Origin of the sequence: TM7 phylum sp. oral taxon 349, from assembly GCA_018127705.1 — a bacterium.
In the GTDB taxonomy this organism is placed as follows: Bacteria; Patescibacteriota; Saccharimonadia; order Saccharimonadales; family Saccharimonadaceae; genus Saccharimonas.
In genome coordinates this window covers 230,686-288,356 of record CP072328.1, presented here as the reverse complement: position 1 = coordinate 288,356, position 57,671 = coordinate 230,686, and the positions used below count along the sequence as shown (strand labels likewise).

57 protein-coding genes, 8 tRNA genes and 2 pseudogenes (2 of these 67 only partly in view) are annotated in these 57,671 nt (G+C 47.8%); 22 read left to right on the top strand and 45 right to left on the bottom strand.

The features are described from left to right. A protein-coding gene (locus tag J5A52_01525; GenBank protein QUB37762.1) for a replication-relaxation family protein crosses the window boundary here: on the bottom strand, nucleotides 1-47 show its 5' end (the start). 754 nt of this gene lie to the left of the window's left edge; 47 of the gene's 801 nt are visible here — the first part of the coding sequence; the start codon lies at nucleotides 45-47; its stop codon lies beyond the left edge, outside the window. 281 nt (nucleotides 48-328) lie between these two features. Between J5A52_01525 and J5A52_01520 the strand changes: the two genes are divergently transcribed. The 3 genes and pseudogenes from J5A52_01520 (at nucleotide 329) to J5A52_01510 (ending at nucleotide 1,072) form a co-directional block, all read left to right on the top strand. Further along, nucleotides 329-541, top strand: coding sequence for a hypothetical protein (locus J5A52_01520; protein QUB37761.1), 213 nt, complete (start codon nucleotides 329-331; stop codon nucleotides 539-541). 29 nt (nucleotides 542-570) lie between these two features. After that, complete coding sequence (locus J5A52_01515; GenBank protein ID QUB37760.1) at nucleotides 571-753, top strand: hypothetical protein; 183 nt, start codon at nucleotides 571-573, stop codon at nucleotides 751-753. Continuing rightward, nucleotides 731-1,072: pseudogene (locus tag J5A52_01510) on the top strand (recombinase family protein). Before J5A52_01515 ends, J5A52_01510 begins: the two are co-directional and overlap by 23 nt. Nucleotides 1,073-1,423: 351 nt before the next feature. On the opposite strand, the gene J5A52_01505 reads toward J5A52_01510, so the two are convergent. The 4 genes from J5A52_01505 to J5A52_01490 form a co-directional block, all read right to left on the bottom strand. Then, nucleotides 1,424-1,738: a hypothetical protein gene (locus J5A52_01505; GenBank protein QUB37759.1), complete on the bottom strand. Its 315-nt coding sequence runs from the start codon at nucleotides 1,736-1,738 to the stop codon at nucleotides 1,424-1,426. Nucleotides 1,739-2,412: 674 nt separating this feature from the next. Then, nucleotides 2,413-2,487 (bottom strand) — tRNA-Glu (locus J5A52_01500). A gap of 99 nt (nucleotides 2,488-2,586) precedes the next feature. Continuing rightward, entirely contained in the window at nucleotides 2,587-4,692 is a 2,106-nt protein-coding gene (locus J5A52_01495) for a hypothetical protein (protein QUB37758.1), read from the bottom strand. A gap of 47 nt (nucleotides 4,693-4,739) precedes the next feature. Then, nucleotides 4,740-6,092, bottom strand: a complete 1,353-nt coding sequence (locus tag J5A52_01490) for a class I SAM-dependent methyltransferase (GenBank protein ID QUB37757.1) — start codon at nucleotides 6,090-6,092, stop codon at nucleotides 4,740-4,742. Nucleotides 6,093-6,138: 46 nt separating this feature from the next. Here J5A52_01490 and J5A52_01485 point away from each other — a divergent pair, with 46 nt between their 5' ends. Further along, a complete protein-coding gene (locus J5A52_01485; protein QUB37756.1) occupies nucleotides 6,139-6,510 on the top strand; it encodes a response regulator in 372 nt (123 codons plus the stop codon). On the opposite strand, the gene J5A52_01480 is transcribed toward J5A52_01485, so the two are convergent. Both J5A52_01480 and J5A52_01475 read right to left on the bottom strand, forming a co-directional pair. Beyond that, nucleotides 6,511-7,323, bottom strand: coding sequence for a bifunctional 5,10-methylenetetrahydrofolate dehydrogenase/5,10-methenyltetrahydrofolate cyclohydrolase (locus J5A52_01480; protein ID QUB37755.1), 813 nt, complete (start codon nucleotides 7,321-7,323; stop codon nucleotides 6,511-6,513). It abuts the gene before it with no gap. Further along, nucleotides 7,320-8,885, bottom strand: a complete 1,566-nt coding sequence (locus J5A52_01475) for a hypothetical protein (GenBank protein ID QUB37754.1) — start codon at nucleotides 8,883-8,885, stop codon at nucleotides 7,320-7,322. Before J5A52_01475 ends, J5A52_01480 begins: the two co-directional genes overlap by 4 nt. Before the next feature lie 667 nt (nucleotides 8,886-9,552). On the opposite strand from J5A52_01475, the gene J5A52_01470 reads away from it, so the two are divergent. Beyond that, nucleotides 9,553-9,708 carry a transposase gene (locus tag J5A52_01470; GenBank protein QUB37753.1) on the top strand — a complete coding sequence of 52 codons (156 nt, stop codon included), beginning with the start codon at nucleotides 9,553-9,555 and terminating at the stop codon, nucleotides 9,706-9,708. 317 nt (nucleotides 9,709-10,025) lie between these two features. Further along, nucleotides 10,026-10,102, top strand: a tRNA-Lys gene (locus J5A52_01465). 112 nt (nucleotides 10,103-10,214) lie between these two features. Here J5A52_01465 and J5A52_01460 read toward each other — a convergent pair. Then, a tRNA-Arg gene (locus J5A52_01460) sits at nucleotides 10,215-10,290 on the bottom strand. Between the two features lie 62 nt (nucleotides 10,291-10,352). Next, nucleotides 10,353-10,427 (bottom strand) — tRNA-Gly (locus J5A52_01455). Nucleotides 10,428-10,582: 155 nt separating this feature from the next. Here J5A52_01455 and J5A52_01450 point away from each other — a divergent pair. After that, nucleotides 10,583-11,647 carry a transposase gene (locus J5A52_01450; protein QUB37752.1) on the top strand — a complete coding sequence of 355 codons (1,065 nt, stop codon included), beginning with the start codon at nucleotides 10,583-10,585 and terminating at the stop codon, nucleotides 11,645-11,647. Between the two features lie 95 nt (nucleotides 11,648-11,742). After that, nucleotides 11,743-12,012, top strand: coding sequence for a hypothetical protein (locus J5A52_01445; GenBank protein ID QUB37751.1), 270 nt, complete (start codon nucleotides 11,743-11,745; stop codon nucleotides 12,010-12,012). Here the strand turns inward: J5A52_01445 and J5A52_01440 are convergent. Next, a complete protein-coding gene (locus J5A52_01440; GenBank protein QUB37750.1) occupies nucleotides 11,987-12,589 on the bottom strand; it encodes a hypothetical protein in 603 nt (200 codons plus the stop codon). The two genes, J5A52_01445 and J5A52_01440, sit on opposite strands and share 26 nt — an antisense overlap. After that, complete coding sequence (locus J5A52_01435) at nucleotides 12,586-13,365, bottom strand: hypothetical protein (protein ID QUB37749.1); 780 nt, start codon at nucleotides 13,363-13,365, stop codon at nucleotides 12,586-12,588. The genes J5A52_01440 and J5A52_01435 overlap by 4 nt, the downstream gene beginning before the upstream one ends. A gap of 197 nt (nucleotides 13,366-13,562) precedes the next feature. Here J5A52_01435 and J5A52_01430 point away from each other — a divergent pair, with 197 nt between their 5' ends. Together J5A52_01430 and J5A52_01425 are read left to right on the top strand one after the other, a co-directional pair. Beyond that, nucleotides 13,563-14,627 (top strand): transposase, encoded by a 1,065-nt coding sequence (locus J5A52_01430; protein QUB37748.1) that lies wholly within the window; start codon nucleotides 13,563-13,565, stop codon nucleotides 14,625-14,627. A gap of 53 nt (nucleotides 14,628-14,680) precedes the next feature. Beyond that, a tRNA-His gene (locus J5A52_01425) sits at nucleotides 14,681-14,757 on the top strand. An 89-nt stretch (nucleotides 14,758-14,846) separates the two neighbouring features. Here the strand turns inward: J5A52_01425 and J5A52_01420 are convergent. Next, nucleotides 14,847-16,370 (bottom strand): UDP-N-acetylglucosamine 1-carboxyvinyltransferase, encoded by a 1,524-nt coding sequence (locus tag J5A52_01420; GenBank protein ID QUB37747.1) that lies wholly within the window; start codon nucleotides 16,368-16,370, stop codon nucleotides 14,847-14,849. A 121-nt stretch (nucleotides 16,371-16,491) separates the two neighbouring features. On the opposite strand from J5A52_01420, the gene J5A52_01415 reads away from it, so the two are divergent. After that, on the top strand, nucleotides 16,492-17,766 hold the full coding sequence (locus J5A52_01415) for a serine hydroxymethyltransferase (GenBank protein QUB37746.1): 1,275 nt from the start codon (nucleotides 16,492-16,494) through the stop codon (nucleotides 17,764-17,766). A 243-nt stretch (nucleotides 17,767-18,009) separates the two neighbouring features. On the opposite strand, the gene J5A52_01410 is transcribed toward J5A52_01415, so the two are convergent. The 6 genes from J5A52_01410 to murB form a co-directional block, all read right to left on the bottom strand. Next, nucleotides 18,010-18,474 carry a prepilin-type N-terminal cleavage/methylation domain-containing protein gene (locus J5A52_01410; protein ID QUB37745.1) on the bottom strand — a complete coding sequence of 155 codons (465 nt, stop codon included), beginning with the start codon at nucleotides 18,472-18,474 and terminating at the stop codon, nucleotides 18,010-18,012. A 92-nt stretch (nucleotides 18,475-18,566) separates the two neighbouring features. Beyond that, a complete protein-coding gene (locus J5A52_01405; protein QUB37744.1) occupies nucleotides 18,567-20,318 on the bottom strand; it encodes a hypothetical protein in 1,752 nt (583 codons plus the stop codon). 2 nt (nucleotides 20,319-20,320) lie between these two features. After that, a complete protein-coding gene (locus J5A52_01400) occupies nucleotides 20,321-21,121 on the bottom strand; it encodes a hypothetical protein (GenBank protein ID QUB37743.1) in 801 nt (266 codons plus the stop codon). Further along, the gene (locus J5A52_01395) at nucleotides 21,099-21,518 is read right to left on the bottom strand and encodes a prepilin-type N-terminal cleavage/methylation domain-containing protein (GenBank protein QUB37742.1); all 420 of its coding nucleotides are present in this window, start codon (nucleotides 21,516-21,518) and stop codon (nucleotides 21,099-21,101) included. The genes J5A52_01400 and J5A52_01395 overlap by 23 nt, the downstream gene beginning before the upstream one ends. Nucleotides 21,519-21,523: 5 nt before the next feature. Further along, a complete protein-coding gene (locus J5A52_01390; GenBank protein ID QUB37741.1) occupies nucleotides 21,524-21,994 on the bottom strand; it encodes a hypothetical protein in 471 nt (156 codons plus the stop codon). A 48-nt stretch (nucleotides 21,995-22,042) separates the two neighbouring features. Beyond that, entirely contained in the window at nucleotides 22,043-23,065 is a 1,023-nt protein-coding gene (gene murB / locus J5A52_01385; protein QUB37740.1) for a UDP-N-acetylmuramate dehydrogenase, read from the bottom strand. 41 nt (nucleotides 23,066-23,106) lie between these two features. On the opposite strand from murB, the gene J5A52_01380 reads away from it, so the two are divergent. The 3 genes from J5A52_01380 to J5A52_01370 all read left to right on the top strand — a co-directional run bounded on the left by J5A52_01380 (nucleotide 23,107) and on the right by J5A52_01370 (nucleotide 24,191). After that, nucleotides 23,107-23,183: transfer RNA gene (locus tag J5A52_01380), tRNA-Arg, on the top strand. A gap of 24 nt (nucleotides 23,184-23,207) precedes the next feature. Next, a tRNA-Arg gene (locus J5A52_01375) sits at nucleotides 23,208-23,284 on the top strand. Nucleotides 23,285-23,555: 271 nt separating this feature from the next. Continuing rightward, nucleotides 23,556-24,191 carry a hypothetical protein gene (locus J5A52_01370; GenBank protein ID QUB37739.1) on the top strand — a complete coding sequence of 212 codons (636 nt, stop codon included), beginning with the start codon at nucleotides 23,556-23,558 and terminating at the stop codon, nucleotides 24,189-24,191. Between the two features lie 122 nt (nucleotides 24,192-24,313). Here J5A52_01370 and J5A52_01365 read toward each other — a convergent pair whose 3' ends face one another. After that, nucleotides 24,314-26,560 (bottom strand): ATP-dependent Clp protease ATP-binding subunit, encoded by a 2,247-nt coding sequence (locus J5A52_01365; protein ID QUB37984.1) that lies wholly within the window; start codon nucleotides 26,558-26,560, stop codon nucleotides 24,314-24,316. Nucleotides 26,561-26,799: 239 nt separating this feature from the next. Further along, the gene (locus tag J5A52_01360; protein QUB37738.1) at nucleotides 26,800-27,183 is read right to left on the bottom strand and encodes a hypothetical protein; all 384 of its coding nucleotides are present in this window, start codon (nucleotides 27,181-27,183) and stop codon (nucleotides 26,800-26,802) included. 45 nt (nucleotides 27,184-27,228) lie between these two features. Here J5A52_01360 and J5A52_01355 point away from each other — a divergent pair, with 45 nt between their 5' ends. Genes J5A52_01355 through opgC form a run of 3 tightly spaced genes read left to right on the top strand, consistent with a single transcriptional unit; the run spans nucleotide 27,229 to nucleotide 30,417 of the window. After that, entirely contained in the window at nucleotides 27,229-28,515 is a 1,287-nt protein-coding gene (locus J5A52_01355) for a DUF1727 domain-containing protein (GenBank protein ID QUB37737.1), read from the top strand. Continuing rightward, on the top strand, nucleotides 28,512-29,228 hold the full coding sequence (locus J5A52_01350) for a glutamine amidotransferase (protein ID QUB37736.1): 717 nt from the start codon (nucleotides 28,512-28,514) through the stop codon (nucleotides 29,226-29,228). The genes J5A52_01355 and J5A52_01350 overlap by 4 nt, the downstream gene beginning before the upstream one ends. A gap of 46 nt (nucleotides 29,229-29,274) precedes the next feature. Beyond that, nucleotides 29,275-30,417 carry an OpgC domain-containing protein gene (gene opgC, locus J5A52_01345; protein QUB37735.1) on the top strand — a complete coding sequence of 381 codons (1,143 nt, stop codon included), beginning with the start codon at nucleotides 29,275-29,277 and terminating at the stop codon, nucleotides 30,415-30,417. Here opgC and J5A52_01340 read toward each other — a convergent pair. The 3 genes from J5A52_01340 to J5A52_01330 form a co-directional block, all read right to left on the bottom strand. After that, nucleotides 30,404-31,939, bottom strand: a complete 1,536-nt coding sequence (locus J5A52_01340; GenBank protein ID QUB37734.1) for a glycosyltransferase family 39 protein — start codon at nucleotides 31,937-31,939, stop codon at nucleotides 30,404-30,406. The two genes, opgC and J5A52_01340, sit on opposite strands and share 14 nt — an antisense overlap. 89 nt (nucleotides 31,940-32,028) lie before the next feature. Further along, nucleotides 32,029-32,508, bottom strand: a complete 480-nt coding sequence (locus J5A52_01335) for an NUDIX hydrolase (GenBank protein QUB37733.1) — start codon at nucleotides 32,506-32,508, stop codon at nucleotides 32,029-32,031. Nucleotides 32,509-32,525: 17 nt separating this feature from the next. Next, a tRNA-Pro gene (locus tag J5A52_01330) sits at nucleotides 32,526-32,601 on the bottom strand. Between the two features lie 85 nt (nucleotides 32,602-32,686). On the opposite strand from J5A52_01330, the gene J5A52_01325 reads away from it, so the two are divergent. Then, a complete protein-coding gene (locus tag J5A52_01325) occupies nucleotides 32,687-33,295 on the top strand; it encodes a hypothetical protein (protein ID QUB37732.1) in 609 nt (202 codons plus the stop codon). Nucleotides 33,296-33,304: 9 nt separating this feature from the next. On the opposite strand, the gene J5A52_01320 is transcribed toward J5A52_01325, so the two are convergent. Next, a complete protein-coding gene (locus tag J5A52_01320) occupies nucleotides 33,305-33,961 on the bottom strand; it encodes a 2,3-bisphosphoglycerate-dependent phosphoglycerate mutase (protein QUB37731.1) in 657 nt (218 codons plus the stop codon). Nucleotides 33,962-34,054: 93 nt separating this feature from the next. Here J5A52_01320 and eno point away from each other — a divergent pair, with 93 nt between their 5' ends. Beyond that, entirely contained in the window at nucleotides 34,055-35,335 is a 1,281-nt protein-coding gene (gene eno / locus J5A52_01315; GenBank protein QUB37730.1) for a phosphopyruvate hydratase, read from the top strand. Between the two features lie 122 nt (nucleotides 35,336-35,457). Next, nucleotides 35,458-35,991 carry a class E sortase gene (locus J5A52_01310; protein ID QUB37729.1) on the top strand — a complete coding sequence of 178 codons (534 nt, stop codon included), beginning with the start codon at nucleotides 35,458-35,460 and terminating at the stop codon, nucleotides 35,989-35,991. Between the two features lie 8 nt (nucleotides 35,992-35,999). On the opposite strand, the gene rny is transcribed toward J5A52_01310, so the two are convergent. From rny to J5A52_01225, 17 genes and pseudogenes are all read right to left on the bottom strand, one after another. Continuing rightward, nucleotides 36,000-37,490 (bottom strand): ribonuclease Y, encoded by a 1,491-nt coding sequence (gene rny / locus J5A52_01305; GenBank protein ID QUB37728.1) that lies wholly within the window; start codon nucleotides 37,488-37,490, stop codon nucleotides 36,000-36,002. Nucleotides 37,491-37,645: 155 nt separating this feature from the next. Continuing rightward, a complete protein-coding gene (locus J5A52_01300; GenBank protein QUB37727.1) occupies nucleotides 37,646-38,038 on the bottom strand; it encodes a hypothetical protein in 393 nt (130 codons plus the stop codon). Beyond that, the gene (gene tsaE, locus J5A52_01295; GenBank protein ID QUB37726.1) at nucleotides 38,035-38,499 is read right to left on the bottom strand and encodes a tRNA (adenosine(37)-N6)-threonylcarbamoyltransferase complex ATPase subunit type 1 TsaE; all 465 of its coding nucleotides are present in this window, start codon (nucleotides 38,497-38,499) and stop codon (nucleotides 38,035-38,037) included. Before tsaE ends, J5A52_01300 begins: the two co-directional genes overlap by 4 nt. Nucleotides 38,500-38,594: 95 nt before the next feature. Continuing rightward, nucleotides 38,595-40,301 carry a hypothetical protein gene (locus tag J5A52_01290; GenBank protein QUB37725.1) on the bottom strand — a complete coding sequence of 569 codons (1,707 nt, stop codon included), beginning with the start codon at nucleotides 40,299-40,301 and terminating at the stop codon, nucleotides 38,595-38,597. Between the two features lie 101 nt (nucleotides 40,302-40,402). Then, a complete protein-coding gene (locus J5A52_01285; protein QUB37724.1) occupies nucleotides 40,403-40,834 on the bottom strand; it encodes an HIT domain-containing protein in 432 nt (143 codons plus the stop codon). A 137-nt stretch (nucleotides 40,835-40,971) separates the two neighbouring features. Further along, entirely contained in the window at nucleotides 40,972-41,691 is a 720-nt protein-coding gene (locus J5A52_01280) for a succinylglutamate desuccinylase/aspartoacylase family protein (GenBank protein ID QUB37723.1), read from the bottom strand. A gap of 87 nt (nucleotides 41,692-41,778) precedes the next feature. Next, nucleotides 41,779-43,677, bottom strand: coding sequence for a molecular chaperone DnaK (dnaK, locus tag J5A52_01275; protein QUB37722.1), 1,899 nt, complete (start codon nucleotides 43,675-43,677; stop codon nucleotides 41,779-41,781). A gap of 145 nt (nucleotides 43,678-43,822) precedes the next feature. Continuing rightward, a complete protein-coding gene (locus J5A52_01270; protein QUB37721.1) occupies nucleotides 43,823-44,287 on the bottom strand; it encodes a nucleotide exchange factor GrpE in 465 nt (154 codons plus the stop codon). Then, nucleotides 44,288-44,998, bottom strand: coding sequence for a transcriptional regulator (locus J5A52_01265; GenBank protein QUB37720.1), 711 nt, complete (start codon nucleotides 44,996-44,998; stop codon nucleotides 44,288-44,290). 80 nt (nucleotides 44,999-45,078) lie between these two features. After that, entirely contained in the window at nucleotides 45,079-45,804 is a 726-nt protein-coding gene (locus J5A52_01260) for a hypothetical protein (GenBank protein QUB37719.1), read from the bottom strand. Nucleotides 45,805-45,915: 111 nt separating this feature from the next. Beyond that, complete coding sequence (locus J5A52_01255; protein QUB37718.1) at nucleotides 45,916-46,956, bottom strand: acyl-CoA thioesterase; 1,041 nt, start codon at nucleotides 46,954-46,956, stop codon at nucleotides 45,916-45,918. Between the two features lie 220 nt (nucleotides 46,957-47,176). After that, nucleotides 47,177-47,500: pseudogene (locus J5A52_01250) on the bottom strand (GTP-binding protein LepA). Further along, nucleotides 47,431-47,925 (bottom strand): guanylate kinase, encoded by a 495-nt coding sequence (locus J5A52_01245; GenBank protein ID QUB37717.1) that lies wholly within the window; start codon nucleotides 47,923-47,925, stop codon nucleotides 47,431-47,433. Before J5A52_01245 ends, J5A52_01250 begins: the two are co-directional and overlap by 70 nt. A gap of 83 nt (nucleotides 47,926-48,008) precedes the next feature. Then, on the bottom strand, nucleotides 48,009-48,749 hold the full coding sequence (locus J5A52_01240) for an alpha/beta hydrolase (GenBank protein ID QUB37716.1): 741 nt from the start codon (nucleotides 48,747-48,749) through the stop codon (nucleotides 48,009-48,011). Next, a complete protein-coding gene (locus tag J5A52_01235; protein QUB37715.1) occupies nucleotides 48,746-49,651 on the bottom strand; it encodes a hypothetical protein in 906 nt (301 codons plus the stop codon). Before J5A52_01235 ends, J5A52_01240 begins: the two co-directional genes overlap by 4 nt. 5 nt (nucleotides 49,652-49,656) lie before the next feature. Beyond that, on the bottom strand, nucleotides 49,657-50,883 hold the full coding sequence (locus J5A52_01230) for a hypothetical protein (GenBank protein ID QUB37714.1): 1,227 nt from the start codon (nucleotides 50,881-50,883) through the stop codon (nucleotides 49,657-49,659). A gap of 131 nt (nucleotides 50,884-51,014) precedes the next feature. Then, on the bottom strand, nucleotides 51,015-51,980 hold the full coding sequence (locus J5A52_01225; protein QUB37983.1) for a GTP-binding protein LepA: 966 nt from the start codon (nucleotides 51,978-51,980) through the stop codon (nucleotides 51,015-51,017). A gap of 163 nt (nucleotides 51,981-52,143) precedes the next feature. On the opposite strand from J5A52_01225, the gene J5A52_01220 reads away from it, so the two are divergent. Together J5A52_01220 and J5A52_01215 are read left to right on the top strand one after the other, a co-directional pair. Continuing rightward, complete coding sequence (locus J5A52_01220) at nucleotides 52,144-52,368, top strand: hypothetical protein (protein QUB37713.1); 225 nt, start codon at nucleotides 52,144-52,146, stop codon at nucleotides 52,366-52,368. 60 nt (nucleotides 52,369-52,428) lie between these two features. After that, nucleotides 52,429-52,731 (top strand): hypothetical protein, encoded by a 303-nt coding sequence (locus J5A52_01215; GenBank protein ID QUB37712.1) that lies wholly within the window; start codon nucleotides 52,429-52,431, stop codon nucleotides 52,729-52,731. 130 nt (nucleotides 52,732-52,861) lie between these two features. On the opposite strand, the gene J5A52_01210 is transcribed toward J5A52_01215, so the two are convergent. The 4 genes from J5A52_01210 to tilS all read right to left on the bottom strand — a co-directional run. After that, nucleotides 52,862-53,788, bottom strand: a complete 927-nt coding sequence (locus J5A52_01210) for a GTP-binding protein (GenBank protein QUB37711.1) — start codon at nucleotides 53,786-53,788, stop codon at nucleotides 52,862-52,864. After that, a complete protein-coding gene (gene murJ / locus J5A52_01205) occupies nucleotides 53,785-55,419 on the bottom strand; it encodes a murein biosynthesis integral membrane protein MurJ (protein ID QUB37710.1) in 1,635 nt (544 codons plus the stop codon). The genes J5A52_01210 and murJ overlap by 4 nt, the downstream gene beginning before the upstream one ends. A gap of 5 nt (nucleotides 55,420-55,424) precedes the next feature. Further along, nucleotides 55,425-57,293 (bottom strand): ATP-dependent zinc metalloprotease FtsH, encoded by a 1,869-nt coding sequence (ftsH, locus tag J5A52_01200; protein QUB37709.1) that lies wholly within the window; start codon nucleotides 57,291-57,293, stop codon nucleotides 55,425-55,427. A 125-nt stretch (nucleotides 57,294-57,418) separates the two neighbouring features. Continuing rightward, nucleotides 57,419-57,671: the 3' portion of a tRNA lysidine(34) synthetase TilS gene (gene tilS, locus J5A52_01195; protein ID QUB37708.1), read on the bottom strand. Its footprint extends 614 nt past the window's final position; only the last 253 of its 867 coding nucleotides appear in the window; its start codon lies beyond the right edge, outside the window — the gene reads right to left on this strand; the stop codon is at nucleotides 57,419-57,421.

Here is a 57,671-nt window from a genome sequence, read left to right as displayed (position 1 = left end):
TCCAGTATGTCTATCTGCCCCTGCTTGAGAACTGAACGTTTGTCCATTTTCATTACCAGCCTTTCACGATTCCTTTCTAATATATTTATATACAAAGAAGAGAAAAATAGCAATAGATAACAGTAGTTTTATAGATGAATTATGCCGTATATCGATATTCGGTATATTTTACATCATAAAATAGATAAAAACTATTGAATATTTGTAGTACAAGTAGTACAATTTAAGTAGAGGTTTAATCATAAAACTGGCTCGTTAATAACACGAAAAACTAGGCTTCAAGCAGTAGCGCTTTTTGGCTATCATCCCATGTAGTATACTGGGGTTAATGAGCCAATCAAGAATTCAGCTACAAATCGACACGTCAAAAGAAGTGCGCAACCGGGCCAAAGCCGTTGCTTATAGTCAAGGCATGAGCCTGACGGAACTGGTGCTTAAGGCGCTAGCGACGGTTGGCGATAAAGAGTTGAAGCAGCTGATTGAAAAGGATTTGCAGGAGCGTTCTGGGCGCGGGCGTCCGCAGCAGCCTAAGCCTAGTTGATGTTATGACGAGTCGCGACAGGAGGGATTATGGCGCGACCAGAAGGAAGTAAAAATAAACCAAAAGCCCCGCTGGTGAAGCAATTTTCGTTCACGACCGAGCAGCGGATTAGGCTGGTGGCAAATTTAATCGTCGAGAAAATTATAGAAGATGGTGCGTTTGCCAAAAAGCTAATTACGATATTGGAGGATGATAAAAATGTCTCCAAATAATCAGCCGCGAATTGGTTTGCTGGCGATACGCGTTTCTTCTGACAAGCAAGGTCTTGACGGTGATTCGCCCGAAGCGCAGCGCGAGCAAGGCGAAGCTTACGCTAGAGCGCACAATATCATAATTACCGAGACGATTATTTTGCTTGAATCAGCGTCACACGAAACGCAGCCGATGCAAAAAGTAATCGACGCCTGCAAAGACAAAAGCAAAGGCTTTCAAGTCGTGCTGATTAAATCAATCGACCGCTTTACGCGCGGTGGCGGCGATTATTATTCGCCGTTGAAGAGACAGTTGACGCGGCTGGGTATCGCCCTTGAGGATATGTACGGCGTAATTGGTAAACAGCAAATTAACACGTTAGAGCACACCGGATTTAAGTATTATTGGAGCGAGTTTAACCCAACGCAAAAATCGGAATACTTGGAAGCAGAGCGTGCCAAAGACGAGATGCGCGACATCATGAGTCGGATGATTGGCGCGGAAATTCGCTACACTCAGCTCGGTTATTGGATGCGTCGTCCGCACTATGGTTTTCGCAGTGTTAAGGTGGATACGAAAAATGGTCGGCGTACGATTTTGAAGCCTGATGAGAACGAGGCGAAATTTATTATCAAACTTTTTGAAATGCGCGCCGCTCATATTTATACCAATCAGCAAATCGCGGACGAACTAAATTCGATGGGGTTTCGCTCGCGTGTTACGATTGTGCGCGATAAATATGACCGAACCAAAATTAAGCGGCAAATTGGCGGCAAGCAAATGACGGCCAAAATGATTGACCAATACGCTAGTAAACTGGTTTATTGCGGTATCATCAAAGAAAAATGGACGCACGACCAGCCAGTCAAGGCGCAGTTTGATGGATTGGTTAGCATCGAGCTTTTTAATGAAGCGAATCGCGGACGAATTTTTGTGGAAATTGACAGCCGCGACATGATAACCATCAAGCGTAGATCTGTGCCCGAGCATTTGAAAAATAAACAAATTTACAATCCAGAATATCCGTACAAACAGGTCGTTGCTTGTCCGAAGTGCGGCAAAACCCTTTCTGGCAGCGCTTCGCGTGGCAAGATGGGCGCGTATTATCCGGCGTATCATTGTAGTCGCAATGGGCATTATTTTCGCGTGCCCAAGCCCGAGTTCGACAAGACGATTGAGGATTTTGTACGGACTATTACCGTAAAGTCAGAGTACGTTGATGACATTATCGCTGCTATTGCCGAGCTGTGGCGCGAACGCCAAGCAAAGCAGCTAGAAGCTAATCAGCAGCGCCTAGAGCACCGCCAGAGCCTGCAAAACCAGATTCGGGCGACCGTGGACAAAATGCGCGTTGTTACGAGCAAAACAGCACTTACGTACTTGGAAGAGGATATCGTTAACGCCGAAAACGAACTAGCAAACCTAGACAAAGAAATCGCCAATCAGCCTAATTTGCAAGCCGAATTCAACCAAGTCTTGCAATACGCTAAATATATTTTGGAACACCTGCCAGAACTACTACTTGACCTCTGTAATCCCTTGCGAAAAGCCGCCTTTTTCGCCGCCATCTTTAACAAAATCCCCACCTACGATGAAATAAAGTTTGGAACTCACAAAAACAGCCCGCTACCAGAGGTAAACGAGCTGTTTCGTATCCGAATGGATGATAAATCCTTTGATGGTGACCTTACCGGGAATCGAACCCGGATTGCCAGGATGAAAACCTGGTGTCCTAACCGTTAGACGATAAGGCCGCAGAGGTAGGTATATGCCCTACGCAATTACTAAAGCGCGTTACTCTATTTTACCAGATGGCACTTTATAGCGCAAGCGCTCTGCCGCTAAGCAAAACGTTACGGAACGGTCTTTTTCGGCGGCTTTTCCAGCCGGCGAATCGGCAGTCGAAATCCAAAAGTACTACCTTTTCCAAGCTCCGACTCAAAAATAAGCGAGCCGCCGTGCCCGTGTATCACTTTTTTCGCAAGATACAGACCTATACCCGTACCGTCTGGGCGCTGGCGGCGGGCATTTTCGGCGCGGAAAAATTTCGTGAAAAGCCGCTTTTGCGCGTCTTTTGGCACGCCTATACCATGGTCGACGACTCGCAGTACTACATCGCCATCCTCAATCGACAAACGCACGCGTACTGTATCAGCGTTCGGCGAATAATAAATCGCGTTATCAATCAAATTCATAATCACCTGGCGCAATTTATTCTCATCTAAATACAATAGCGGAAAGCGCGCAGGCTTACGGAACCTCACATTCACCTTGTGCGCCGACGCTACCTGGCTGACATTCGCAACCTCTTCAGCGACCAGAGATACTAGATCTGTCTGCACTCGATCAATAACAAACTTGCCCGTTTGTAGCCGGCTCACGTTCAGAAAATCGCTGATCAAATGCACCATGCGCTCGCTGCTCGTAAAGGCTTCTTGCAATAACTGCCGCTGCGAAGCGCTGATTTCGCCCGCGTCGCCGTCGAGCACCATGCTTAAATAACCTTTAACGCTTGTGAGCGGCGTGCGCAGCTGGTGGCTCGCCATGCTCACAAATTCATCTTTTACCGTATCAAGAAACCGCAGCTGCTCGTTTGACCGGCGCAATTGTGCCGTCGCATCATTGACTTCATGCTCCAGAGTGCCAGCGAAGCGGCGAATTTCTTCCAAGCGAAAAATATTTAAGAGCGCTATTGATAATTGATCTGCCAGCACGCCAAACAAGGCTATATCCCGTTTACGATATTCGCGTTCATCTTTTCCTTCGCCAACTACTAAATAGCCGATCTCCTGTGTAGAGACGCAAAGCGGCAGGAGAACCGCGATACCGTGCATGCTAATTGTGCCATTCTGTTTGAGTTGCGTGATCGCATCGTACGCCATATGCGCCGTTAGTCGTTTACCGACGGCGTATGGTTTATGCTGCGCATCTTTGAAAACAACGGCGGCATAGCGCGGACGAAACATATCAGAGAACGCCCGCAGATACGAATGAAGCAGCGTATCAAGGTCGGTCGACCGTACAGTTAGCCGCGTCAGAACGTTGACCACATGCTCTGCGCTATACTTGCGATGATAAAAAATGCGCTCCGCATACCGATCAAACATTCGGCGAAGCGGCTGGAATGCAAACGCCGCCGCCAGCACGAGAATCGTATTGAGAATAAACATGCCCGACGATGGTTTTGACATTTGCGGCAAAAATACTTGCGACAATCCAAAAAACGCCGCACCATAGCAAGCTGCAAGCGTCACAATTAAACTCGCGTACGTCACCGCCTGCACCAAAAATGATTTTACATGCAGCATGCGGAAGCGCGCCATGCTGTACAGCGTCGTACCCAGAAATATTACCGACGCAAGCGGGCCAATCCAAATCCACCGATATTCGCCATAAAACGGCAGCACCAAATCAAACACAAACCCTGGAATACTCGTCGCAGCAATACCGCTCATATAATACAATCGGCGCACCCACATGCCCGATGAATAGTGCAGCCTCCGCCACAAATCTACACACATTGCAGCGAAAAAGTATGCGACAAACGGTACCGCAAACACGATATAGCCAATGCGGTTTACTTCTATCGTCCAACCGTTTGAGTCCAGCGTTATCGTAGTGATGATAAAATTCGGATACAACGCAAGCAATACAGCAATGATCGTCGTTGTCACGATCGGCACAATTGCCGCGTAACGCACAATCTTTCGCACGCGCGGATAGCATACGATGAAAAAAAGCAAAAGCGGCGCAAAACATGTCGCAGCAAAGTAGAATAACTTCGCACCGAGTCTCATCATTGAGGTGCTCGATCCATCCATAAATAGCGCCATACCAAACGACCATACTGCAAAACAAACAGCAATCAGACTAAACAGTACGTTCGCTGTTCGGCGCGTATTGCCATAGAGTGACAATCCTGCCAAAATCAGGTAGCAGATCGTCAATCCCACAAGCATTAGCACTATCACGATACTTTTATAGTACACGGTTTGAAAGAGCAGCGCTAGAGTTTGCGCGTGAAATATCCCGTGTAGACGCCGCTTGCAGTCACGCGTGCTTCGGTACGGTCAAGCGGGATTTTGCTTGCGTCAAGCATATCGGCCATGTCTGACAGGCTGCGGCGCCGGACTCTCGCCGGCCAGCCCATCGCATCCGCTAAAAAGTTTTTATGCGGACGATTTTCGTTTGTACTGCAATTCACAAGTAAGCCGCCCGTACCAAGTGCACCATACGCCTCGCACAGCAACCGTCGATACGGTATATCCGGCACATATTCGCCTAAACCGGAGTTTTCAATCACAGCCGGAACCCGTCCGCTCAAAATCTCTTTCAGGTCGAGCGGTTTTCCGATTTTATTGAATAACTTCCTGCAGTGCAACTCAATTGAGCCGCTCAATCCGCGCTGCTCCGCCATCTGCTGTGCGGCAGCGAGCGCGATTGGGTCTTGATCAATCAAAACGACCCGCGGCGTCTTGCCGTGCTCGTGCAATTGCTTTATCAATTCCAGCATTGGCAGCGCCGTGCCGCACCCCAAACTGACGATAATCGGCGAGTGCCCGACTTCTTCGTCCGCAGCAAATTCTGTGATCGCATCATTCACAAGCTTCATACGCTCGCGAATACCGATACCATCTGCACAATAGCGAATCACGTCCAAGAATTCCGCCGAATTTGAGGCATGCACAAAGTCGCCTAGGCGCTGCATCTTTTCGTCGGCACGCTTAACGCATTCCGCGGCACTCAGCGGCGGCAACCCGCGTACCACGCCGAAATTTTGCACCGTCGCCGCAACCGCCGAATGGAGTGACAATCCTGACAACTCTGGTACGTCATCACCAAAATGATGACTCAATATCCGCTCGTCGATCGGACTGCTCATAGTTGGATAGCCGTGGTGCTCAGGGTCATCGCTCGCTGCCAAATCAAACGCATTGACAATCGTCACAAGCGCCATCGCGCTGCCGCCTTGCCGCCACCATGCCTCCGCGTCAACCTGATCCGGTCCGTATAAATATTGCCGGCGCGCGTCTTCGACTGGATTGCTTGCATTGACATGGCTATCCCACGATCGGCGCAAAACCTCGCCCGACGCCAGGTAGCTAAAACGATGCGCAATGCCGCCCATCTCGCCCATGCGTGCAAGCTGCACTTTACCGTCGGCGACACTTAAATAATCAAGTACTTCTTTGATTTTTTCTGGGTTTTCATACGCTGGATCGGTGCGCTCAGCGATGCTCACCGGCAATCGCTCGCTTCCTGCTTCAACTTCTCCGTAAAGAGCTACAATCTCCGGGTTTAATTCCAACAACCTGCCGCCCATCGGCAATATTTCCGGTCGCTTCAGTCGATCCTGCATATTTTTGCTCCCCAGTCTTAGCTGTTTATGCTATTATATTAATAATATGACAAAGATTGCGATAATTGAAGACGACCAAGTGATCAACCAAATGTACCGCATGAAGTTTGAGGCGGCGGGGTTTGATGTCGCGACGGCTAGTGACGGCGAAGCAGGCGTTGCAATCGTAAAAAAGTTCCATCCGGATTTGATTCTGCTTGACTTGCAAATGCCAAACATGAACGGTGTTGAAGCGCTTTCGCTAATCCGCGCGTTGCCGAGCCACAAGCAGACGCCCGTCATCGTACTAACGAATCTCGGCGAAGAAGAAGCGCCGGATGGACTGCGCAAGCTCGGCGTGCATAGCTACATTGTGAAAGCCGATTTCACGCCGCGCCAAGTTGTTGAGCGCGTGAAACATGCGCTTAATATTCGCTAGTTACAGCTTATCTGCTCGCTTGAGGCAGTTCTCAATCAAATGATCAAATAGTACCGTGTATGTGAGCGGACCGACGCCGCCTTTTTTTGGCGTCATCGTTACATGTGTCATGGCACGCACGCTATCGTCAACATCACCAATAAGTTTGCCGTGCTCGCTTGCCGTACCAGCGTCTACCACCACCGCGCCAGGTTTTATCATGTCTGATGTAATTAACCGCGGCACACCCGTTGCCGTTACAATCACATCAAACCGCTGCATATCGCAAAGCGGCGTTTGATCATCAAATACAGTAATATTCAAGCCGCGCTCGCCCCACAATTTCGCAAGCGGCGCGCCGACTAGCTTGCCCCGCCCCACAATCGCAATTACTTTGCCTACCAAGTCGACATCATAGCCCGCCAAAAGCCAATCAATCGCCTGTGCTGTCGCACTCGGAAATATAGCGCGCTCGCCCAGCCCATCAACGTCTTTTTCCGGTGCAATCGCATTGCAAATCTCGCTCGTACCCGCCGGATCGTCAAGCGGCAACTGCACGATAATACCCTGAATTGACGCGTCATCATTTGCCTGCTGCACTACGTTAATCATATAGCGCTGCTCTACCGCCGCAATCTCAACGTCAATCAATATATCGCGCGCATACCGCCGCTTCATGCGCACATACGTCGCGATAACGTCGCTCGCTGTTTTACTCATCACGATCAACAATTTTGGAGTAATATCATGCTCTTGCCGCAAATTCCGCACTTGCCGCAGTTGGCGTACTTTGATAAATTGCTGCAGTTCGCGCCCATTTAGCTCCCGCGTCATGTAATGCGATCCTTTCTATCGTCAATAAATGCCGACCATTGCCGCACGAGGCGCAAAATCGTTTTGAGCGGCAACTCAATCAACATATCTAAAATAATTGATACGATGTTAACTTGCGCATATTTATCGCTCATCCAGCGCCCTGCTACGACAAACGGCAAATAAATTGTATCGCGAACGAACGTCAGCCCGTTACTCGCGCTGCGCACAATCTCCAGATCGCGAATCATGCGGCTCAAGCGAAAGCCCAAGAAGCTCGCCGCTGAGAAGAAAAAGAAGAATATCGCAATATGCACAAGCGAGAAGTTAAGCAGCAGCAATATCCATATCGTTGCCGCAAATACCACCAAGCTGGATGTACCATATAACACCGAGAAAACTACACTGTATTTCTTGCCACCTAATTGCCGGCGTACAAGCGTCGTGCTGTCGCTATACAACATCGTATCGACACGACTCACTAATGCCGACGTATTCGCATAGCCCGGCGTATTGAGCGTGAACCGCAACAACACCATATAAACCGGTGGAAAGAACAGGTTAATAATCAACGGCTGCCACAAAATCGCGCCATGCGCCCACATATCGTAAGGCACTTCAATCGCGATGCCAATTAAGAATTTCGTAATGATCAAAAACATTACGCTGCGCATAATCGCACGATTGATGCGTCCCATGATATTCGTGTATTCTTTGGTAACTTGCTGCTCAAACGCCTCCAAAAAAACTTCGCGCTTCAATAATAGCTCCGGTACGTCTTCGCGGGTCTCCATCATGCGGCGTACAATTCGCAGGGGCGCGCCCTGGCGGTCGACAATCCGATACAGTTCATCGTCCACCGAACCTTGCAGCAGCGCATCAATCTTTTGATTGTATGCCACAAACTGATCTAAGTGCTCCACTGATACACCGTAGCGTAATAGCAGCCCGGCACGCGCCGTCGCTGTATCAGATTTCATCAGCGCGCGGTGAATCGCGACATAAAGCGCTGCGCCGTACTCATCGCGCGTCGTTTTCGACACGGCGTCGCGCGGGATCGCCTGCTCGAAATACTCGTATGCAAAATCCATAAACGCCACGTCGCGTTCTTTCGGTGCGATGAGCTGCGCTACTCGCACCGACAGCGTTTCAAGCACCCAGCTCGTCGACCGGTCGGCGTTAATACTGCGGCGTTTCTGCAGCTTTTCAAATGCCACATAGTGCTGGCACGCCAACTCCGTTATTGCTTCGATTTGCTCTGGAGCGACGTTATCATTTGGGATGTAACCCGCAAACGTCAGTTCAATTACCAACTCAGTACCGCTCTGGCGCACAAGCGTTTCGTCGCGTACGATAAATAATTGTTTGAAAAACCGGCGAATCGCATTTTGCAGCAACAAATGCTCGTCGGTATTTTCAGCAGCATTACGTAGTTGCTCATATGCTGCAGTAAACGCACCGCCCGCCCCGACAACATTGTACTTTTCCGCCTGCGCTAACGCTTGCCGGCGCGCATCGCTCCGTTTTTGAGCGTTCAAAATGCCCGCGCGCACATGTTTACCGATTATATTGAGCTGCGACATACTGCTATATTATCGCGCATTTTTGCCGATATGGCAATCATAAGCACTGTGGGTACTCTAAACTAAAACGGAACATCCCAGTAAAATTAATTCTAACTATATGCTACTAGCGTAATCAAAGAAAGGATGTCCCGTACGTCTACCATACCAAACTTTGCTAGCAATAAGAAATGCTGGCAGCTCATTAATAAACTAGTCTTTGGAGAGGATGTACTGTGTCCGCTCTGTAGGTGTAAACTACACGAGAATTACTTACTTAGATATCTATGGTGCAAGGTATGCCGTAAGAGAGTATAAGAGCTACCGCTTGGAAGGGTTCATGGCTATACGGCATGAAGATAAGCTCTAAACAGCTATTCATACTGTTATGGTGCCCGGCAAACTAAGAAGAGCCTAGAAGCTACGAGGTTATTAGCTAAAGTAAGCTATCCTACAGTCTCTAGATGGTTCTCTCGAGTTTAGAGATAAGCTACCAGATACCGTACCGCTGCTAGAAGGCCTAGTTCTAGGCAGATTGAACAGCTACTTTGCTAAGCTAAAGAGTAAACAAGCAACCTATATAGTAACAGGCGCTATAGAACCAAGTACTGGACGTAAAGCTAAGTAAGCCTAACCTAACCCTTACGTATTACAGGAAGCTTCTATAACGGCAGAGATAGAGATGTACTTGAAGAATTCATTCTGGGATGCTGTTAAGCCTGGCAGCTTAGTTATTACAGACAAGTGGTATGCCTACAATGAACTACCGCTTCTAGGCTACTGCCATGAGAGCCATAACCATAGCAAAGGAGATTATGGTAATACTAATACTAAACAAAGCTGAACTAATGTGGAGTATAACTAAGAGACATATGAGAAAGCTCTACGGACAACGTACACTAACACACCAACTACAAGACTTATGTAAAGAATGGATGGCTGGGAGCCAACCATTCTGAGTTATTTAAAGATCCGCTAACATATCTACGATTTACGCTTGTTCCAGGTTAGTTGACTGTACCAGCACTGTGCTGAGTCTTTACTAATTTACCAAAACGTGCTACAGTGAAAAGATACAGGTTTAGTTTGCTAAGAAAATCACAGTCAGACAACTAAAGTCTCTATGGCGAGCAAACAAGCGCGTATAATTTAAACAATAATGGGTCAGTAGCTCAGCTGGTTAGAGCACCTGCCTCTTAAGCAGGGTGTCGAGGGTTCGAGCCCCTCCTGACCCTCCACGAAAAAACCATCCTTCGTCCGGGTGGTTTTTTCGTGAGAGAAGAATAAACTAAGGTGTTTATCTCTTTTAATTTTCTACAAATGAAACTACATGTACAGCGACTCAAACACTGGTACCCCGGGTAGGAATCGAACCTACGGCCAAAAGCTTAGAAGTCTCTTGCTCTATCCACTGAGCTACCGGGGCGCTACATCTATTATAGCAAATACCGCGCCACGCGGACGACCAAATCTCAGAAAATTCCATTTTGGTGCGGGTGCGGAGAATCGAACTCCGATCTCAAGTTTGGAAAACTTACATACTAACCGCTGTACTACACCCGCGAATGGTTATATTGTAGCATTTTTGCGGCATGTAATAAATAGGACGCCATCTCGTCCGCGCCCCATGTACCATGTCCCCCCTCAAACAGATCGTGAACACTCTAGCCTTTTGTAGAATAGTTATATAAACCAACGTAACTATTAGAAAGGAAGAGATGATGCGCGGTAAAATCGGCACGTTCACGACCTGTAATTCAATCATACCAAACTTTAAAGAGCTATACAGGATTTATCCTAAGAAGCTTTCGAGAGAGGCAAAGCAAAGGCTTAGGGTACTGGATTATTTCTATAACAAAGCTCATAAAAAGGTAAGCGTAACCGCTAGATATTTTGGCGTGTCTCGAACGTATGTATATAAATGGATAAAAAGGTATAACCGATGGGATTTAGCCGCGCTAGAAAGCAGAAGCCGAAGACCAAAACGCGTACGTACGGTTCAGTACGATACGCATGCGGTGAATACCATCCGGAAGATTAGGCGGGAATATCCCAGCTTCTCTGCAGTGAAAGTATCTGTTATTTTGCTGAGAGACTATGCCATAAAGCTTTCCTCGGCTACGGTGGGCAGAATTATTCGGAGGTTTAACCTGTTCTTCTCTAAAACTATGGCGCTGCATAGAAACTTATCTAAAGCCGCCGCCAAAGGCTGGCAGACGCGTAAAGCGAAAGAGCGCTTGCGGCATTATCTCAAACCGGATCGTCCCCGGCACATCATTGAATTCGATATGAAACACATCAAGAACGGCGGCGTTAACCAGTATGCTCTTTGCGCTATAGATACTTACACCAAAGAAGCGCTTATTCACATCAGCTCCTCTTGCACGGCGCGGCAAGCCAGCATTGCCATGCAGAAAGTACTTGATCGCTTCGGCGCCAACATCACCATAGTCTGCGATAACGGCAGCGAAAACTTTGGCGCAACCTTTGATTTGCTGGCTCGCAGCAATGTCCGCCAACTATTCGCTAGGCCTAATACGCCAAAGGATAAGCCTCACATTGAAAACTTCATTGGCAAATACCAGAAAGAATGCCTTAATGAATCCGACAATAGGCAATACAGCGTCAAAGAACGCCAGCTAGAAGCCGACAAATGGCTAAGCGACTGGCATTTCTACAGACCTCACCAGGCACTTAACTGCCTAACCCCAGCTGAATACTGTGATACAATTGGCATAACTGTTTTACAAAGAGGCTACTTTGTACGCGATGCGGTGAGTTAGGACAGTCACCATAGAATAATTCATCAGTCTATGATGAATTTTTTAATGTCCATATAAATTAGCCGACTTTCACTGTAAGTTATCCAACATCGGCAGTGCTTACTACCAGGCGATATTGTCAGCATACGATTGCCGCAATCTTTTGCGCAGAACTCAAGCTTGAGCCGCCATGTTCGCTGATGGCGCGGCTGACTGATCGCGATAAAGTTGATTATCCGCCGGTTGATTGGGATGATTTGGCGGCACTGTTTGATATGATAGCTTTTTCTAAAGATAGCGATGATGATAGGTGTGTGGTCGAGAAAGATATGGATGTGATATATCGGAAAGCTTTGCGGATTATTGAGGCGGCGAAGTCAGGTTAGCCGATATACGCCCACCAAATACTATCAATCCCGCTGCAATCGTTAGTCCATGACCGAAAGTTGGCAATTGCTGATAGTTAATGTTCGCAAATTTACTATTGTTTGACTGTTTTATGCAGCGGTTATTTAGTCGACTATCAGTCGGCGGTACGACTTGGTCGCGTGTACTGTAAAAGGAAGTGATGCGCGTGAATTTTGCTTGCATGCCAGGCAGATTGCTGGCTAATTCGCTAATCGCTCGGGCAAGCGTATCGTTTTTCAGGCGCTGTCGATAAACATACGGCGTGGCAATTGTCGCAATGCCTTTAATTCTATCGTTGTTATCCATTGCCAGAGCATTCAATACCGCCACGCCACCTGCACTTGCACCGATGATATATATGTCCCCATTTAGATCACGTATATAATTGTTCAGGCGATTTTGCTTATCGTGGTAATTGCTCGTTGGGTCCTCCCAGCCGAACGTGAAAACATGCGGGCGAAACCCGCGCGCTCGCCACAAAGGACAAACCAGCTGGTATAACCATTTGCGATCACCTAGACCAGGGATAAGGATGATATGAGGTGTCGCATTCAAAACGTCTCTCCAAATTTTTCTATAAATTGATTATGTAATCGAGAAGTTATCTCCATTGAGGATAATTTATCCACGTCGGGAAATAATTCATCTATTGTGCCGCATTTACCAAATCGCAACGTTATTTCTTGCGACTTGTCAGATGTTTTACCGTTGCAAGCTTTTGCCACTGCACTCATAAGGCGCCAGCGTGAAAAATCATCGAAACGAAAGGGAATTATTTTTACACTATCTCTGTTAGACGGGTCAACTTTCTTAATAATTTCACCTACGCCTCGTTTCCACCGTGCACTACAGGCATCTACGACACCGCCTGCAGGGTAAATAACCACTGCTTCTTTTTCTTGTATATAGCAAGAAGCTTTTTCTAACGTACTACCATTTATCTCTCTAATTTCCGACTCGCTTGGCAAGAAGCTTCTTTTGGTGAGACGCCAGAATAAATCTCTATTAAAAATATTTTTTCTATCTCTTGACAAGGTTCTTGGAATTACAGGCAACGTAAGACCGGATGCTGTGGCTGCTAAATGACCCATAATTCGCGCTTGCATAGAAAAAGGCTTTGCTACAAAATGAACATTTTTCTTTTCTGAATCACCAAACTTTGCGAGTAAAGGCAGATATTCAATGCCTTGTCTATGATCACCTACAAAGAGCGTCCCAGAGTCGCTATCGTCAAGTTGCTCCAGTTGGTCGTCAACGGTGATGGCTATTTTAGCTACTTCAAACAGTTTAGATACTATACTCGTACATGAAGCGTCGCACTCTCTTGACAAGCCACGAATATGTTCGAGACGACTCAGGATAGGAAATGGGGGGGGGTGGAGGGGTTGTATATTTATCAAGTTTATTCACGATTATTATTTCTCTGTCAATTAGTATATCACAGATGTCCCCCCTCAAACAGATCGTGAACACTCCAGCCTTTTGTAGAATAGTTATATAAACCAACGTAACTATTAGAAAGGAAGAGATGATGCGCGGTAAAATCGGCACGTTCACGACCTGTAATTCAATCATACCAAACTTTAAAGAGCTATACAGGATTTATCCTAAGAAGCTTTCGAGAGAGGCAAAGCAAAGGCTTAGGGTACTGGATTATTTCTATAACAAAGCTCATAAAAAGGTAAGCGTAACCGCTAGATATTTTGGCGTGTCTCGAACGTATGTATATAAATGGATAAAAAGGTATAACCGATGGGATTTAGCCGCGCTAGAAAGCAGAAGCCGAAGACCAAAACGCGTACGTACGGTTCAGTACGATACGCATGCGGTGAATACCATCCGGAAGATTAGGCGGGAATATCCCAGCTTCTCTGCAGTGAAAGTATCTGTTATTTTGCTGAGAGACTATGCCATAAAGCTTTCCTCGGCTACGGTGGGCAGAATTATTCGGAGGTTTAACCTGTTCTTCTCTAAAACTATGGCGCTGCATAGAAACTTATCTAAAGCCGCCGCCAAAGGCTGGCAGACGCGTAAAGCGAAAGAGCGCTTGCGGCATTATCTCAAACCGGATCGTCCCCGGCACATCATTGAATTCGATATGAAACACATCAAGAACGGCGGCGTTAACCAGTATGCTCTTTGCGCTATAGATACTTACACCAAAGAAGCGCTTATTCACATCAGCTCCTCTTGCACGGCGCGGCAAGCCAGCATTGCCATGCAGAAAGTACTTGATCGCTTCGGCGCCAACATCACCATAGTCTGCGATAACGGCAGCGAAAACTTTGGCGCAACCTTTGATTTGCTGGCTCGCAGCAATGTCCGCCAACTATTCGCTAGGCCTAATACGCCAAAGGATAAGCCTCACATTGAAAACTTCATTGGCAAATACCAGAAAGAATGCCTTAATGAATCCGACAATAGGCAATACAGCGTCAAAGAACGCCAGCTAGAAGCCGACAAATGGCTAAGCGACTGGCATTTCTACAGACCTCACCAGGCACTTAACTGCCTAACCCCAGCTGAATACTGTGATACAATTGGCATAACTGTTTTACAAAGAGGCTACTTTGTACGCGATGCGGTGAGTTAGGACAGTCACGTGACAATCAGTACAGCATCTGATATACTGAGACGGCGATCGTGGCGGAAGTAGCTCAGCTGGTTAGAGCGCTGGATTGTGGCTCCGGAGGCCGTGGGTTCGAATCCCATCTTTCGCCCCAAACAAAATACCGAGGTTCTCCTCGGTTTTTTGCTTATTTTAGAAGCGCTATATCCTATCGCGCTACGGAATAAAACAGCAAGTGCCGCATTATTCCCATACCGTCTCAATCTGCGCACCGAGCGAATTGAGCCGCTTAGCAATTGCTTCATAACCACGGTTAATGCTATACACATCGCGCAGCAGCGACACGCCAGGAGCCGCCATCATAGCGAGCAAAATCACCACGCTCGGACGCAGCGCTGCCGGCGCAATAATATCTGCCGGTTTCCAGCGCGTCGGACCGGTAATATACACACGATGCGGGTCAACCATTTCAACACGCCCGCCTAGTTTGCTAAGCTCCGTGAAATAGATCGCGCGATTTTCATAGCTCCAGTCGTGAATCAATGTGCGACCATCAGCAACCGTCGCGCATAGCCCCAAAAACGGCAGGTTATCCATATTGATACCAGGAAACGGCAACGCGTGAATTTTATCTTTCGGCGCGTGCAGCTTAGATTTTTTCAACGTAATATCTACCAACCGCGTCCGTCCATTGCGTGCCATATATTCAGGAGTCATATTATACTGCAGCCCCATGCCAGCGAGTGTCGCCAGCTCTAACTCCATAAATTCAATCGGGACGCGCGCCACCGTAATTTCCGACCCCGTCACGATACCTGCCGCTACGAAACTCATCGCTTCAATCGGATCTTCGCCTGGATAATATTCCACTGTTTTGTTGATTGATTTTACGCCGCGGATCGTCAGCGTCGTCGTGCCAATGCCATCAATATTCACACCGAGTGCCTGCAAGAAGAAGCAAACGTCCTGCACCATGTAGTTCGGGCTGGCGTTGCGAATAATCGTCACACCGTCGTAAAGCGCCGCTGCCATGATGACGTTTTCAGTCACAGTATCGCCACGCTCAGTCAAAACGATAGCACGGTCAATTGCCTGCGACTTACTCGTTGCAACATAGCGATCGCTTGTCGCTTGCACCGATAGCCCAAACGGCGCAAGCCCAGTCATGTGCGGCTCAACTGTGCGCGTACCAAGATTGCAACCACCGCTAAATGGCAATTCAAACGTACTATATTGATGCAGCAATGGTCCAAGGAACATAATAATGCTGCGTGTGCGTTTAGCAGCGTCGACATCCATATTTACTAAATCCAGCCGCTTTGGCGGATTGATTTCAAGGTCATTGTGCTCCAGCCAGCGACATTTCACGCCAATACTTTCAAGCACTTCAATGATACGGTTGACTTCTTCAATTCGCGCAACGCGCCGCAGTGTCGTCTTTCCTTTGTTTAGCAGGCTAGCACAAAGCAATGCAACCGCAGCATTTTTGCTGGTCTTTACTTCTATACTGCCATGCAATTCACGCCCGCCCGTCACGCGGAAATTAGTTTTGCCATAATTATTGATACGGACAATCTCGCACGATAGCACATCGCCGATGCGTGCAATCATCTCAAGACTGATATTTTGTCCGCCTTTCTCAATACGGTTGATTGCCGACTGGCTCGTACCAAGCGCTTCGGCAAGCTCACTCTGTGTCATACCACGCGATTGGCGGTTTTCTTGAATTAATGTTCCAATATTTTTAAGATATTCCGACGTCTTCATGGCATACATAATATACCTGATGTGATATATTGTCAAGTATTTCAAAACACGCTATACTAAACACATGATCTAGCAACGATTTCACTGCTTTTGACAAATAAACGTAATGGAGGTACAGATTATGAATGATGATATTGTTGCGGCACTTATCGACGGCGAAGCAAAACGCCAACGAGAAGGATTAGAGCTAATCCCTAGCGAAAACTACGTCAGCCACTCGGTGCGGCAAGCACTCGGCAGCGTGTTTACAAACAAATATAGCGAAGGCTACCCCGGACACCGTTACTACGGCGGACAGGAGTTTACCGACAAGGTTGAACAGCTTGCCATTGACCGCGCCAAGCGATTATTCCACGCCGACCACGCCAACGTACAGCCGCATAGCGGCGCGCCAGCAAACGAGGCGGTATATAGCGCATGGTGCCGCCCGGGCGATACAATTTTAGCAATGGATTTGAGCCACGGCGGGCATCTCACGCACGGCTCACCCGTCACACGTAGTGCACAGTTGTATAATTTTGTACCATACAAGATGAAAGATCCTGCGACGGGCGAAATTGATTACGACGAAATTCGCCGCCTGGCGCGTAAATATCAACCAAAAATCATCCTGGCAGGCTTCAGTGCGTATCCGCGCGAGCTAGACTGGGCAAAGTTCGCCGAGATTGGGCGGGAAATTTCTGGCTGTTTGCTAATGGCTGATGTAGCGCACATTGCGGGTTTAATCGCAGGCGGCGTAGCAGCGAATCCGCTTGACCACGGTTTTCATGTCATGACCACGACCACGCACAAAACGTTACGCGGACCACGCGGCGGACTGATTTTAAGTATGGGCACGGTAAGCAGCCCGCTAAAAAAACCTGAAAAAACACTTGAGAACATTCCGACATTGATAGACCGCGCCGTGTTTCCAGGCGCACAGGGCGGACCGCACATGAATACAATCGCCGCTAAGGCAGTGGCGTTTGGCGAAGCGCTGCAACCAGAGTTCGCAGAATATGCACGCAATGTAGTAACAAATGCGGCGCAGCTAGCGGACGAACTACGCAAACGCGGCTTTATCCTGGTGACTGGAGGTACAAGCAACCATTTAATTCTAGCAGATGTGCACCGGAGTTTCGGTATAGACGGCAAGGCGGCGGAGCAGGCGATAGACAAAATCGGGCTGACACTAAACGCCAACGCTGTGCCAGACGACCCGCTGCCGATGTTTCGCCCCAGCGGCATCCGCCTCGGTACGCCAGCCCTAACTACGCGCGGCTGCACGCCGAGCGACATGCCGCAAATCGCCGAATGGATGAAGCAAGCGATAGACGCGCGCGACGACGATACAGCGCTCGCGAAACTGCGGAGCGAGGTGCGGGAATTTTGTTTGCGGTTAAAGGATATGAGCTAGTAGCTGCGGTAGGAGCGCGGTTAGGGTTTGCATCTGTAGGTACGCTCTCTTTGAGGGGTTGTTGTATATTTGTTAGATTGTTTTGGCGGTGCGGATGTATAGTGTGTCTATAGTGATAAAAACGTCTTTTTCTGATGACGGTCAGTGCAAAATTTCAAGCAGTGTGACGATAATATCTCTAAATAAAATACCCCGTATAGTAACGAGGTATTTTATTCTACTGTGTACAGTTATTAAAGAGTGTTAACAGCTACCACCGATGTCACCAATGTCGCGAGACTTTGGGTTACTGGATTCCTGCCAGTCATGATAAAAGATTCGAGCACCTTTTCCACCATTGCATTGCTTATAAAAAACTGTATTAGCTTTGGTTGGTGCGCTACTAAGAGCGGTGTCTGATGCGGCCACTTCAACACTGGTTGGCGTTAAGTAGTACGATTTGCCTGAATCCACAGTAACAGTAGTAGCGCCATCGCTGCCGCCTGTAAGATAGACTAATTTCTTCGGGTATGAACCTTCCTCTGTGTTATACAGCTCAGCTTTCTTGCCAACAGTTTCAGCTGCCGATTTAGCTGCCGAAGTCTTTGCCTGATTTTGCAAACCATTATACGCAACGAGTGATACAACGGTGAGAATAGCGATAATCACGATCACGATGAGAAGCTCAACGAGCGTAAAACCGCGGTTTTTGATTTGTGTAGTAGTCACGATTAAGTGCCCCCTATTTATTACGTTTGATTTATATATTGATGATACTACAGTTATAAAGTAAGCGCAAGCATTTTTGATGCACGGCTCACTCAATATATATAGCGGTTCTTTGCAGGGCGAAGAAAAAGAGATTCGGTAGGGGTCGCCCTATTCACATGCGTATTATCGCCTATTTGACCGTTTGAGTTGTTGCCCCAACAATATGTTCTGTCATTTGACACGGTCGCGCAGCCGCGGTTAGCGCCGGCACCAAGTTTTTCAACAACCTCTCCTGCTGGTATGCCATTACTGCCCGTAACGACAGGAGTGGGGTTAGGAATGCCATCATTGACAGATGTAAACGCACCATTGCCAACCTGCCCTTTATTACTTCGACCCCAACAATAGACCTTGCCCGCGGAAGTAAGCATGCATGTGTGATATAATCCAGCCTGAATATCCTTGACATCGCTTTTACTGACACCTGCTGGCAATTTAACTTTTTTTGGCACCGTAACAAGCGGTCCGCCAGCCACACCATCGCCAATCTGGCCATAATAATTACTCCCCCAGCAATAAGGCCCCTCTGACGTCAATGCGCAAATATGCGTATAGTTTGGAGGGTTTCCTCCCCATTGAGACCAGCCATCTTGCGTTATTGATAATACGCTAATGCCATCAAGACCTCCAACGGCCGTTGGATATGTAACGTATGAACTAGTTATTCCTCTACCTGTCTGCCCGGCATCGTTTGGACCCCAGCAGTAAGCCTTTGCATCTGCAATCGCGCACATGTTGTAAGATCGGCTTCCTGACGATGAAAGAGCCGTAGCGGTATAACCTACTGGCAAGCCTCCGGGAAGACCGCTTGCGACTTGCACTGGTGTATCAAACATGATCTGGCCTGAGTTTGCGCCAACGCTACCACGCTGATTAAAGCCCCAGCAATATATTTTACCCTCAGCAATAGCGCACGACGTATTGCCGGTACCGCCAATAGCAGTAACAGTCTTACCGAGCAACGCACCCTTAACTTCTACCGGCACATTTGAATGAGCCGTTGAATGAACCCCCGGAGACGACACCGGACCGATACCAAGTCCTCCAAAAGGATTATAGCCCCAGCAATACACTTTTCCCTCGGCAAGCGCGCACGAATGATACTGCGCAGTAAATAAATCATCAATCTTTTTGCCGGCAAGCACTCCAGGATCTTTACGTACTCTCACAGGAATAGGAGAATCTATATCCGGCAAAGGAGCATCAACATCGCCGCTGCCAAATGATTTTCCATTTCCAAGCTGGCCATAACGATTCGCCCCCCAACACCAGATATCATCTGATATAATGGTACACGTTCGATAATTGCCGCTCATTATTTTTTTCGGAACACCGTCCATTGGCCAAGTGACCGTCTTTTTAATAGTTGTTGTGTAGGTACGATAAACACCACCTCCAGAGATCAGTTCTGTTTTACCTATAGCAGAGATTTGAGCAGAGTGCTTGTAGCCGTAGTCCAAATGCCCAACAACAAAAGTAGTCCGCACATGCCCGTCGTTAAACACAAACTTATTTGCCGGGTATACGCCTGCTGTTCCTTTACAGTCGCTGTCTGGCGTAAGAGGATGTGAGGACGACCAACTCTGTAAATGGCGATTGATATCCAAACAAGCATTTGCGTATGCCGCACCCGCCTCGCCCGCCTCTTCTGCAAGCTTTAGGTAATAACTCTCTTGCGTATTAACATAGAGCGCAATAACAACACGATAAACGCCAAATAATACAGTTAATACAACAACCGACATAAGCATCGTAAGAGCAAGCGAAAATCCAAACGTTTGTTTTTTATCGCTATTATTCATAACTAATTAATCCTCGTTACTAATAGTGTTGTAGATTGCGTATTATTACTTGGCGGCGCGGCTACCGTCAGCGAAATACTAACGCTGCTAGCCTCAACTAAATAATCTTCACCGCCAGCCGCATATTGATGCTCAACCGGTGTACCATCATCTTTAAGATATTGGACCGTAAATGCTTGAACATTTTTTGCGATCGCTTCATCGCGCGCCTGGCAAATAGCGGGCTTGCTCGCAGTAAAGACGCTTGCAGGGCACGATTGTTTCTGGGCAACATTTTGCCCCGGACAGCGCGGCGAACTCATATCAACGAGAATACGCCGGTATAAAACAGCATCTTTGACAAAATATACCGTACGGTACTGTAATTTTGGCAGATATTCTGGTTCTAAGCTGCAATTATAAAATGTGGTTGGCTTATTAATACGAACAAGACGACGAACCGATGACACATCGCGCCGATTACTTGCATAGCTTGATAGAATCAACGTTCGCGCATTCGGACCGGTTCCAGTGTAATTCCAAGTGTAATTTGGAACCATTGTACCGCCGCGTCCGTAGAGGTCGTTGTACGGCGTGCTAGTCGCGCCATTAAACTCAATACTATACCGTACGTCTTTTTCTATAATATCCATAGCAGTCTGCAACGCTGTTGTCGTTTGCGAACGAGCCTTGCTAATAAACACCTCGTGGTATGCATTCGTAAGCGCAGCACCAAATATCACAACAATAATGCTAAATACCGTGATTGAAACAACAAGTTCAACAATTGTATAACCGTAATTAAAATGCCGCGTACGAGGCATGTGTTACCTTTCTGTGGTCTGGACCATATGTAACAGTTGATTCAACTCTGATTGGCATACCGATACCGCTCGTGCCGCCGCCGCATAGATATGGCGCGGTGGCAACAACTTTTTGCAATACAGGCGCAGCCAGACCCTCTATTGCGGCAGTTTTATCAATGAGTGTTTTAGGTTTCGCAACACCGCCGACAACCTCACACGCAAACCACGTTGGCGGATTCTCATTAACATACTTGCGTAAATTGTTATATGCTATATCGCTCGCGATACGATGCTGAACTTGTTGAATAGATAGTCGGCTCACACTCGTTTGCAGACGTATAATACCAGCAACAAGCACCGACGCCACAAACAACGTGACAGCCACCTCAACGATCGTAAAACCTTTTTCGTTCACACGCCTCATTGTTGATGTAAACTCTCTACTCTGTGAACGGTGTTATCTGATTCAGTGCGGTAGTACAGCACGAAACGTACGCAGGGAACGCTTGTGCAAATATTATCATCAGCGTCAAATACTTGGTACACATATTCACTTATACTTACCATCGGCTCGCCTATCGTATCCGTAGCAACTAAACTATTGCTTGTTTTGCCTGGTGCAATAAGTGCTTCATTATCGTTAATAATTTCTTGGGCTTTTGTCTGTATATCCTGTTTAGTGGGATAACTACGCCCAGCAGTAGAAGTGTGTAATTTATAATACAGCTCAAGCCGCTCGACAATAGCATTCACATTGAGCTGGCGCTGATTGTCTCTCGAAATCCTAGCAATACCCGTCGCTGACACGACAACAATCGCCGCCAGAATACCAATAACCGTCACGATCGTAATTATCTCTATCAAACTAAATCCCCGCGATTGCCCGTGCATAATACTATTATATAGTGCTTACGGCAAAATCAAAATGGCTCTTTTCAATTATGAGATTTCGAGCGGCTCTTGCTGAATAGTAATGCCGAATTTCGTTTGCACCGTATTGATGATATGCTGCCGTGCCGCCGCGAGGTCGTCATAACTTTTCGCCGATTCATTAACAAGTACAAGTGCGTTCTTATCGTAGACGCGCATACCACGATACAGCATGCCCTTTAGTCCTGACCGTTCAATCAACCAACCGGTTGGAATTTTCACATTGCCATCTGGTAGATCATAATGCGGCACATTGGGATAATCGGCAACGATGCGCTCGTAAATCTCGCGCGAAACGATAGCATTTTTAAAGAACGACCCTGTATTCGGCGTAGCGCGCGGGTCGGGCAATTTATTCGCGCGAATCGCGATAACAGCGTCACGGAGCTGTCGTACGGACGGATTAGCAATACTATGCTCGCGCAGATACGTTTCAATCGCCTTATAGAATGGCGGTTGCGGCAATACAGCACGAAGCCGCATAGTTACTGCCGTGATAATGTAGCGTCCTTGTTCGCGCCCGCGAAAAATACTATGGCGGTATGAAAATTCGCACTCCGCGTTCTGTAGCCGCGTAAACGTGTCGTTTTTTGCATCATACGCGTCAACATACGTAATAACTGAGGAAACTTCTTGCCCGTATGCGCCAATATTTTGTACCGGCGCGGCGCCAACTGTACCTGGAATTGCCGACAAACATTCTATACCGGATAGATTCCTATCAACCGTTTGCGCAACAAACGCATCCCACAGTTCGCCCGCCCCCACCGTGAATGTCGTATGCTGCATCGTCTGATCAATAACGTCAGTACCGGGAATTTTATTTAATATAACGAGCCCGTTAAATCCGTCATCGCGCGCAAGCGTATTGCTGCCACCGCCGAGCACATACCACGGTAGCTTGTGTTGGCGCGCGTAAGCAACCGCCTGACGTACGTCGTCTGGCGAGTACACTTCAACGAGTTGTGCCGCATCGCCACCGAGACCCATCGTCGTTAACGCACTAAGAGATGCCTTATACTGAATATTCATGTTTATATTATAGCGCGTTTCATGCTATACTACAGCTGTGTGCGCCCGTAGCTCAGTGGATTAGAGTATTTGGCTTCGAACCAAAGGGTCGCAGGTTCGAGTCCTGCCGGGCGTACCATCAAGCGCTGTTAGCTTGATACTTGCCCCGTTAGCTCAACTGGATAGAGCGTTGGTTTCCGGTACCAAAGGCTGCAGGTTCGACTCCTGTGCGGGGTACCATTGTTGTATGTATGAGATGATGCTCAAAGACAATAAAAGCTTACATTCAAAAAAACCGCTTGCAAATAGACAATCGCCTGCAAGCGGTTTTGAAATGATGCAACTGCGCAAAACTAAACTAATTGCTTCTTGCGTTTCTCAATCTTTAACTTCTTTTTGCGAGCGCGCTTGATATCAGCACCGTGCCAACTGCGATGTTTTGCCATATACTCTCCTTTACCCTCATAGTATACCATATTGCAAATCAGGTCAGATATGATACACTAAGCTTATGGTTACGAAAAAAACAGCCCTCAAGAAAACGAAGCGAACACAGACAAAAGCAAAGAGAGCGCGATCACGCCATATCTCAAAAACTGATACGCATTTTCTGATCAAGCGCAGTTTACTGTCGTACGCAGTACTCGTATTTCTTTTTTTCGCACTTTTAAGCATGAGTGTGTACCTCGTCGACCGTATGATTGTCGAGAATAGCCATCATCGACGACACGCACAGATCGTGTCAATTTATCGTGATTTGAATCTCGGCGAGAATTATCGGCCCATCAGCTCAAATATCTTCGGCGATAAGCGCGTCTATAGCTGGGACAAACATCGCAGCTACGCATCAGTCGTGACATACGGGCACAATGCAACTGTCGGCGATACTATCAAAGAATTGAGAGAGAAAGCGGAAAAAGCCGGATTCACACAACAAAAAATCGAATACGAGGGTAGCTCAAGCCCAGTATACGAATTTAAGAACGACAAAGGCAACTGGCTGCGCATTCGCGCTATACCAAAAGCCGACCGCGACGATGCTATTTATGGCACAAAAACGTACCAGTTCGTCAACACTGAAACGACTAACGCAATGGCACCAACCCACGTTGAGATAAAGGTAAACCTAGACGATAATAATGAGTAGCTAACAAGCTGCAGATAATATATCCGCTTAAAACCATGGGCGGATATTTTAATTATGTAGCTAATTCGCGCTCGCATTCTCCTGCTAGTCACGAACTAGTTCTAGCCGAAAGAAGTAATACTTCAGGCGCTTGATTCAGATTTAGGGACGGCAGCATCGCCATCTGCTACAGGCGGTAATTCAACGCCGACAGACGGCGCTACCGGCTGCGGCGATGGAGTGTTTGCGAAAGCTTGCTCAACTTGCTCAAGCGTAATATGCACCGTATCGCCCGGATTCACGCTGCCCGCAAGCATTTGTTTGGCAACGGTATTTTCAACAGCTTTTTGCACGACGCGGCGCATCGGGCGAGCACCCAAACGCGGATCGTAGCCTTTCTGCACAAGCAATTGCTTAGCATCGTCGGCGACGTCAACCGAAACTTTTTGCGGCGCAAGGGTTTTGTTGACGCCTGCTAACACTAAATCTAGCACCTGAACCAACTCTGCTGGCGTGAACGGGCGGAACAGTACAATCTCGTCGAAACGATTCAAAAACTCGGGGCGAAATAAATTAGCATTAATCAACTCATTGATAAATTGCTGTTCGAATTGTTCCAACTGATAGCCGCGCTCAATGTATTCGCGAATCCGATCAGCGCCAGCATTACTCGTCGCAATAACAATAGCGTCGCGGAAGCTAATCTCGCGGTTTTTAGCATCGCGCAGAATACCTTCATCCAGCAGCTGCAGCAGCGTTGCGAGCACTTCGGGCGCGGCTTTTTCAATTTCATCAAGCAGTACAACACTAAACGGTTGCTTCATAACTTGCGCTGTTAGACTCATCGGATCATCTGCGCCATCAGCAATGAGACGCGTCACATCGTCGGGGCGTACAAATTCATTCAAATCTAACCGTATTAGCTTGCCTTCACCGCCAAAATACACGTCAGCAAGCGCTTTGCTGAGCTCTGTTTTACCCACCCCGGTCGGACCAAGAAATAAAAACGTGCCGATCGGACGATTCTCATTACGTACGCCTGCCCGCGCCCGGCGCAAAGCATCGCTTACGACATTGACGGCGCGCACTTGATTAACCATACGCTCATGGATTAAATCCTCCATATTAAGCAGACGCTCGCGATCTGCTGCGTCGCTCGCAACACTAACCTTAACGTCGAGCGTTTTTTCGATCGCACGCTGCACCGAGTTCATCGTTACCAATCCCGACTCGCTAAAGCCAGCCGACGATTCAAGCAGTTTGAAAGCGCGCCCCGGCATCGCCAAATCGTGCACGTAGCGCAGCGCCAACCGGTACGCCTCCTTCACTGCTTGATGCATAAACGTAACCTGCCGGCTTGCCTCAGTGTAAATCAGCTGCTCTTGCAAAATTTGCAATGTCTCATCTTCATTCGTTTCGGCAATGTTGATGCGATTAAGCGCATTGATGAGTGCCGGATTGCGTTGCCCGATTTCCAAAAAGCGCTGTTCGTCCATTGACAAAATGATGCGCAATTTGCCGGCATCCAAGATCGGCTGCAATACATTCGATAGATCAACCGCACCTGTACCTTCTTCAAAAAATAGCTGCGCATCTTCCAGGCAGATGATGATATTTTTCGCATCGTATGCTTCACTAAGCACCTGCATGACGAGATTTTCCAGCTCACCGCGTCCGGGCGCCGCCGCAATCAACGTCGCTGAATCAAGAATGAACACTTGACGAAACCGTAGGTTTTCGGGTACGCGCGCTTCGGCGTCAAGTAAACGCTCAGCAAATGCGCGGATTACCGTCGTTTTACCCGAGCCAGACTGTCCCACGAGCACCGCATTTTGCCGTCCACCACTACTAAACGTATCAACCAGCTGGTCAATCGCTTCAGTGTGCGACGGCACATCAACTACCGAAACTGTACCATGTGCGCCGATTTGTTCACTGATATTTTGCCCAAATCGATCAAGTAACGGGATCCAACCAAACGACCAGTCACGCGCGATACCACCCGTACGCCGACGGTGCTCATGTCGATCAATCAATGCCCATAAATGCTGCTGCCATTGAATACCGCGATCAAGATCATCGGTATCAAGATGAATTTGCGCAATAACCGACTCGAAATTCGGAAAATTCCGTACGATCGCTACCGCTAGCACGCTCGCCGTAATCTGCGTCATGCTGTTCGCTTGACGTACATCGTCGGCAGTTTGCCATAAGTCGCGGATCATGTTCGGATCGCCGTTCGCCATTGAGTTTAGCAGCGACGGCGTCAACCCTAACCGCGCACCCATGAATTGCCCGCTCGGCACTTCGCCAACCGCCTTTGCGACGTCTGCCGGTGTTGGGCGTGCTGGCAACCGCCCAAGAACATCGCCCGCCAAAAGCGCCGTCATATCGCCACCCTTACCGACCGGTAAGCTCTTCACATGCCATTCATAGAACACTACTACTATTGCAATAACACAACCAAGTGCACATGCCAACCATCCAGCCGACAGCCTCTCAACAACAAGCAATACGATGCCAAATAGCCACAACAAACCCGATAACCACGGCAACAACTTTGCGACAGCGCCAGAGAGTATACGCCCAAATCGCGCCTGCTGCGCCCTAAGTGCATGGTAGTTAAAATCTATAGATGCCACGGAATCCACCCCGCCATCGTACAAAAAACCGCCATCACCGGAAAAATCGGCACAAGCGGCCACACGAGAATCTTCGCTAAACCAATTACCGCTGCCGCACTCACGACGATTGACCCGATGATCAACACGAACGTCCGTATAAATCCGCCAATTATACGCGAAACAAGCCGATCAAAAAATGCCCGTAGCTGCACGCTTAGCGGACCGCGCACGCGCCCCGCCGAGATCTGCCGCCACGGCGCAAACAACGTTTTTAAGAGTAACCCAAGCGAAAAGTAATCATACACATCCAGCAGCGACTCGTGTACGCGCACTATCATCATTTTCCAGCCCGTACTATACCACCAAGAACAAATGCCCACGACAAACATATCTTCATTGTACGATATTTTGCAAATATACGCTACAATAAAGATATGAATAAACGCCACACACTTACGACCGTTCTTGGTAAAACGGTTCGGCAGGTTGCGCGTCTGCGCGGCGGCGGATCGGCGCTGCCTGGGCTGTTCGTCGAGAAAATTGATCCCGATTTTGTAGCGCGCACGCTCAAACATTTACCACGGGGTATCGCAATTATCAGCGGCACAAACGGCAAGACAACGACGACGAAGATGGTCGTTGAGCTCCTTAGAGGACAAGGGCTAAACGTATTCACCAACCGAACCGGCAGCAACTTTACCCGCGGCGTAGCAGCAGCATTGCTAAGCGAAGTCGATATATACGGCAATTTGGATGCTGATATCGCCGTATTGGAGCTTGACGAAGCTTACGCTGTGCATTTCGTGCATGCAATCAGCCCGAATTATTGTCTGCTGCTTAATGTCATGCGCGACCAGTTGGACCGCTTCGGTGAAATCGACGCAACCGCTAAATTGCTCCATACCGTTGCAGCGCACGCTACCAACGGCGTCGTTGTTAATCGCGACGACCCGCGCCTAGGTAGCCGCGCATTCGCAATTGATGTTACTGCGCCAATTCGAAGTTATGGCGTACATCCTGATCTACAGTCATTGTTTCCGTCTGACGATAATCTGCGTGGCGCGCACGGCAAACACACCGCAAATTATACTGACAACGACGACACGATACTTGAGTCGGTTAACGGGCAACGGGCAACAATTTCGTTCAGCGGAGATACTCACGCTATATCATTATCACTGCACGGCATTTATAACGTATTGAACGCAACGGGCGCAATCGCCCTAACACGTATGATTATGGGTGACGATCTAGACACTCAGAAGATGCTTGATTCGCTCAGTCGTATCACACCGGCATTTGGACGCGGTGAGCAGATCATGGTTAGTGGGCAACCTTGCGAACTCGTTTTAGTCAAAAATCCAGCAGGATTCCGTCTAAGCCTCGCGTCATTCAGCCCAGACGGCTACGCTACGATGATCGCTGTCAACGATAATTACGCCGACGGGCGCGACATGAGCTGGCTGTGGGATGTTGATTTTGATAGTTTGCGCACACAGGGTGTTGCCGAACTATCTGGCATACGAGCGTACGACATGGCGTTGCGGTTACAATACGAGCTCGTTGAAGTATCTCACGTCGAGCTCAACCTTACTGCCGCACTGAAGCACTTTATTGATACAAACCCTAATAAGCCAAAACGTATTTACTGTACCTACACCGCTATGCTCCGCTTGCGGCACGAACTAGCAAGATACACAACCGTCGAGGAGATTGCATGAGATCAATTAATCTACTGCAACTATACCCCAAAGATATGAATATCTACGGCGACTGGGGCAACACACTAGTACTGAAACGCCGGCTAGAATGGCACGGCTACAATGTCCAACTACTGGAGTACAATCCTGGTAACGAATTTCCGCAAGACGTCGACTTAGTCGTCGGTGGCGGTGGACAAGATTCCGGTCAGCTAAAAATCCGCGATGATCTACAAAAAATCGGATCGGTCTTACGTGCACTCGCCGATGACGGCGTACCAATGCTCGTAATCTGCGGCATGTATCAGCTATTTGGCAAATTTTTCAGAACTAAAGGCGGAGAAATAATCTCCGGCATCAAGCTGCTTGATATCGAAACTATCGGCGGTGATGAACGTCTCATCGGTAATATCGTCACATCAAGCGAGCAATTTGGACTGATCGTCGGCTACGAAAACCACTCAGGACTCACAACACTAGGAGCAAATGTTCGCCCGCTCGGTCAAGTGATTCGCGGTGCCGGTAACAATAATCAGGATGAAACCGAAGGCGCGCGCTACCGCAATGTTATTGGCACATATTTACATGGTTCGCTCTTGCCAAAAAATCCAGCAATTGCCGATTGGTTGATAGAACAGGCTGTTACACGCAAATTCGGCGACTTCACGCCAACAGTTATTGAAGATCGTTTTGCCATGTTAGCCCGAGATATTGCTCAACGCCGCCCGCGCTAAATTTTCAGCATATTTTCAAAAATCAGAGAGAGTATAATGAATAGCTATGGTACGTTCCATACCGCAATCAATTGAAGAACCGCATATTGAGCGTATCCGCACATTCGACCTAATGCGCGGCTTATTTTTGATTGTCATCTTGCTTGACCATTTGGCGTATTATCCAAGCGGTCTTGATATTTTTACAGGACGTGGATTACTATACATCTCTACCGCTGAAGGATTTTTTGCAATTTCAGGACTTGTGCTCGGTATCGTGCGTGGACGAAAGTTGCTAAAAAAACCATTGTCGATAGCTGCAAAGTTACTGCTTAAACGGAGCGTCCAATTATACATTGAATCAATCATTCTCACGCTTTTATTCACAATTGTCGCTTGGCTGTTCTATCACAACCCAGAGATTAAATACGGTGCCGCTACGCCCGATACGCCGTTTTGGCAGGTCGTATGGCAAACAATCACACTGCAATATACCTACGGCTGGGCAGATTTTTTGCGCTATTACGCGCTATTTCTAGCGGGCGCGCCATTTATATTATGGCTACTGCGCCGTGGTAAATGGTATATTGTCACGATAATCAACATCGCGCTGTGGTGGTATTATACGCAAACGCCTGGCGGCGAAACATGGCTACCTTTTTCATGGCAGCTAGTGTTCTATTCTGGATTTATCATCGGATTTTATTGGCCGGCGCTCATGCGCTGGTGGCGGCGCACACTTCATGCATGGCAGCGACGAGTAATTGCGCGCACGATTACCGCGCTATTCTTACTCGGGTTTACTATCAACTTTTTGCTCATGCTCAACGCGAATTATTGGCACATTGAGCCGTTTGCCGCTTGGCACAATCAGTACAATATGGAATATTTTGACAAAGACCGCTTGCCGATTCCGCGTCTCACATTCGGCGTGATTTGTTTTTGGGGATTATTCGCGCTCGTGCGACGCTACGAAAAAACCATCGCGAAATACCTGGGCTGGTTACTCATACCGCTTGGCACAAATTCGCTGTATGTCTACACAATTGAGGCATTCATCGTATATTTTGCCCATCTATTTATACTGCCGCCGCAGCCGCTTATTGCTGCTGCACCGTGGTTCGCTAATCTTATCCTTTCTGTTGCCGCAATCATGCTTATATGGGCAGCGGTGCGCCGCAAATTTCTGTTTTCAGTTATCCCGCGCTAGTATCGTACAATCCGGCACGATACTCAACACTGCGGTTAATCGAGTCGTACGCATCAACTTTTTTCACGAGCCTCCATGACGCAACGGGAGGTTCGATTTCATTTTCAGTTACGTTGACGTACCAGACGTAACGGTGTTGCTTGGCAAATGCTGTTAAATCGGCAATTTTTCCTGTATCATCCTCTTTAAGCATAGCAAGCGACCCATAATCTTCATTGATTGTTGACGCTGGATAATAAACTGGGTGCGTATTGCTGCTATAAAAACTCGCCTCGTAATATACCCATGGCGACGCAGCAACAACAGGCTGACCCGCCTTACCCGCCTCGGCAATATTTGCCATAAGCTCCGATATACGAATTGATTTATTGGTATTTTTATTGTAATTGCCGTAATAATACACGTTGCCGATGCCAGCGAGCGCAACAATAATAAGGATAATTGTACAGTGCCGCATGAGTACCGGATGCGTTTTCGCCGCTGCAAGCAAACACCCTGAAATAATTACCGCGAGCGCGATTTGCGCATATAGCACGTAGCGGTCAATGAATGACGAACTCAGTGGCGGCATCGACAAAAGCGTCAGCAAAATCGGCGGCACAATAGCAAGTGATACAAATAGTGCCGCGCCACCTCTTCGCGATTGCCGAATAAATTGCCGCAATCCAAAATATAGCACTACTCCAACGACCGCAAACGCGATAAACGCCGCAATCGCCCACCAGCCGTCCATTTGCGCAACTTCGCGGTAAAATAGCATGTCTGTCAAATAATTAATCGGTGTTTGTGGCGTAATCGGCGGAATCCAAAACCCAACTTGTATCGTCGCAAATTGACGTACCGCTGTTGGCAGCCATACTGCGAACAAGCCGACCGCCAACACGTGGCACCATACCCACTCGCGCGCGAAAAACTTCTTCACGCGACCGGCACATACTTCGCGATACCGCCATGCCCAATGTGCTAACCACGCCAACGCTACAAAATAATGCGTAAGCATACCGACCGCCAACAGTGCACCATACAAGACCCACAGCCAACGGCGATTTGTTTTCATCGCACACAGCAACACATATGTCGCCCACATCACGATCGCAAACACTAGCGTGTACATGCGCGCCTCGTGCGAAAATCGCACAAAAACCGGCGTCAGCGCTGTCGCTGTTACTGCAGCCAGACTATACGACGATCGCTTCGTAATGTAGCGTACAACAACATACAGCCCAACCAATCCGACGAGCGCAAACACCAAGCTTAAAGAACGAATCGCGAGTGTACTGTGACCAAAAATAACTGTCCAGCCTTTCAATAGCCAATAGTATAGCGGCGGGTGAACATCAAGCGAGGTAAAATGCGCAATCTCTGCAACATTAAACCGTGCCAAATACGCACTAAACGCCTCGTCAAACCAAACCGACCACCGCGTCATATTCCCGAACACTACCCCCGAGAATACCGTTAATATCATACCTAGCGCCCACCATTCGTGAGTCGCCGCCCACTGCCCAAGTTTTCGTTTCATATCATTATCATAGCACGGGGAGGACGAAAGTAAATAAGCCCTTAGGCGCCACCTACTCTGAAGCTCTAATTACTATTCTGAGCAATTATTTATACTTCAACATACAAATCACTATTATTTTCTAAAAGCGTTCTTTGAAATTCCTCATAACTGCGTTTGTCGCCAGACAATTCCGCGACCTTATCAAAAGCTACCCACATAACCTTTTCTATCTCTGCATTCGGGATAACTATATTTCCGCTCGCATACTTTAGTTGCGTCGCAAATCCAACATTAAACCTATCGCGGTCGCCATCTTTCCCAGTCGTATAAATAATTGCGAGAGGCTTGACGTGCTCATCCGAAACAATAAGACCAGTCTCTTCAAGAATTTCGCGTATTGCTGCTGATTTTGGAGATTCCCCCTCTTCAACGATACCACTCGGAAATGTCCAGTGGTCTTTATAGCCAGCTTTCACCATCAGGACTTCGTTGTCTTCATTTATAATCGCAAGGCATGCGCTGCACATTTTACCGGGTAGCGTTTTCGACCACGCTTGATTCTCTGCTTTTGTAAATACTCGCGCCATAATTAATGATAAAAAACTGGTCGGGGTGACTGGACTCAAACCAGCGACCTCACGGTCCCAAACCGCGCGCGCTATCAACTGCGCCACACCCCGTTATACTGCCAATTCATCTCGGCATCCCTGGCTATTATAGCGTAGATTGCGTGACATTTCCAGGCGCAACCGCTACAATATAAGTATGACTCGCTCAAAACGCACATCGCGCGCACTTGCCGTTGCCAACACGTTTGGTACGCTCGGATATCTTTCGCTCGTTATCCAATGGGCATGGACGGGGTTGATCCTCGCGTACCCGATCATCATGAAAGCAAACCACGGCGATTTATGGTGGCTTTCGCCTAATTGCCGAACGCACGAATCAACACCTGCCCAGCCGATCGATTTCGGATTTGCAACGCCGGCAGTCAGCTTCCTGGCAATCGTCATTGCGATAGTCATCGTTGTAGTGTCGGTCGTCGCTGTCATCCGCCTGCCAAAGAACGTCGGAAAAACGGGTGCAAAGCTTACGCAAACCGCCGCCGATGCGATCATTCCTGTCGTTGCGCACGCTAAAGACGTGCCAAAAGCTAAACGCAAACGTTTGTCATTTAAGATTATTGTTGCACTCAAATGTACGTGTACTGTACTGGCGCTCGCGCTATTGTTGTTTGCACGCCCGATCGGGCAAGTTACGTTCCCTGTTATCTGGGCAGCTGGCATGTTTTGCTTTGTCTGCACGATGATATATTGGCTGATTCAATACATCGCGGCACAGGTCGGACGCGTACCGCAGCATAAACTATGGTAATTGATTTGGCTACGCTTTTGGCGGCGTAATGTCGATTTGGCGAACCGTCTTTTCAACCGGCAAATCGTGTTTGTCATCAAACCAATATACAAGCAGCGCGCCAAACGGCATTTCTACTGTACCAATATCAGCGTCTGAGATTTGGTCGAGGTATTTCATTAGTGCGCGAATCGTGTTGCCGTGCGATACCAACAGAATATTTTCGCCGCGTTGCAATCGCGGAATGATTTCGGTTTGCAAATATGGAACTGCACGGGCATACACATCTTTTAGCGTTTCGCCGCCTGGCACAGGATAGTCCCAGCCGCGCCGAATACCGTTAAACGCTTCTTCGCCGATTTCATTTTTAACTTCCCACTTATTTTTACCTGTTAAGTCGCCGTAGTCGCGTTCGTTCAGCTCTTCTGCGATAATACGCGGCAAATCAATTTGATCGCCTTTGCCTTCCAGAATACCATCGCACGTCTGGCACGTACGTTTCAGCTCGCTCGTATATGCTTCGTTGAATGTAATGTCGCGCAGTTGTTCGCCCAACATAACTGCCTCACGGTAGCCCTTCTCGGTAAGGTTAACGTCTGTCCAGCCCGTCCATTTACCAAGCAAATTCCACTCGCTTTCAGCGTGGCGGCTAATAACTAATATTCCCGATTTTTGCGTTGTCATCATACTATTATTCTAGCATAATTTCACAGTTTCATTACTTCACTCTAGGCTATTTATCTCCATTAACATAAGCGGTTTCCATGGTATAATTAAAATATGCAAGACTTTTCTATCTCATCTATCACAGCACGACAAATTTTAGATTCACGCGGCAATCCGACTGTTGAAGCCGACGTCGTTTTACGCGATGGCACGCTGGGGCGCGCTGCCGTACCAAGCGGTGCAAGCACTGGCGCGGGCGAAGCACTTGAACTGCGCGACGGCGACAACGGCTGGGGTGGCAAATCCGTCTACCAAGCGGTTCGTAATGTCAACGAAATTATCGCGCCTGCTCTCGCCGGCAAAGACGCAAGCGACCAAACAGCACTCGACAATATTATGCTTGCACTCGACGGCACCGACAACAAATCCAAGCTCGGCGCAAATGCAATCCTCAGCGTCAGCCTCGCCGCCGCTAAAGCTGCCGCAAACGCAAAAAAGCAGCCGCTCTGGCGCTACGTCGCCGACATGACCGGCAAATCACCAAGTTTACCGCTTCCGATGATGAACGTTATGAACGGCGGTGCACATGCCGCTTTTGCGACTGATATTCAAGAATTTATGATTATCTGCAAGGGAGCAAAAACATTTGAAGAAACACTAAAAATGGGCACCGAGATTTTCCACGCGCTCGCAAAAATCTTAAAAAACCACGACTACCCGACAACTGTCGGTGACGAGGGCGGCTATGCGCCGCGTGTACGCAGCGGCAACCGCGAACCACTCACGCTACTAAGCGAGGCAATAACGAGCGCTGGCTATACGCTCGGCAGCGACGTTGTATTCGCAATGGATGCTGCATCAAGCGAGTTTTATCAAGATGGTCGCTACGAGTTGAAATGCGAGGGCAAATCATTGTCAAGCGAAGAGATGATTGACTGGCTTGAAACACTCGTAAACGAATTTCCGATCGTTAGCATTGAGGATGGTTTAGCCGAAAATGACTGGTCTGGCTGGCGACAATTACGCGAGAGGATCGGTGACCGCATACAGCTCGTAGGTGATGATCTACTCGTTACAAACACTAAGTTGGTACAAAAAGCGATCGACGAACATGCTGCCAACGCTCTGCTCGTTAAACCAAATCAAATCGGTTCGCTCACCGAGACGATCCAGGCGGTCAGCATGGCGCAAGACGCCGGCTGGAAGACCGTCATGAGTCACCGTTCTGGCGAAACTGAAGACACAACAATTAGCCACTTAGCAGTAGGCTTAGGTTGCGGGCAAATTAAAACCGGCTCGCTGTCGCGCACCGACCGAATCGCAAAATATAATGAACTATTGCGCATCGCCGAAAGCGACAACAGTCTGCAGCTCGCACGTCCGTTCGACGTTTAGCATTCGCGCTCGCAATACCGTTTATGGTATACTCATAAACGAAAGGATATTTCGAGTTGTTAACGATTAAACAAAAAACAAACCGGAAGCGACCGTTAATTTTCATATGCTTGGCGGGTAGTATGTTCGCCGCAGGAGTTTATCTGCTCGCGCTCGTCGCTGCACCAAGCGTTGCGCCGTTTATTGCAATGAAACCGATTGAAGTTGCCGCCTTGCCGAAGCCGCGCACCACCGACAACCGAATCATCATACCAAAAATCGGCGTCAATATTCCTTACGGATCGGGCGCGGCAGCATTAGACCGCGGCGCCGAATGGCGGTATCCAAATAATGGCAGCCCCGCCTCGGGCGGCAACTTCGTTATTGCAGCACACCGGTTTAGCATTCAGCCAACGCCGCAAAGTACAATCGAAAAATCACCATTTTACCATATAGATAAACTCTCAGTTGGCGATAAAATCATCGTTGATTACAACGGCGAGCGCTATGGTTACGAGATTAACAATATATTCGACGTACAAGCAACACAAACCGAAATTGAAGCGCCGTCAACCGAGGCAAAACTAACACTCTACAGCTGCGAACTTGGTGGCGCAGACACAGGACGCATAGTCGTGACAGCAAAGCTACTTGGCAAGGTAAAAATTGATCAGTAAAAAGCTATTTATTTTGCAAACTCAATCGCACGCGTCTCGCGGATCACGTTTACTTTGATCGTGCCCGGATATTGCATTGTCGATTCGATTTTCGTTGCGATATCACGCGCTAGCTTGATCGCGCTCAGGTCGTCAACTTTTTCCGGTGTGACAATCACGCGAACTTCGCGCCCAGCACTAATTGCATACGCCTTGCCGACGCCTGAAAAGCTCGTTGCAACGTTTTCCAAATCGCGCATGCGCTCGGCAAAGTTTTCCGCTGAAATGTTACGCGCGCCCGGACGCGCCGCGCTAATTGCATCGCAGATCCGCACGACAATCGCTTCAACCGTCGTCGCCTCAATATCGTCATGGTGCGCTTCAATTGCATGGCAAATCGCCTCGCTCAAGCCTGCCTTGCGCGCTAAATCCGCACCGATATGATGATGCTTCCCCTCGACTTTATGCGTCACTGCCTTACCGACATCATGCAACAGCGTCGCGATCTTCGCCGTACGCACATCCGCACCGATCTCGTCCGCGATCATGCCCGCCATCTGCGCCATCTCGGTACTGTGCTTCAGCACATTTTGCCCATAACTTGTACGGAATTTTAGCTCGCCAAGCAGTTTCAGCAAATCGCGCGGAATGCCAGTCACACCAGCCTCACGCGCCGCATCTTCGCCGGCACGCATTGTTTCTTTGTCAATCTGCTTTTCAGCCTTAGCAAACACTTCCTCAATCCGACCAGGGTGAATACGCCCATCTTTCATGAGCATTTCAAGCCCAAGTCGCGCCACCTGGCGGCGAATCGGATCAAAACTCGACAATACCACCATACCTGGCGTGTCATCGACCAAGAAGTCTACACCTGTTGCACGTTGCATTGCTTGAATGTTACGCCCCTCTTTACCAATAATGCGACCTTTCATGTCATCATCCGGCAGCTTAACTGCTGTCACAGTGCGCTCTGCTGTTACTTCGCTCGCCATACGTTCCATAGTCTCAACGAGGATTGTCTGCGCGCGCTCTTCGGCATCGTCCGTCGCTTCTTGCTGTAGTTTCGCTACTAGATTTATCAAATCATGTTTAACGTCGCGCTCCGTCATTTTCATAAGTTTCTCGGCAGCATCTTTCTTTTTTAGTCCAGCGATTTTTTCAAGTTTTTCCTGCTGGCGCGTACGAATGCCGCGAATCTCACTTTTTAGCTCTTCGACTTCATCTTCTTGCTTACGCAGCCTTTCGCTCCGTTTATCAAGCTCGTCTAATTTGCGGTCAAGCGAATTTTCACGCTCAACCAGCCGATTCTCGGTCTTTTTCAGCTCGCGGCGGCGCTCCTGCTCAATCTTGAGCGCTTCGTCCTTTGCTTTCAACACGATGTCGCTCGCTTTACGCTCAGCGCGCGCGACGAGTTTTTCGGCGGTCTCTTTACCTTTAGTTTGTACTTGCTTGTCGTACGCAACTTTACCGCCCACGCCAATAGCAGCACCAACGATTGCGGCAATAATTCCCTCTATCATAGTGTTCCTTTCTCTTACAATCGCTCTTTGTGCGACGCAGGAATGTAGTCGGCAAGAAAGTCACATTGTAAGAATCATTCAAAAAATTAACTAGTCAGTGTCAGGTAATAAACTAGACTCTTCTATTGTAGCATGTTTTTGACAGGCGCAGCAGACTATTTGCGCGGCTTGGTGATGCGCGCCGCACGACCGTATTCCGGCAAGACAATCTCGTCGGTTTCACCACGGGCAAGTCGCGCGAGACAATCGCTCGCCCACGCTTTGCCCGTTGCACCGACAATTGGCACTCCGCGGTCGCTTGCAAGTGTATTCAGCACCGTCATACCAATACGCAGACCAGTAAAGCTGCCCGGACCGCGAAACACGCCAATCCTAGATACGCTGTTAAACGACGCACCCTGCTCATTCAGGCGATCACGCAAATACGCCAGCATATCACGCGCGAGGTTCCGCTCTGCCGCCCACGTGTAGTCATGGCGTTCACCCGTCTGTTCGTCTACCAAGCTCAGCTCAACCGTCATGCCAGCGCTATTCCATAGTATGATCATTTCATTAGCTCCTGCACGATATGCTTACTGCATTTACCGCCCGCCTCAAGTTCCAGCCGGCGCGTGTCGTCGGCCTGCACACAGATAGTGATTCGCAGAGTGTCGTCCGGCAATACATCGCCGACCACTGCCGCCCACTCAATCACCGTCACCGTCCGTGCGTCCTGCACTACCTCGGCAAGTTCCGCCTGCATAATTCCCGCGTTGTTCAAACGATAAAAATCATAGTGCGCCAGCCGACGCCCGTTCGGCGCATCGTATACGCGACTCAGTGTAAATGTCGGACTCTGCACCTCTTCGGCTATTCCCATGCCGCGCGCCAACCCCTTCGTCAGCATTGTTTTGCCCGCGCCAATATCACCGACCAATTCAATCGTCTCGCCGCCCGCAAGTCGCGCGCCTATACGCTCACCAAGCGCTATCAGCTCATCTACCGTTTGTACGACTACCTCGTGTGTCATGTGCTTAGTATAACATTGTGGCTAGTCGGTGCGCCAGAATGATACGCCCATAAAGACAATCTTCACTATACGTAAGCCTCTAGTCAATTGTCTCTTTATTGCGTTAACCACTCGGTAAATTCGTGTCCGCGCACGTCTGACTGTCCATTCGTGTCAAGACTGTTTGGATTTAACCGGCTTTTTCGGCCGTATATTGTTGTCATTAATTCTATGAATTGTCTCCGAGCTTCTTTCTGTTCATCAAACGTGTAGTTTGTCTGGTTGAAGGATTTATAAATAACGTGGGCAATATCGCCAAGACGCATGCGTTCTCGTTCAGCTTTCGTGATAAATTGCACTTCCGTCGGCACATATATAACACTCGTGTCGTCCTCATCTAATGTTTGGCGTAAAAGGTATGTCACTTTTGCCACCTCGAGCCGCTTGACGCCTCTACGCTCAATGTCATCCGCAGACTCAATCTTACACGCATATAAATCAGGATCAATGCCAAGCTTGTCAAGCTGACAACAGACTGTTTCGACGTACGATTCTGTGCCCTGAATATGGATAGCTCTTTGTTTACTTGGCGCTGCTTTTAGGATAATACTCGACGCACTATCACTTCCCCGCCTCAGAATATCTTCCGCTAAAAACGTCGCAAAGCTGATTGCCGACGACTCCTCATCATTTGATATAACAGTAATCCCTAGAATATCCATAGGCATGTAGTTGTCGCCATTTCTCTTCTTACTGCCGTCAATTTTGTTCGCGAGCGATCCAACACTTTTAATACGAAATTTAACACGAAGATCATTATCATTACCCACTGGGACTTCGCCCATACAAACAGGAAATTTACCTGCAGAATCTACGCCCACAACTGATACGTAATCCATCGCTCCACTTGCACCAAGCGCTGCGCCTATCAATTTGCTCGTATCCAACGTAGAAATAGCACGCACAAAGTCCTCCGCTTCAGCGAGAGAATCAATCTTTCCTTGTTTTTCTAAACGAATACGTTTTGCTTCGTTTGATAGTGCCGCCGCCAATGCTTCGTAGCCCAAAACTTCACAGAGCGGAGAATAGAACGACTCAGCTTCCATCAAGTCTTGCAATCGCGCCGACTCTCGATCTGACGATGGGTATATAAGATTATCAAGTACCTCACAAGCTTTTATCAACACCGACTCTAAATTAACCTGTTTTAGAAAACCGCTAATATGTTCCGGATCTATCATAGGTTCAATTGTCGCCCACGCTTCCGACGGAATACCTCCCCTGTATCGACTTTTCAGCATTTTTTGTATTTGCGGATCAAGCGGTTTGCCGCGATTCGTTGAATGATCAGCCATACGGCAACGATGTTCGCCAGCGGCGCCATCAACCAGAAGCATATCGCGTAGCAACTCGCTTATATATGTCGTCTCCTCGTCGCTGAGCCGCGGGTCTGTCAAGAAGTTGAGCAACGTAATCCGCGCTGCTTCAGCGCGCTCTTCATTATACCGAGGATTATTCGTATTAAGCGCACGTTCTGAGAGGTCATGCATAAAAGCAGACGCAATCGCCGCCTGCGGCACTTCGCTGCCAACAAACGCCGACAACAACCCTGCTACACGTTCGCCATGCTTAACGAAATCGGAACGTTCAAATCCATCTTCAACAGACGCTACATATTCTTGAGTTGCACAACGGGCACCTTCTACAATATACAACTCATCACCATCCACCTCTCCACCTGCGCTGCTACGTGGATTGTCAAGCAGCGACTCATCTATCGTGAATCCAACTTTTTTGCTCTTATTTATTAATCCGCCATTCATCACGGACATAAATTATACAACAAATATTATTTTTTTGCAATACAATATTACAGCATTAAAGCACGTCCGCGTGAATCAACCACGCAATTCTCCGTTTCTTTTTATTTTGCGATCATAATATACGGTTTCTCAACACTGAGCTGGACTTTTTTTGGCGCACCATAGTTTTTTATTAGATGCGTGTGCTGATGTGCAACCGATTTCTGTGCGCTTTTCGGCGGACGAGCATAAAACGAATAGCCGCGCACTTCGTACGCTGCGATAATATTGATAAATTCCTGGCGCTCTGCTGCTGTAAAGACATGAACACCCTCGATATGGCGTTTTGGCACGATCATTACATGATCAGCAACATCGCAGCCATCCCATACGCTATAGGGAAAATTATTCCGAGCAACCCAAAAATACGAAAACTCCTCTTTGACCTGTGGGTGCGTCGAGGTAAACTCGCAAAAATCACAGCAAATCCCCGCTGCTTTTGCCTGCTTGCGCTGCAGCGCGTAGCGTTTTTCAGTTTTGCGTGTCCGATACATTTATTGCTCCCGCTAGTATGCGTACTTACTTTTTATAATATCTGCACCACTATAGCACTCTTCTGTTATATAAACCACTACTTCTCGTATACTCTTCTCTATCAGCACGCAAAGGCGTGTAGTTGAAGGGCTTTTGGCTATAAACTAATTTCTCTCGGTTCGCTCAACGTAAACCCGATGTATGTTCCGTCCTCTTTGTATGCTTTCTCTCCGATAAATGACGGTGTATAACGTAAGTCTTTTCGGTAGACAAAGTTATCTCTACTGCTCAATATATCACTATCGTTGTTAGTCAGTATTTTACCTTGCATTTGATAGACGACTTTGTTATTGCTTGCCACTTCACTGCGAACAAAACGCATTATATCATCACAAATTGCATCCAGTAGAGCCGTATTGATATTGTCATTTGGAATTTCGTAGGCGATAAAGTGTGGTGCAACTTCTGTAATATCGTGCAGTGGATGTACGACGATGACATTATTTACATGGCTCGCTCTCATATACCGCCGTACTTCACTATCGTTGATCGTTGAGACTATCAAACAATTTGGCTGTATTGCAGTTGTCGTATGAAAATCAATTACCAAATCAGGTTTATTCACCGCGATATAATTCTTTATATAATCCGCCCGCCGAGATTCATACGTATCAAGTGCTGTGTTGTAACTCCGATTTATATCCGATTCAATATACCGTTTACATGCTGCAAATGCCCGCGGGTTACCGATGAGTATATCAACATACTCTAGCACTTCTTTCCTGTGCTGCAATAAGTGGCTAAATAACTTTGGACCAAGCAGCTCGTTGCCGTGACTTGCGCCAATGAGTAATATATTTGGGAATGCTTTTACCATACCCCTATCATAGCAAAGAATCCTTACTCTAACGAGCAAGGATTCTTTCGTGTGCTAACAACGGTTCAATAGCCTTATCGTAGAAAATTACTTTTTCTCGTCAACCACCTCACCCTCAACCGGTTCGTCCTTATCGGATTTTTTATCGTCCGATTTTGACTCGTCAGCTTTTTTGTCGTTAGCAGCTTGCTGATACATCTTTGCTCCGATCGGCATAATGGCGTCATTCAGTGCTTTCAAAGCCACCTCTAGCTCATCTTTATCTTCCGACTCCTTATGTTTTTCAGCTTCTTTTACAGCGTCTTCAATCGCTTTTTTGTCATCGTCAGAGATTTTGTCTTTATACTCGTCCGGCATTTTTTTCGCCTGATAAATCGCGTTCTCAAGCTGATTCTTCGCGTCAATTGCTTCGCGCTTTTTCTTATCCTCGTCAGCGTGCAACTCGGCTTCTTTTTGCGCTTTTTCAATATCCTCCTTACTCATGTTGCCAGAGTTCTGAATAGTAATAGACTGCTCTTTGCCTGTACCTTTATCTTTCGCTGTTACATTCAAAATACCGTTCGCATCAATATTAAACGTTACCTCAATCTGTGGTACGCCGCGTGGCGCCGGTGCGATACCATCTAGAATAAAGCGCCCTAAGCTTTTATTATCGTTTGCAAATTCGCGTTCGCCCTGCAGAACATGGATTTCCACTTGCGGCTGGTTATCGCTTGCCGTCGAGAAAACTTCCGATTTGCTGGTTGGCACGGTGGTGTTGCGCTCAATCAGCTTCGTCGACACGCCGCCCATCGTTTCGATGCCAAGACTTAGCGGCGTCACGTCAAGCAGCAGCACATCTTTCACGTCGCCCGCTAGCACGCCGCCCTGGATCGCCGCTCCAACCGCCACAACCTCGTCCGGATTAACACCTTGCATCGGGTCTTTACCAAATAGTTTTTTCACCCGCTCAACGACTGCCGGCATGCGCGTCATGCCACCAACCATCACGATATTATTAATGTCTGATTTTGATAGCTTCGCATCTTTGAGCGCTTTTTCAACCGGACCATCCAAGCGGTCAAGCAAATCTTTCACAAGATCTTCCAGCTTCGCGCGCGTCAGACTAAGCTCAAAATGTTTTGGACCGTCGGCGTCGGCGGTAATAAACGGAATGTTTACTTCATACTCCGTAGTCGACGACAACTCTTTCTTAGCTTTTTCTGCCTCATCCTTCAGGCGTTGCATCGCTGCGTTATCTTTACGTAGATCAATTCCCTCTTTGGATTTGAAATCGTCAAGGAAATAATTCACGATCGCATTGTCGAAGTCCTCGCCGCCGAGGTGCGTGTCGCCATTCGTACTTTTTACTTCAAACACACCGTCGCCCAGCTCCAAAACACTAACATCAAAGGTACCCCCACCAAGATCAAACACAACGATCGTTTCATCATTCTTACCTTTTTCCAAACCGTATGCCAAAGCCGCAGCTGTCGGTTCGTTGATAATACGCTTGACTTCCAAGCCGGCGATCTTGCCGGCATCCTTCGTCGCCTGGCGCTGCGAATCATCAAAGTACGCTGGCACAGTGATAACCGCTTCGGTCACCTTTTCGCCAAGAAATGCCTCGGCATCAGCTTTAATTTTGCTCAAAATCATCGCCGAAACTTCTTCTGGCGTGTATTCCTTGCCGCCCATCTCGACCGCTACGCCGCTACCTTTTTTGACAATCTTGTACGGCATGATGTCTAGATCTTTTTGGACTTCTTTATCGCTAAATTTACGGCCAATCAGACGCTTCACGCCATAAATCGTGTTTTTTGCGTTCGTCACGCGCTGGCGCTGCGCCACCTGCCCAACAAGGCGCTCGCCTTTTTTATTAATCGCTACGACCGACGGCGTTGTTCGATTACCTTCTGCATTTGTGATAACCTCCGGTTTACCCGCCACCAAATATGCAAACGCGCTGTTGGTCGTGCCAAGGTCAATACCGATAATTTTACCCATTTTATTCCCCTTTCGTTAAATTATTAGTAGGTCAAATTGTCTTACTGCTATTTTAGCACTCTTTGCTAGTGAGTGCCAATATATTCAGTATAGAAAATTAGCACTCTCATGTCAAGAGTGCTAATTCATGTCTTTGGATACTTCATCATTTCCGTACGACACGCACCATCGCATGGCGAATTGGTACACCATTTAACGTGTAGCCAGCTTGCATTTCCTCAGCGATAACTTCGCTGTCACCTTCAGATTCTTCGTCAAATTGCACTGCCTGGTGCAATTCCGGATTAAACATCGTACCCGGCGCAGCGGCAATTTTTTTCACACCGAGCGCCTCAAGCTGTTTCGCGAGCTGCTTATCAATGCCCGCAATGCCTTTTGCCCATGGATTATTTGCTAAGTCCGCCGGTACATTCGCCACTGCCCGCTCAATTGTATCTATTACTGCGAGCAACTTCAAAATCGCCTTCGTTTCACCCGCCTGGCGCGCCGCTTGTTTTTCACTTTCCATGCGCTTGCGATAATTTTCAAAATCCGCCCGCGTACGCTGCAAGTCCTGCGTCAACTCACCAATTAATTGCTCATACTCTTCTGCTTTTTTTTGCTTTGTCATCTATAAAACCTCCTCTAACATCGTTCCGGCGCGTCGGACCAATTCCATCGTACGGCGATAATGCTGGCGTGTTGGACCAATAATGCCAATGTAGCTGCGATCGCTGAATGGCGAGCGGAACCGGCTAATAATAAGTGTTGCGCCGCTTGATTTGCCGATCGGATTTTCGCTGCCAATAAAGACATTGAGCGGCTCATTTGGCTGTGCCTCGCTCAGCCACGGCTCAATATTGTCAATCAATGTCGCAACGGCGCGCACATGGTCGCCTTCGCGAAACTCCGGGTGGCTAAACAAATTCGCGATACCGTTCATATACAGCTCGCTGCCAATCGTCGCAAATCCAAAATTTCCCGTCAAATCCACCAGACTATCAACTGCCGAACGAATTGCCCGATCAGCCTTGTTGATGTGCGAACTGACATGAGCCTCAATCGCTCGCGCACTGCGGTCAATGCCGCTCGGCAACTCCGTCATCGTCGCTTCGGTGATACCATTCACATAAAACCGATAACCTTTGTCGGTCGGAATACGCCCCGCGCTCGTATGCGGCGCTTCAATAAATCCCATATCTTCAAGTTTCGCCATTTCGCTGCGAATCGTCGCACTGCTTACGCCAAAAAGTTTCGCTAGCGTAACGCTGCCTACGGGCGCCGCAATCTCGGCGTATTGTTCAATAATCGCTGCTAAAATCGCTTGTTGGCGGTCGGTCATGGCTATATTGTAACGCATATTTAGCACTCATGCAAGGCGAGTGCTAAATCGTCGGCACTACATAACCGTCACAACAAACCCTATCCGCGGCGCGGCTGTGCCAACCCTTGCAGTTCCTCAAGTAGATCCCGCGCCACTAGTCGCGCTTCATCGTCTTTGCGGTTATATGCATCCGGTTTTCGCGCGATATCACCTGCGATACGCACTGTTTCGTCCAAATTGTCGTTAATAATAAAGTGATAGTACGGCACTTCCAAAGCATGCGTCAACTCTTTGATAGCGCTCGCGAAACGTTTCGGCCATTCGGCTTCAAATTCCTCAACACTCGCATAACGCGTCTGCAGCCGGCGGCGCCACTCATCGTAATTTGGCGGTAATAAAAAAATTGCAACAACTGTTTGCGATAGGTTTTTATATTCATCCACACCCTGCACATCAATATCGGTAATAGCAATTCTGCCCGCATCGTGAATCGCCTGAATCTCCGCTACGCCCGTGCCATAAACTGTACCGTGCACGAACTTCGCCTCAATAAAGTCATGAGCATCAAGCATTTTTTCTGCCGTCGCCTCGTCAATGAAATGATAATCGACGCCATCGCGCTCTTGCACGCCAGCATTTCGCCGCGGCGGGCGCGTCGTATATGACACAATATCTGCAAACTCCGAGTCTTGCAACAGCCGCTGCTTTGTCGTGTCCTTGCCTGCGCCGGAAATTCCCACCAATAAAACAAGTTTCGTATCTGCGACAAGCTGCCGCACGCCGCCATTCGGCTGGTAGGCGGCAATTTTTTGTGCTAAATCCATGCCCTATTGTACCACATGGCATCTTGACGATACTTAACGCCGAGTCAAATATGCAGCCAACATCAGCGCACTTACTAAACCGCCGGAACTACACGCTGCCCAAAGTTCACGCTACGGATGCCATATCTGCAGTCTATCGTACATCAGCTTGCGGCTTTCGCGCGCTGCCCGCGTATTTGCGTCCGTCGTGCCGCCAACGTTCATGCGTATTGACTTCGTTGACAATACACCGTTACCCGCAAACACATGCCCCGCCCCACCGTATATCGCCAGATCAGTATTCTGCGGTCGCTGGTCTTTAATGCTTTTACCCATGCTGGCGCTGTTCCACATTTGATCATCGCTGCCCGCAATAATCAATAGGTTCGCTTTGGTATTGAGCGGAATCTTCTTGCTCTCATTGTTCTCATCCATATCAACCGCCGCTTGGTACGCGTTTTTATATGTAACCGGCGCTTTTGCTATCATCGGAACTATCATATCACCAATAAAATGTCCGAAACTTGTTTTTTGGATATCAACATACGGCAGCTCCTTACCTTGCCACGTCCACGACGAACCATAATTTTCAAAATCAAGCCCGTTGAAATTATATGCTGATGGTGCCGCCAAGATCGCATTATTGATTTGCGGATATTTCGACGTGAGGTTAAGTACATATTCCGCGCCTTTCGACGTACCCATCACTGTCAATGGCGATGTGCTCCTAGCGTGCGCTTCTACATAACGCAGTACCCTTTCAAACTGCTCAAGTGGTACGCGCGCCAATGTTTTTGGCTGATTTTTCTGCCCAAACATAAACAACGATAATACCTCGTAACCATTCTTTGCAAAGTCAACCGCCTGTGCGTAATTCGGTGTACCATCCGATCCGCCGTAAACGATGATTATACCTTTATGCTTAATTTCGCGCGGTACGAGATGGAATCCCTGCGCCGCACCGTCATCAACGCGTCGCACATCCACTCCATCAATATTAGTTGGGTAGAGTGATAAATTCGCCGGATCGCGAAAATACGCCGGCGCATCAAATTTGTATGCTTTGCCACCATACACATGGTCGTTGTATGCCCGCACACCAACGATAAGCAATGCAATCGCAGCGATAATACTAAGTAGTACAAGACTAATTCGTTTTAGTTTTTTAGCCATTTTTAAGCCCCTTTATTGATTTTAAGCGTCACGCAATTTCATATAGACTACTTACACATATTATTCTAGCATAGAATAGCACGTCTCTGTTATGACTTGTCAGTTATAGATCTCGCCAATCAGAAAATCTGGCGAACCAAAATGAATATTCCGCCCAGAAAATTCATCTATATCATTCTTTAGCTGACTATCAATAGGAAAAATTAAAAGAAAACGACGTTCAATCTCGCTTCAACATCACCGTAAACGCCTCGCTCGGAATATCAACTTTTCCAAAACGCTTCATGCGTTTTTTACCGCGAGCTTGCTTGGCGAGCAGCTTTTTCTTACGCGAAACATCGCCGCCGTACAGATAGCCGGTAACATCTTTGCGGTAGGCGCCGATGTTTTCGCGGGCGATAAATTTACCGCCAATTGCCGCCTGCAAGCTGACTTCAAAGCTTTGGCGCGGTACGACGTCTTTGAGTTTTGCCGTTACCTCTCTACCCAGATTCTGCGCCTCTGAACGGTGACACATGACACTGAGCGCATCAACCATCTCGCCACCACGTCCCCGGACAGCTTTTTATATTCGCTCACGCCCTGCACATCGATGTCGGTCACGGCGATTTTGCCCGCCTCGGCGATCGCCTGAATTTCCTTCGCGCCGGTGCCATAAACCGTGCCGTGCACGAATTTCGCCTCGATAAACTCGTGATTTTCCAGCATATTCACCACCGCCGCCTCATCAATAAAATGATAATCAACACCCGGCGTTTCCAATACGCCAGCGTTTTGCCGCGGCTGCCGCGTGGTGTAGGACACGATGTCAGCAAACTCGTTATCTTCAAGCAAACGGCGCTTCACAGTGTCCTTGCCCGCGCCAGAAATACCGACCAACAGCACGATTTTAGTTCGCTGCACCACATCACTGGCTGCTTGGTTCGGTTGGTAGTTTTTGATCAGATTTTTTAGGTTATTTTCAAGCATACTTAACTATAACACCCGGCAGACGCGATGAAAAATTCGCGCCGGTCTAAAGCCACAGCCGCAACACTCTCGCTCGCCCAAGCTTACTCAACGCCCATCAAAAAACTAAAAATCACACTAACGTACAACTCGTACGCCAATGGCTGATTACCGCCATCAATTTTCGAAAAATTATGATTTGCGCCGGGGACTATCTTTTTGACAGCAAGCCTCGCCGAGCTGTACGCCGCCAACAATTCGTCCTGCGACCACAGCGGCACGACCGCGTCCTTTTCGCCCTGAAGCAGCAGCACATCGCCCGTGAAAGTCGCCGCCGCGCTGGTGACGTAACGCTTGGACGGATAAGTCGAAAGAATCGGTTTCGTCGCCGAACTAGCGCCGGTGCCCGAACCGCACAAAACAATTTTCTCGACACGCGAAAAAACCTCGCGCAGCGTACTCGCCATAGTGCCGCCCATAGAATTCGCCACGATTTGATAACGCTTTTGCCACGCGCCAAAAACTTCCGGCGCGCGCTCATTTAAAACGCGAAACATATCCAAAATATCGCGGCGCTCCTCGTCGAAAGTTTTCTCGCAAAAAGCCTTCTTTTCATCGCCCGATTTATAAATTTTCCAATCCCGCGACGAATTAAGATAAGCCACATTCGCTACGCCCAAACAGCGAATTTTCTCGCCCAAAATGTACGACTTCGAGCCCCTATCGCCCGCCGTGCCGTAAAGACCGTGAATGAACACGACCGTCAAATCCGTCTCAATTGCGCTCTTCGCAAACTTAATGATGCTGTGATTTTTACGATAATTTCCTGGGGTGTGAAATATCATCGTGCCTCCATATATTTTTTTAGTGATGGTAATATCAACGTTTGAACTAGACTGCGATTCTCTATAAAAATATCTAAATTCTCGACTAAATTTGGGCTATCAAAAGCTTCAACAACTAAAGAATCTTCAGATGATATAAATTTTAGAAACTGAGTACTGTCCATATCTAATGATAGATTTTCAGATGGTACTCGCAATCTAAAAGTATCTCCAAAAATATAGTAAGAAAGCTTGTTTCTAACATTGTTATCTACATGTGATACCTGGTATTTCGTTCTAACTTTGAATAAGTTTTTTTGCATAGACTGATCAGGGTTTGTCAGCTCCGTAATGTAAAACTTTCTCTGAATTAATTCCCCGTTAGTTTTTGCCGCATGAAGTTCAAAAGTAGACTCTGTTACACCACTGATCCGATATGCTGTACCCATACTCTCAAAGTCATATCCATTGTCAATAGACACCAACTTATCAATAGTTAGTCCGGGAAATAATGCACTGTATCCATCTTCTTTGTTTTTTAAGATAAGCCCTACAGTTCTCACTCCAGCATAATCACTAGCCTCTTGAGTAGGCATATAATGACCAAAGCTCGGTATTAAAACACTCTCAGCATAATCATTTGTATTATTTTGAAATAACAACGAAAGTCCTGCACAATTCGAGCCTTTGTATTTCTCAGCTAATGCAATGGAATCAACAGAAAAATCTCTGTACAAATCCTCAATACAACCCCTATCATCCTTTGCATAATCCAACAACTCAAACATAAAAGAGAATGTGTCAAAATTGTAGCTATGCACAAAATCTCTAATCTCTCGCTCAATAAGATCAGCTTCCACGCTACTATGGGGCTCTATGCTATCAATGGAATCGCGAGATGTTATAGGAGCTATTCTCTCCATATTGCCTACCTAAACATTAGGTTATCATGAGTTTTCTCCATCACAACCTCGTTATTGACAACTTTACCAACCTTATAAGTTTCCTTCGGAAAAATATCTTTAGCTTCCGGAAAAAGACTGTTGAACATAGTCGCCACTTCAGACGTAACCTGCTCATATTTGTATTGAGGATAGTCTCTAATAAAAGTATTTGTAAGTCGCTCCAAAAGCAAGTGCCCTACATTATGATCGTAGATATGACTAAATTGCTTAGCCCTATCTGTACCTGATTCTTCGCCGGCAAGATGCTTGGTAAACGGTAGTTTGAGACCTTTTTCTTCTCTAATCTTAGCGTCCACATATGTGCCTTGAAAATCTCTATACACTATCCGCTCTGGCTCCAAATTGTCGTTAAGCTCTAGTAGCGTATTCTGTCCATGAAGCTCCGGCAAGATACCATAATCACGCGCCAAAGTGGTCCAGTTTCTAATAATCTTTCCTAAAATAACCTCTGTAAAATATGCAAGCTCCTGACCTTTGGTAGAGTGTAAATCAATTAATTGGCTTAATAGCGCTCGATCTTCTGGATTCCTTATGTCATTAGCGTATAAAGAGAAGTAAGGAACTAACGTGCGAGTATCGTCTACTAAAGGTCGCGGGACAATCTCTCTAAACAGCACTCCGGCGCCCGTTTTCTCATCACCAAAAATTATCCCTATTGACTCTGGCAGGTATGCAAACTCAGACAGCGCTTCGTCTTTACAAATAGAGCCTAGTTCCGATGACATGGCAATACTATGCTCAACAGAAGTACCCTTCAGTCTACGAATAAATTTATAATGTCTCTTCTCAAGATCTGTTTTTACCATAAAAGTATATGGTTGATCGTATGTTAGAAGAGTTCTTGTTGATGATGTAGGTGATACAATGTAGCTTTGCTCTGAAGTATACTCACTTAATCCCGTACGATCTAAATACTCCTGGTCTTCAAGCATATTAGGATGTATAACAAATTTTACATCAGCACCTATAATCTCGCGCAATAATCTAGGATCCGGATCTGCTTGAATAATATTTACAACTTCTCGAGGTAAATTGAATACTGGTGCTGGAAAACTATCCACACCTTCATGAGGACTATATATTGATAACGTATCTGAATATATTTCATGATCACCTTTAATATTATTTACGTATCGCTCTAGATATCTAGTAGCCTCTATTCCATTTTCTTGAATTTTTTTCAATTCCATATTTGTATTATATAAGAAAAATATATAGAATCAAAGTTGCCAGATCGTCACTTGAATTCAGATAGATGTGATTAATGAGTTTGGCACAGTACATCAGGACGTCGTTAAGGCAGCTAAGAACCCTATGCGTATCAATCCCTCTTTAACATCACCATAAACGCTTCACTCGGAATGTCAACCTTGCCGAAGCGCTTCATGCGTTTTTTGCCACGGGCTTGCTTGGCGAGGAGTTTTTTCTTGCGCGAGACGTCGCCACCATAGAGATAGCCGGTTACGTCCTTGCGGTAGGCGCCGATGTTTTCGCGGGCGATAAACCTGCCGCCAATCGCCGCTTGAAGTGCCACCTCAAAGCTCTGACGCGGCACCACTTCTTTGAGTTTCTTGACAATTTCCCGACCCAAGCCTGGAGCTTCTGAGCGGTGGCACATCACGCTCAGCGCATCAACCATTTCGCCCGCCACATAAAAATCCACCCGCACCAAATCTTCCGGCTGATAACCGGCCAGCTCATAATTAAACGAACCGTAACCGCTAGTTACCGACTTCAATTGATCATAAAAATCCGTCAGCAAATTAGCCAGCGGTGCCGTAAACGAAATCAGTGCCCGCTCGTCGATGTAACTGAGGTTTTTCTGCCGACCACGCTTGGCGACAATCAGCTGAATCACCGCACCGATGTAATCCTGCGGCACCACGATTTCGCCGTCGATCCACGGCTCGCGAACCTCGATAATTTGTGCTGGATCGGGCAATTCGCTGGCTGACTTGATATCCAACTCCTCGCCATTGGTTAGACTGACTTGGTAATCAGTACTCGGATTGGTGACAATCAGGTCCAGATTGTACTCGCGCTCCAGCCGCTCGCGAATGATATCCATGTGTAATAAACCGAGGAAACCAATCCGCACACCATAGCCCAGCACCGGCGAATTCTCCGGCTCAAACTGCAATGCTGAATCACTCAAACTCAGCTTCTCAATCGCTTCCTTCAGATCATTATAATCCTCATTCGATACCGGAAAAAAGCCCGCATAAACAAACGGCTGGATTTCTTTATAGCCGGGGAGAGGGGCGACGATCGTAATTTTATCTATCACGGTATCAATTTTATCATACACAAAGGTCGTGAAACTTTCCTTTTTTTCTTATACAAGTGTTATATATTGACAAATATCAATATATATACTTATTTATGGATCTACGGAGTATCCATAGATCAGTCGTTTCAACGACTTCGTTCACAACAGGAAGGACCCTATTATGGGTCTGCTCTGGGACCGAAACATCGGGAACGGTAGCGGCGAGGTTAAGAAGACGGAGATTCCGCTCGACGGATCCTCTATGTACATCACGCAGTTTGACCGCGCCACCAACACCCGCGTTTCGTGGGACACTAACGGCTCCATTGATGGCGTTGAGCCGAAGTCAATGCACTTCACCAACCAGAACATCAAGAGGGGTCGCCCCAAGCGTCACCGTCAGTGATCGCAAGACCTGGACATGTCTTTAAACTGTCCATTTTTCACAGCTATAATGTACCTTATAATGCACAGTACAAATCCGCATTTCACAAGAGATGAACTTATCGCTGCACGCGAAATTATTGATCTGCATTACAGCCATCCAGACACCGACACGACTGAGTCGCTCAGTCGTGTCTGCTTTTCATTGGCGCAGATTTTTGAGCCATCGACCAGTGAAAAAACGATGTGGGACGAAATGTTCGCTTATTTCGACCAAGAATATTGGGCGCTCAAGACTGGCGCAAGACGACCGCAGCGCGGCACGATAGATAAGATATATCACCAGATTATCCGGAACATTGAAGCACTAAGCAGCAAGAACTAGTGAAATTTACGGTCTTAGTCTTACCGTTTGTTCGTATATATTCGCAACGTTTTTACCTCAATTCGCAAACATCACAGTATGTTTTATCTATTTCAACGCATCGGCAATAATTCAAACTTTTTAAATTCACTCATTTCGCGCCATCAAAATATTTCTTCAATGTCACCGTATCACCCACTCGTGCTTCGCGCGTGGTTTTTAGGTTGGTGACGACGTAGCCAATTTCACCGGTACCGAGCGATGGATCGGGGATCATGCCAGGGCTGAGATGGCCAACTTCCAGTGCCAAGCCATTCGCGTCCGTCGCGAGCATTTTTATCGCCTCGCCTTTTTTAATTTGCCCATCAACCACACGCACATACAAAATCACACCGCGGTAATCATCGTAGTAACTATCGAAGATCAAGGCGCGCGTTTTATCATGCGTGTTGCCCGTTGGCGCTGGAATCCGTTTAACAATTGCCGCAAGAACCTGGTCAACATTCTTTCCTGTCTTCGCTGAGATCTGAATTATTTCATCTTCGCGGCAGCCGAGCAGATTGATCACTTGCCGAGACACGCGCGGCACGTCGGCAGCCGGTAAATCAACTTTATTGAGCACGGGAATAATCACCAAATTCTGTTCCATCGCCAAATATACATTTGCAAGCGTTTGCGCTTGAATCCCCTGGCTAGCGTCAACCACTAGTACCGCACCTTCGCATGCCTGCAAACTGCGCGATACTTCATAGCTAAAATCGACATGGCCCGGCGTATCAATAAGATTAAGATCATACATACCGCCCATACAATCTAAATTTGTTTGAGCGGCTCTGTTCCGCTCCGAGCTGTGTGAAATATCAGATTGCTCCAGCTGATACTCATATTTCATCCGCACCGGCGCCAGCTTTATGGTAATCCCTTTCTCGCGCTCCAGTTCCATGCTATCCAGCAGTTGCGATTTCATCTCGCGCTTCGCTACCGTCCCCGTCATCTCCATCATGCGGTCGGCGAGCGTCGACTTACCATGGTCAATGTGCGCGATAATACAAAAATTACGAATGCGGTCTAACTTCACCGGCGCAATCTCCCAAAGAAGAGCTTATATAACCGCCCAAGCACTGGATCAGCTTCGCGCAGTTTAAGTAGCACACTCAACTCAACATACACGCAAAAACTCACAAGCACGATCATCGAAAACTTCGGGAAGGTCGACATAAAACTCATATCGCTGCTCTGCAACTGCAGCAGCTGCGTCGTCGCATACGTAATCGCGCCCATGCCAGCGCTTGCCAAAACCATCCTTATTGCTGCTTGTATAAAATCACGCGTAAAAATTCCCGGCATACGACGGCACAAAATTACAAATAAAACGATCACCTCAACAACTGCGACGATTGATTGCGCCCACGCTAGCCCGAACACACCCCAACCAAACACAAGCGTAAAAATTACTGCGAGAATGATATTCAGCGTAATCGTCCCGACTGAAATATACAGCGGCGTTTTCGTATCCTGCTGCGCGTAGAACGAGCGCGCCATGATATGGTAAATCGTACGAAACAAAATAGAAACAACAAGCGCGCCTAAAATATTCGCGATCAATAAGTCGCCGCCGTTCTTCACAAACGCCACGACATAACCGCGCGCAAAATACGTAATCACCGCAATTGGCAGCGCCAACCACAGAATCCAGCGCATCACTGAACGCAATTCCTTTTTGAACAAGTCCGGGCGCCCCTCTGCTAGCCGCTCGGTCATGCGTGGAAAGGCTGCATTGCTAATCGCCACGCCGACAAGATTCACCGGCATCAAGCTCAAACTTGACGCCTGCTGATATGCGCGCATCACTCCTTGCGCCATACGTGACGCCAAGTTAATTTCGACAATACTATTGAAATAATCAATTCCCTGATCAAGCGAACGCGGCGGCAATAACCGCAACACACGCCGAAATCCCTTGTTCTTCCACGATATTTTCCAGTGATAATCAAAGTCGGTACCGATCAATCCAAGCGAGCTCACAACGAGCTGCAAGATCGCACCAAGCACCACACCAAGCGCTACACCCATAATGCCGCCCTCAAACACCTGCCAGCCAAAAATATTGATACCACCCGTGAACCAGCGCGCACCAATCACAATACCAATATTGTATATTGTCGGCGCGAGTGCCAAAAAGGTAAACCGCCCAATCGCCTGCTGCATGCTTGACAACACCGTTGCAACTGCAAACAGAAACGGATTCACCGCAATCACGCGCATCATACTCACCGCCAAGCTGCGCCCTTGTTCGTCAAAACCCGGACCAACAACGTAGCGAACAAGCGGATCGGCGAATATGATAATCAGCACGCTTGTCACGAGTGTAATAAGCGCCAAAAAATTCACTAAGCTTGAGCTCAATTCCCACGCCGACTTTTTATTGCCAGTTGCTAAACGCTGATTAAATACCGGAATAAACGACACGCTAAGCGCACCTGACACTAAAATGAAAAACATGAAATCGGGAATAGTAAACGCCGCTACGTACGCGTCGGCACCCACTTTATAAGTGTCGTAGTACATACCGTTAATCAAGCGTTCGCGGTATATGCCGAGCAGGCTTGAAAGCAGCGTTGAACCAGACAGCAGCGCAGCCGCCCACTGTACCGACAACTTACTGTTGGCACGTGCGACAACCGACTTGACTCGCCCCCTCCCTCTCATAGCTACTACTTGTGGAGTGCCGCCTCCTTCGGCAACACTGCTTTTGCCATATATTTCGACGCTGCATCCTCCTCAAGCGTTTCATGTTCGAGCAGCGCATCCTTCAGTTTCTCAAGAACCGGCATATTATGTGATATCACCAGCTCGGCACGCCGCGCTGCTTCGGTGATAAGCGCCTCAACTTCCTTATCTATTTCATTCGCTGTCGCATCGCTATATGGACGTTCGCGTGTCATCTTATCAAACATCAACCCGCCGTTATCTTCATGAAAAACTTGATTACGAAGCTTACTGCCCATACCCTGCTCAATAATCATATCGCGTGCAATCTGTGTTGCACTGCGCAAATCACTGCCTGCGCCCGTCGTCACACCATCATCACCATATTTTAGCTTCTCAGCGATACGACCGCCCATAGCACGAGCTAGAATGTCTTTGTATTCGTACACACTTGTATAGCTTTTGTCTTCCGGTGGCAAAAACCACGTCACGCCGCCTGTACCGCCGCGCGGAATAATTGTAATTTTGTGCACCGGATCGCTATCCGGCAACACATGCCCGACGATCGCATGCCCCGCTTCGTGATATGCCGTTAACTCCTTTTCATGATCGTTCATTACCTTAGCTTTACGCTCCGGACCGATTGCAACCTTCTCAAACGCCTCAGTTAAGTCATCATTCGTAATCACTTTCGAATCACGCCGCGCTGCAATAATTGCCGCTTCGTTCGCCATATTTGCTAAATCTGCACCACTTGAACCAGCAGTTTTTGCCGCTAATTTATCCAAATCAACTGAATCGTCCGTCGGTTTGTTTTTGAAATGAACTTTCAAAATCGCTTCGCGGTCTTTACGCTCCGGCAAGCTAATCGTCACGTGGCGGTCAAAACGTCCGGGGCGAAGCAGGGCAGGATCAAGCACATCAGCGCGGTTCGTCGCTGCGATAACAATCACATTTGTATCCGAATCAAACCCATCCATCTCGACGAGAATCTGGTTCAACGTCTGCTCGCGCTCATCATGACCGCCGCCCATGCCACTACCGCGTTTACGCCCTACCGCATCAATTTCGTCTATAAAAATAATCGCCGGCGAATTCTTTTTCGCTTTTTGGAATAGATCGCGTACACGACTCGCGCCGACGCCCACAAACATCTCGACAAATTCTGACCCGGAAATGCTGAAAAATGGTACGTTCGCCTCGCCCGCAACCGCGCGCGCCAGCATCGTTTTACCCGTACCTGGACTACCGACCAACAGCACGCCTTTTGGTATCTTCGCCCCCAATCCCTGGTATTTTTTTGGGTGTTTCAAAAAATCTACCACTTCTTCTAAATCTTGCTTTGCACTATCATTACCAGCAATGTCTTCAAATTTGATGCGTTCTTTATCAAGTCCGTACAATTTTGCCTTACTCTTACCAAAACTCATCGCTTGACTATTTTGCCCCTGCGCCTGGCGCATCATAAACATAAACAGTACCCCGATCAGTACCACCGGCAGTACGATCGTCAAGAGATTCCACATTATAGTGTTGTCGCTCGGCGCGCTATCAGAAATTACCGCCTTGCCTTTGCCGTTCAGCGTATTGTCGCGCAGCAGCGTCCCGACGCCGCCGTTAATATACGATGCTTGCGTCGGCTTATCTTGATCTTTAACAGTAATTTTCAGATCATTGCCGCGACCTTCAATCTTTGCTAATTTACCCTCGTTCGCATCTTTAATCACCTGCGACACTGGCACCTCTTTCAGCGGCTGGTGCGGCGAAAAGAACGCCCACATTGCCAGCGCCGCCAGAATAACGATCGCCCAAAACAAACTGAGCCTAATAGTATTTGAAACGCTTGTCGTACGTTTCGGTTTCTTCGTCGGCATAAAACCCTCATCCTTTCGGTTAACAATCAGAAAAACTCTTTCTACTATATCATTTTTGATAGGCTTTTACTATGCTCGGACGGCAAATGCCTATCATCAAGTATAGCTATAAACGAACGGGTGCGTTACGCTTGCCGCCCAATCGTGAACCCTTTTTTCGTCATCGTTAGATATACGCCATCCGCCACCTGGTGGACTGCGCCAATACGCAGCGTCTGAATCGCTGCAAGCGCCCGCGCAGCATGCGGGCGCGCCACCAGTACGCCCGTTTCCCGCTCAATGACGATCCGTACCATCTCTTCGGCGATAGCGCGCGGAATTTGCGTCAAAAAATAACGCGCCTGCCGCGTATTCGGCAATAGGGAAGCCGTTTCGGCA

Excerpts from the sequence above, each read along its gene's own strand:
- J5A52_01515 (QUB37760.1), top strand. The coding sequence starts at position 571 with ATGGCGCGACCAGAAGGAAGTAAAAATAAACCAAAAGCCCCGCTGGTG.
- J5A52_01240 (QUB37716.1), bottom strand. The coding sequence starts at position 48,749 with ATGATATTTCACACCCCAGGAAATTATCGTAAAAATCACAGCATCATT.
- J5A52_01480 (QUB37755.1), bottom strand. The coding sequence starts at position 7,323 with ATGACGCGGGAGCTAAATGGGCGCGAACTGCAGCAATTTATCAAAGTA.
- eno (QUB37730.1), top strand. The coding sequence starts at position 34,055 with ATGCAAGACTTTTCTATCTCATCTATCACAGCACGACAAATTTTAGAT.
- J5A52_01475 (QUB37754.1), bottom strand. The coding sequence starts at position 8,885 with ATGTCGCAGCTCAATATAATCGGTAAACATGTGCGCGCGGGCATTTTG.
- J5A52_01245 (QUB37717.1), bottom strand. The coding sequence starts at position 47,925 with ATGCTTGAAAATAACCTAAAAAATCTGATCAAAAACTACCAACCGAAC.
- ftsH (QUB37709.1), bottom strand. The coding sequence starts at position 57,293 with ATGCCGACGAAGAAACCGAAACGTACGACAAGCGTTTCAAATACTATT.
- J5A52_01485 (QUB37756.1), top strand. The coding sequence starts at position 6,139 with ATGACAAAGATTGCGATAATTGAAGACGACCAAGTGATCAACCAAATG.
- J5A52_01230 (QUB37714.1), bottom strand. The coding sequence starts at position 50,883 with ATGGAATTGAAAAAAATTCAAGAAAATGGAATAGAGGCTACTAGATAT.
- tsaE (QUB37726.1), bottom strand. The coding sequence starts at position 38,499 with ATGACACACGAGGTAGTCGTACAAACGGTAGATGAGCTGATAGCGCTT.
- J5A52_01390 (QUB37741.1), bottom strand. The coding sequence starts at position 21,994 with ATGCACGGGCAATCGCGGGGATTTAGTTTGATAGAGATAATTACGATC.
- J5A52_01370 (QUB37739.1), top strand. The coding sequence starts at position 23,556 with ATGGTTACGAAAAAAACAGCCCTCAAGAAAACGAAGCGAACACAGACA.
- J5A52_01285 (QUB37724.1), bottom strand. The coding sequence starts at position 40,834 with ATGTATCGGACACGCAAAACTGAAAAACGCTACGCGCTGCAGCGCAAG.
- J5A52_01360 (QUB37738.1), bottom strand. The coding sequence starts at position 27,183 with ATGTTTGTCGTGGGCATTTGTTCTTGGTGGTATAGTACGGGCTGGAAA.
- dnaK (QUB37722.1), bottom strand. The coding sequence starts at position 43,677 with ATGGGTAAAATTATCGGTATTGACCTTGGCACGACCAACAGCGCGTTT.
- J5A52_01255 (QUB37718.1), bottom strand. The coding sequence starts at position 46,956 with ATGGCTAAAAAACTAAAACGAATTAGTCTTGTACTACTTAGTATTATC.
- J5A52_01290 (QUB37725.1), bottom strand. The coding sequence starts at position 40,301 with ATGAATGGCGGATTAATAAATAAGAGCAAAAAAGTTGGATTCACGATA.
- J5A52_01365 (QUB37984.1), bottom strand. The coding sequence starts at position 26,560 with ATGACGGCGCTTTTGGCGGGCGATGTTCTTGGGCGGTTGCCAGCACGC.
- J5A52_01260 (QUB37719.1), bottom strand. The coding sequence starts at position 45,804 with ATGGATTTAGCACAAAAAATTGCCGCCTACCAGCCGAATGGCGGCGTG.
- J5A52_01520 (QUB37761.1), top strand. The coding sequence starts at position 329 with ATGAGCCAATCAAGAATTCAGCTACAAATCGACACGTCAAAAGAAGTG.
- J5A52_01495 (QUB37758.1), bottom strand. The coding sequence starts at position 4,692 with ATGCTTGTGGGATTGACGATCTGCTACCTGATTTTGGCAGGATTGTCA.
- J5A52_01355 (QUB37737.1), top strand. The coding sequence starts at position 27,229 with ATGAATAAACGCCACACACTTACGACCGTTCTTGGTAAAACGGTTCGG.
- J5A52_01320 (QUB37731.1), bottom strand. The coding sequence starts at position 33,961 with ATGATGACAACGCAAAAATCGGGAATATTAGTTATTAGCCGCCACGCT.
- J5A52_01420 (QUB37747.1), bottom strand. The coding sequence starts at position 16,370 with ATGAAGACGTCGGAATATCTTAAAAATATTGGAACATTAATTCAAGAA.
- J5A52_01280 (QUB37723.1), bottom strand. The coding sequence starts at position 41,691 with ATGGTAAAAGCATTCCCAAATATATTACTCATTGGCGCAAGTCACGGC.
- J5A52_01335 (QUB37733.1), bottom strand. The coding sequence starts at position 32,508 with ATGGCGCGAGTATTTACAAAAGCAGAGAATCAAGCGTGGTCGAAAACG.
- J5A52_01405 (QUB37744.1), bottom strand. The coding sequence starts at position 20,318 with ATGAATAATAGCGATAAAAAACAAACGTTTGGATTTTCGCTTGCTCTT.
- J5A52_01235 (QUB37715.1), bottom strand. The coding sequence starts at position 49,651 with ATGGAGAGAATAGCTCCTATAACATCTCGCGATTCCATTGATAGCATA.
- J5A52_01270 (QUB37721.1), bottom strand. The coding sequence starts at position 44,287 with ATGACAAAGCAAAAAAAAGCAGAAGAGTATGAGCAATTAATTGGTGAG.
- J5A52_01430 (QUB37748.1), top strand. The coding sequence starts at position 13,563 with ATGATGCGCGGTAAAATCGGCACGTTCACGACCTGTAATTCAATCATA.
- murJ (QUB37710.1), bottom strand. The coding sequence starts at position 55,419 with ATGAGAGGGAGGGGGCGAGTCAAGTCGGTTGTCGCACGTGCCAACAGT.
- J5A52_01450 (QUB37752.1), top strand. The coding sequence starts at position 10,583 with ATGATGCGCGGTAAAATCGGCACGTTCACGACCTGTAATTCAATCATA.
- J5A52_01400 (QUB37743.1), bottom strand. The coding sequence starts at position 21,121 with ATGCCTCGTACGCGGCATTTTAATTACGGTTATACAATTGTTGAACTT.
- J5A52_01265 (QUB37720.1), bottom strand. The coding sequence starts at position 44,998 with ATGACCGACCGCCAACAAGCGATTTTAGCAGCGATTATTGAACAATAC.
- J5A52_01415 (QUB37746.1), top strand. The coding sequence starts at position 16,492 with ATGAATGATGATATTGTTGCGGCACTTATCGACGGCGAAGCAAAACGC.
- J5A52_01300 (QUB37727.1), bottom strand. The coding sequence starts at position 38,038 with ATGATCATACTATGGAATAGCGCTGGCATGACGGTTGAGCTGAGCTTG.
- J5A52_01310 (QUB37729.1), top strand. The coding sequence starts at position 35,458 with ATGTTCGCCGCAGGAGTTTATCTGCTCGCGCTCGTCGCTGCACCAAGC.
- J5A52_01220 (QUB37713.1), top strand. The coding sequence starts at position 52,144 with ATGGGTCTGCTCTGGGACCGAAACATCGGGAACGGTAGCGGCGAGGTT.
- J5A52_01215 (QUB37712.1), top strand. The coding sequence starts at position 52,429 with ATGCACAGTACAAATCCGCATTTCACAAGAGATGAACTTATCGCTGCA.
- J5A52_01325 (QUB37732.1), top strand. The coding sequence starts at position 32,687 with ATGACTCGCTCAAAACGCACATCGCGCGCACTTGCCGTTGCCAACACG.
- rny (QUB37728.1), bottom strand. The coding sequence starts at position 37,490 with ATGATAGAGGGAATTATTGCCGCAATCGTTGGTGCTGCTATTGGCGTG.
- opgC (QUB37735.1), top strand. The coding sequence starts at position 29,275 with ATGGTACGTTCCATACCGCAATCAATTGAAGAACCGCATATTGAGCGT.
- murB (QUB37740.1), bottom strand. The coding sequence starts at position 23,065 with ATGAATATTCAGTATAAGGCATCTCTTAGTGCGTTAACGACGATGGGT.
- J5A52_01350 (QUB37736.1), top strand. The coding sequence starts at position 28,512 with ATGAGATCAATTAATCTACTGCAACTATACCCCAAAGATATGAATATC.
- J5A52_01340 (QUB37734.1), bottom strand. The coding sequence starts at position 31,939 with ATGAAACGAAAACTTGGGCAGTGGGCGGCGACTCACGAATGGTGGGCG.
- J5A52_01490 (QUB37757.1), bottom strand. The coding sequence starts at position 6,092 with ATGCAGGATCGACTGAAGCGACCGGAAATATTGCCGATGGGCGGCAGG.